The 57,671-nt window shown below is 36.9% G+C and carries 61 protein-coding genes, 1 other RNA gene and 1 pseudogene (1 of these 63 running past the window's edge); 14 read left to right on the forward strand and 49 right to left on the reverse strand.

Translation table 11 applies throughout. From position 1 onward, the window contains the following. Positions 1-116, reverse strand: a pseudogene (locus tag RWU19_RS01340) (ArpU family transcriptional regulator); the annotation flags it as partial. Positions 117-216: 100 nt separating this feature from the next. Here RWU19_RS01340 and RWU19_RS01345 point away from each other — a divergent pair. Further along, the gene (locus RWU19_RS01345) at positions 217-1,038 is read left to right on the forward strand and encodes a DUF4393 domain-containing protein (RefSeq protein WP_316032179.1); all 822 of its coding nucleotides are present in this window, start codon (positions 217-219) and stop codon (positions 1,036-1,038) included. Between the two features lie 252 nt (positions 1,039-1,290). On the opposite strand, the gene RWU19_RS01350 is transcribed toward RWU19_RS01345, so the two are convergent. From RWU19_RS01350 to RWU19_RS01410, 12 genes are all read right to left on the reverse strand, one after another. Next, positions 1,291-1,470 carry a hypothetical protein gene (locus RWU19_RS01350; RefSeq protein ID WP_316002575.1) on the reverse strand — a complete coding sequence of 60 codons (180 nt, stop codon included), beginning with the start codon at positions 1,468-1,470 and terminating at the stop codon, positions 1,291-1,293. Between the two features lie 139 nt (positions 1,471-1,609). Beyond that, positions 1,610-1,912, reverse strand: a complete 303-nt coding sequence (locus RWU19_RS01355) for a hypothetical protein (protein WP_316002574.1) — start codon at positions 1,910-1,912, stop codon at positions 1,610-1,612. Positions 1,913-2,258: 346 nt separating this feature from the next. Further along, positions 2,259-2,456: a hypothetical protein gene (locus RWU19_RS01365; protein WP_316002572.1), complete on the reverse strand. Its 198-nt coding sequence runs from the start codon at positions 2,454-2,456 to the stop codon at positions 2,259-2,261. A 24-nt stretch (positions 2,457-2,480) separates the two neighbouring features. Continuing rightward, positions 2,481-2,786, reverse strand: a complete 306-nt coding sequence (locus tag RWU19_RS01370) for a hypothetical protein (protein ID WP_316002571.1) — start codon at positions 2,784-2,786, stop codon at positions 2,481-2,483. Positions 2,787-2,799: 13 nt separating this feature from the next. Continuing rightward, positions 2,800-3,654, reverse strand: coding sequence for a DnaD domain protein (locus RWU19_RS01375; RefSeq protein ID WP_316002570.1), 855 nt, complete (start codon positions 3,652-3,654; stop codon positions 2,800-2,802). Positions 3,655-3,691: 37 nt separating this feature from the next. Further along, entirely contained in the window at positions 3,692-4,618 is a 927-nt protein-coding gene (locus RWU19_RS01380) for a recombinase RecT (RefSeq protein WP_316002569.1), read from the reverse strand. 1 nt (position 4,619) lies between these two features. After that, on the reverse strand, positions 4,620-5,561 hold the full coding sequence (locus RWU19_RS01385; RefSeq protein WP_316002568.1) for a lambda-exonuclease family protein: 942 nt from the start codon (positions 5,559-5,561) through the stop codon (positions 4,620-4,622). 136 nt (positions 5,562-5,697) lie between these two features. Next, positions 5,698-5,883 carry a hypothetical protein gene (locus RWU19_RS01390; protein ID WP_002290431.1) on the reverse strand — a complete coding sequence of 62 codons (186 nt, stop codon included), beginning with the start codon at positions 5,881-5,883 and terminating at the stop codon, positions 5,698-5,700. 16 nt (positions 5,884-5,899) lie between these two features. Beyond that, entirely contained in the window at positions 5,900-6,130 is a 231-nt protein-coding gene (locus tag RWU19_RS01395; protein WP_192205572.1) for a helix-turn-helix domain-containing protein, read from the reverse strand. Continuing rightward, positions 6,127-6,681, reverse strand: a complete 555-nt coding sequence (locus tag RWU19_RS01400; RefSeq protein ID WP_081156583.1) for a hypothetical protein — start codon at positions 6,679-6,681, stop codon at positions 6,127-6,129. Before RWU19_RS01400 ends, RWU19_RS01395 begins: the two co-directional genes overlap by 4 nt. Positions 6,682-6,743: 62 nt before the next feature. Then, complete coding sequence (locus tag RWU19_RS01405; protein ID WP_179131893.1) at positions 6,744-6,896, reverse strand: hypothetical protein; 153 nt, start codon at positions 6,894-6,896, stop codon at positions 6,744-6,746. Next, positions 6,893-7,147, reverse strand: coding sequence for a helix-turn-helix domain-containing protein (locus RWU19_RS01410; RefSeq protein WP_002309076.1), 255 nt, complete (start codon positions 7,145-7,147; stop codon positions 6,893-6,895). Before RWU19_RS01410 ends, RWU19_RS01405 begins: the two co-directional genes overlap by 4 nt. A gap of 138 nt (positions 7,148-7,285) precedes the next feature. Here RWU19_RS01410 and RWU19_RS01415 point away from each other — a divergent pair, with 138 nt between their 5' ends. The 5 genes from RWU19_RS01415 to RWU19_RS01435 all read left to right on the forward strand — a co-directional run bounded on the left by RWU19_RS01415 (position 7,286) and on the right by RWU19_RS01435 (position 11,255). Further along, entirely contained in the window at positions 7,286-7,678 is a 393-nt protein-coding gene (locus RWU19_RS01415; protein WP_002324930.1) for a helix-turn-helix domain-containing protein, read from the forward strand. A 6-nt stretch (positions 7,679-7,684) separates the two neighbouring features. After that, positions 7,685-8,113 (forward strand): ImmA/IrrE family metallo-endopeptidase, encoded by a 429-nt coding sequence (locus tag RWU19_RS01420; RefSeq protein ID WP_002316375.1) that lies wholly within the window; start codon positions 7,685-7,687, stop codon positions 8,111-8,113. 64 nt (positions 8,114-8,177) lie between these two features. Further along, a complete protein-coding gene (locus RWU19_RS01425; RefSeq protein ID WP_002324932.1) occupies positions 8,178-8,744 on the forward strand; it encodes a DUF5067 domain-containing protein in 567 nt (188 codons plus the stop codon). A gap of 122 nt (positions 8,745-8,866) precedes the next feature. Then, complete coding sequence (locus tag RWU19_RS01430) at positions 8,867-9,853, forward strand: hypothetical protein (protein ID WP_016176547.1); 987 nt, start codon at positions 8,867-8,869, stop codon at positions 9,851-9,853. Positions 9,854-10,031: 178 nt separating this feature from the next. Next, complete coding sequence (locus tag RWU19_RS01435; RefSeq protein ID WP_316002567.1) at positions 10,032-11,255, forward strand: site-specific integrase; 1,224 nt, start codon at positions 10,032-10,034, stop codon at positions 11,253-11,255. A 102-nt stretch (positions 11,256-11,357) separates the two neighbouring features. On the opposite strand, the gene RWU19_RS01440 is transcribed toward RWU19_RS01435, so the two are convergent. Together RWU19_RS01440 and gdhA are read right to left on the reverse strand one after the other, a co-directional pair. Beyond that, positions 11,358-12,704, reverse strand: coding sequence for a glucose-6-phosphate isomerase (locus RWU19_RS01440; RefSeq protein ID WP_002290415.1), 1,347 nt, complete (start codon positions 12,702-12,704; stop codon positions 11,358-11,360). A 111-nt stretch (positions 12,705-12,815) separates the two neighbouring features. Continuing rightward, positions 12,816-14,165, reverse strand: a complete 1,350-nt coding sequence (gdhA, locus tag RWU19_RS01445; protein ID WP_316002566.1) for an NADP-specific glutamate dehydrogenase — start codon at positions 14,163-14,165, stop codon at positions 12,816-12,818. 116 nt (positions 14,166-14,281) lie between these two features. On the opposite strand from gdhA, the gene RWU19_RS01450 reads away from it, so the two are divergent. Then, complete coding sequence (locus tag RWU19_RS01450; RefSeq protein ID WP_002335831.1) at positions 14,282-15,535, forward strand: NAD(P)/FAD-dependent oxidoreductase; 1,254 nt, start codon at positions 14,282-14,284, stop codon at positions 15,533-15,535. Positions 15,536-15,605: 70 nt separating this feature from the next. Here RWU19_RS01450 and ybaK read toward each other — a convergent pair whose 3' ends face one another. The 3 genes from ybaK to RWU19_RS01465 are packed head-to-tail and all read right to left on the reverse strand — an operon-like array spanning position 15,606 to position 18,066. After that, complete coding sequence (ybaK, locus tag RWU19_RS01455; RefSeq protein WP_002290411.1) at positions 15,606-16,091, reverse strand: Cys-tRNA(Pro) deacylase; 486 nt, start codon at positions 16,089-16,091, stop codon at positions 15,606-15,608. A gap of 22 nt (positions 16,092-16,113) precedes the next feature. After that, positions 16,114-16,872, reverse strand: a complete 759-nt coding sequence (gene aroD / locus RWU19_RS01460; protein WP_002290410.1) for a type I 3-dehydroquinate dehydratase — start codon at positions 16,870-16,872, stop codon at positions 16,114-16,116. A gap of 15 nt (positions 16,873-16,887) precedes the next feature. Continuing rightward, positions 16,888-18,066: a class I SAM-dependent rRNA methyltransferase gene (locus RWU19_RS01465; protein WP_002335832.1), complete on the reverse strand. Its 1,179-nt coding sequence runs from the start codon at positions 18,064-18,066 to the stop codon at positions 16,888-16,890. Between the two features lie 228 nt (positions 18,067-18,294). Between RWU19_RS01465 and RWU19_RS01470 the strand changes: the two genes are divergently transcribed. The 3 genes from RWU19_RS01470 (at position 18,295) to RWU19_RS01480 (ending at position 21,812) form a co-directional block, all read left to right on the forward strand. Then, the gene (locus RWU19_RS01470; RefSeq protein WP_316002565.1) at positions 18,295-20,415 is read left to right on the forward strand and encodes an LTA synthase family protein; all 2,121 of its coding nucleotides are present in this window, start codon (positions 18,295-18,297) and stop codon (positions 20,413-20,415) included. A 172-nt stretch (positions 20,416-20,587) separates the two neighbouring features. Next, entirely contained in the window at positions 20,588-21,313 is a 726-nt protein-coding gene (locus tag RWU19_RS01475; RefSeq protein WP_002290407.1) for an FtsX-like permease family protein, read from the forward strand. Beyond that, positions 21,303-21,812, forward strand: coding sequence for a hypothetical protein (locus RWU19_RS01480; RefSeq protein WP_002308814.1), 510 nt, complete (start codon positions 21,303-21,305; stop codon positions 21,810-21,812). Before RWU19_RS01475 ends, RWU19_RS01480 begins: the two co-directional genes overlap by 11 nt. Positions 21,813-21,884: 72 nt before the next feature. On the opposite strand, the gene RWU19_RS01485 is transcribed toward RWU19_RS01480, so the two are convergent. From RWU19_RS01485 to RWU19_RS01495, 3 genes are read right to left on the reverse strand one after another with little or no spacing between them, the layout of a single operon-like run. Beyond that, positions 21,885-23,333 (reverse strand): sensor histidine kinase, encoded by a 1,449-nt coding sequence (locus RWU19_RS01485; protein WP_002290405.1) that lies wholly within the window; start codon positions 23,331-23,333, stop codon positions 21,885-21,887. After that, a complete protein-coding gene (locus RWU19_RS01490; protein ID WP_002290404.1) occupies positions 23,333-24,049 on the reverse strand; it encodes a response regulator transcription factor in 717 nt (238 codons plus the stop codon). The genes RWU19_RS01485 and RWU19_RS01490 overlap by 1 nt, the downstream gene beginning before the upstream one ends. Beyond that, a complete protein-coding gene (locus tag RWU19_RS01495; protein ID WP_002308810.1) occupies positions 24,030-24,380 on the reverse strand; it encodes an SdpI family protein in 351 nt (116 codons plus the stop codon). Before RWU19_RS01495 ends, RWU19_RS01490 begins: the two co-directional genes overlap by 20 nt. A 143-nt stretch (positions 24,381-24,523) precedes the next feature. On the opposite strand from RWU19_RS01495, the gene RWU19_RS01500 reads away from it, so the two are divergent. From RWU19_RS01500 to RWU19_RS01510, 3 genes are all read left to right on the forward strand, one after another. Then, a complete protein-coding gene (locus tag RWU19_RS01500) occupies positions 24,524-25,297 on the forward strand; it encodes a Cof-type HAD-IIB family hydrolase (protein ID WP_081186009.1) in 774 nt (257 codons plus the stop codon). Between the two features lie 170 nt (positions 25,298-25,467). Continuing rightward, positions 25,468-25,834, forward strand: a transfer-messenger RNA (tmRNA) gene (ssrA, locus tag RWU19_RS01505). Positions 25,835-26,712: 878 nt separating this feature from the next. After that, positions 26,713-27,249, forward strand: a complete 537-nt coding sequence (locus RWU19_RS01510; protein WP_316032180.1) for a VanZ family protein — start codon at positions 26,713-26,715, stop codon at positions 27,247-27,249. A gap of 409 nt (positions 27,250-27,658) precedes the next feature. Here the strand turns inward: RWU19_RS01510 and RWU19_RS01515 are convergent, their stop codons facing one another. The 11 genes from RWU19_RS01515 to RWU19_RS01565 all read right to left on the reverse strand — a co-directional run bounded on the left by RWU19_RS01515 (position 27,659) and on the right by RWU19_RS01565 (position 38,488). After that, positions 27,659-27,919: a hypothetical protein gene (locus RWU19_RS01515; RefSeq protein ID WP_002289617.1), complete on the reverse strand. Its 261-nt coding sequence runs from the start codon at positions 27,917-27,919 to the stop codon at positions 27,659-27,661. A gap of 185 nt (positions 27,920-28,104) precedes the next feature. Beyond that, positions 28,105-28,602 (reverse strand): GAF domain-containing protein, encoded by a 498-nt coding sequence (locus tag RWU19_RS01520; protein ID WP_070770098.1) that lies wholly within the window; start codon positions 28,600-28,602, stop codon positions 28,105-28,107. A 128-nt stretch (positions 28,603-28,730) separates the two neighbouring features. Continuing rightward, complete coding sequence (gene budA / locus RWU19_RS01525; protein ID WP_316002463.1) at positions 28,731-29,441, reverse strand: acetolactate decarboxylase; 711 nt, start codon at positions 29,439-29,441, stop codon at positions 28,731-28,733. 12 nt (positions 29,442-29,453) lie between these two features. Further along, positions 29,454-31,118, reverse strand: a complete 1,665-nt coding sequence (gene alsS / locus RWU19_RS01530; RefSeq protein WP_002329431.1) for an acetolactate synthase AlsS — start codon at positions 31,116-31,118, stop codon at positions 29,454-29,456. A 205-nt stretch (positions 31,119-31,323) separates the two neighbouring features. After that, positions 31,324-31,986, reverse strand: coding sequence for a DUF624 domain-containing protein (locus RWU19_RS01535; protein ID WP_316002464.1), 663 nt, complete (start codon positions 31,984-31,986; stop codon positions 31,324-31,326). Between the two features lie 9 nt (positions 31,987-31,995). After that, complete coding sequence (locus RWU19_RS01540) at positions 31,996-32,811, reverse strand: carbohydrate ABC transporter permease (protein WP_047936897.1); 816 nt, start codon at positions 32,809-32,811, stop codon at positions 31,996-31,998. Positions 32,812-32,875: 64 nt separating this feature from the next. Next, a complete protein-coding gene (locus tag RWU19_RS01545; protein WP_316002465.1) occupies positions 32,876-33,772 on the reverse strand; it encodes a sugar ABC transporter permease in 897 nt (298 codons plus the stop codon). Between the two features lie 52 nt (positions 33,773-33,824). After that, a complete protein-coding gene (locus RWU19_RS01550) occupies positions 33,825-35,084 on the reverse strand; it encodes a sugar ABC transporter substrate-binding protein (protein WP_316002471.1) in 1,260 nt (419 codons plus the stop codon). 30 nt (positions 35,085-35,114) lie between these two features. Next, positions 35,115-36,266 carry a glycoside hydrolase family 88 protein gene (locus tag RWU19_RS01555; RefSeq protein ID WP_316002466.1) on the reverse strand — a complete coding sequence of 384 codons (1,152 nt, stop codon included), beginning with the start codon at positions 36,264-36,266 and terminating at the stop codon, positions 35,115-35,117. Then, on the reverse strand, positions 36,256-38,100 hold the full coding sequence (locus tag RWU19_RS01560) for a DUF2264 domain-containing protein (protein WP_316002467.1): 1,845 nt from the start codon (positions 38,098-38,100) through the stop codon (positions 36,256-36,258). Before RWU19_RS01560 ends, RWU19_RS01555 begins: the two co-directional genes overlap by 11 nt. Beyond that, positions 38,093-38,488 carry a hypothetical protein gene (locus RWU19_RS01565; protein ID WP_070704101.1) on the reverse strand — a complete coding sequence of 132 codons (396 nt, stop codon included), beginning with the start codon at positions 38,486-38,488 and terminating at the stop codon, positions 38,093-38,095. Before RWU19_RS01565 ends, RWU19_RS01560 begins: the two co-directional genes overlap by 8 nt. Positions 38,489-38,661: 173 nt before the next feature. Between RWU19_RS01565 and RWU19_RS01570 the strand changes: the two genes are divergently transcribed. Further along, positions 38,662-39,705 (forward strand): LacI family DNA-binding transcriptional regulator, encoded by a 1,044-nt coding sequence (locus tag RWU19_RS01570; RefSeq protein ID WP_070770104.1) that lies wholly within the window; start codon positions 38,662-38,664, stop codon positions 39,703-39,705. 175 nt (positions 39,706-39,880) lie between these two features. On the opposite strand, the gene RWU19_RS01575 is transcribed toward RWU19_RS01570, so the two are convergent. From RWU19_RS01575 to RWU19_RS01655, 17 genes are all read right to left on the reverse strand, one after another. Further along, the gene (locus RWU19_RS01575) at positions 39,881-41,554 is read right to left on the reverse strand and encodes a heparinase II/III family protein (protein ID WP_316002468.1); all 1,674 of its coding nucleotides are present in this window, start codon (positions 41,552-41,554) and stop codon (positions 39,881-39,883) included. Between the two features lie 247 nt (positions 41,555-41,801). Continuing rightward, positions 41,802-42,395, reverse strand: coding sequence for a hypothetical protein (locus tag RWU19_RS01580; protein ID WP_002308788.1), 594 nt, complete (start codon positions 42,393-42,395; stop codon positions 41,802-41,804). Next, the gene (locus tag RWU19_RS01585; protein WP_316002469.1) at positions 42,385-43,773 is read right to left on the reverse strand and encodes a HAMP domain-containing sensor histidine kinase; all 1,389 of its coding nucleotides are present in this window, start codon (positions 43,771-43,773) and stop codon (positions 42,385-42,387) included. The genes RWU19_RS01580 and RWU19_RS01585 overlap by 11 nt, the downstream gene beginning before the upstream one ends. Next, positions 43,770-44,426, reverse strand: coding sequence for a response regulator transcription factor (locus tag RWU19_RS01590; RefSeq protein WP_070704117.1), 657 nt, complete (start codon positions 44,424-44,426; stop codon positions 43,770-43,772). Before RWU19_RS01590 ends, RWU19_RS01585 begins: the two co-directional genes overlap by 4 nt. After that, entirely contained in the window at positions 44,401-45,099 is a 699-nt protein-coding gene (locus RWU19_RS01595) for a DUF1361 domain-containing protein (RefSeq protein WP_104764777.1), read from the reverse strand. The genes RWU19_RS01590 and RWU19_RS01595 overlap by 26 nt, the downstream gene beginning before the upstream one ends. Before the next feature lie 23 nt (positions 45,100-45,122). Beyond that, positions 45,123-45,980: a polysaccharide deacetylase family protein gene (locus RWU19_RS01600; protein WP_104764776.1), complete on the reverse strand. Its 858-nt coding sequence runs from the start codon at positions 45,978-45,980 to the stop codon at positions 45,123-45,125. Between the two features lie 16 nt (positions 45,981-45,996). Next, positions 45,997-46,887 carry an LCP family protein gene (locus RWU19_RS01605; protein WP_316002470.1) on the reverse strand — a complete coding sequence of 297 codons (891 nt, stop codon included), beginning with the start codon at positions 46,885-46,887 and terminating at the stop codon, positions 45,997-45,999. Between the two features lie 163 nt (positions 46,888-47,050). Further along, positions 47,051-47,944 (reverse strand): polysaccharide deacetylase family protein, encoded by an 894-nt coding sequence (locus RWU19_RS01610; protein WP_316032181.1) that lies wholly within the window; start codon positions 47,942-47,944, stop codon positions 47,051-47,053. Positions 47,945-48,313: 369 nt separating this feature from the next. Beyond that, positions 48,314-48,808 carry an N-acetyltransferase family protein gene (locus RWU19_RS01615; RefSeq protein WP_316002643.1) on the reverse strand — a complete coding sequence of 165 codons (495 nt, stop codon included), beginning with the start codon at positions 48,806-48,808 and terminating at the stop codon, positions 48,314-48,316. Between the two features lie 93 nt (positions 48,809-48,901). Then, positions 48,902-49,717 carry a PHP domain-containing protein gene (locus RWU19_RS01620; protein WP_316002642.1) on the reverse strand — a complete coding sequence of 272 codons (816 nt, stop codon included), beginning with the start codon at positions 49,715-49,717 and terminating at the stop codon, positions 48,902-48,904. A 26-nt stretch (positions 49,718-49,743) separates the two neighbouring features. Beyond that, positions 49,744-50,631 (reverse strand): PhnE/PtxC family ABC transporter permease, encoded by an 888-nt coding sequence (locus RWU19_RS01625; RefSeq protein WP_083314209.1) that lies wholly within the window; start codon positions 50,629-50,631, stop codon positions 49,744-49,746. Then, on the reverse strand, positions 50,631-51,428 hold the full coding sequence (locus RWU19_RS01630; protein ID WP_316002641.1) for a phosphate/phosphonate ABC transporter permease: 798 nt from the start codon (positions 51,426-51,428) through the stop codon (positions 50,631-50,633). The genes RWU19_RS01625 and RWU19_RS01630 overlap by 1 nt, the downstream gene beginning before the upstream one ends. Before the next feature lie 11 nt (positions 51,429-51,439). Then, entirely contained in the window at positions 51,440-52,192 is a 753-nt protein-coding gene (phnC, locus tag RWU19_RS01635) for a phosphonate ABC transporter ATP-binding protein (protein ID WP_010732263.1), read from the reverse strand. Between the two features lie 24 nt (positions 52,193-52,216). Continuing rightward, positions 52,217-53,254: a phosphate/phosphite/phosphonate ABC transporter substrate-binding protein gene (locus RWU19_RS01640; protein WP_316002640.1), complete on the reverse strand. Its 1,038-nt coding sequence runs from the start codon at positions 53,252-53,254 to the stop codon at positions 52,217-52,219. Between the two features lie 312 nt (positions 53,255-53,566). After that, on the reverse strand, positions 53,567-55,288 hold the full coding sequence (locus RWU19_RS01645) for a DUF4091 domain-containing protein (protein WP_316002639.1): 1,722 nt from the start codon (positions 55,286-55,288) through the stop codon (positions 53,567-53,569). Continuing rightward, the gene (locus RWU19_RS01650; RefSeq protein ID WP_316002638.1) at positions 55,257-56,813 is read right to left on the reverse strand and encodes a DUF5597 domain-containing protein; all 1,557 of its coding nucleotides are present in this window, start codon (positions 56,811-56,813) and stop codon (positions 55,257-55,259) included. The genes RWU19_RS01645 and RWU19_RS01650 overlap by 32 nt, the downstream gene beginning before the upstream one ends. A 37-nt stretch (positions 56,814-56,850) precedes the next feature. Continuing rightward, positions 56,851-57,671 carry the 3' portion of an alpha/beta hydrolase gene (locus RWU19_RS01655; RefSeq protein ID WP_316002637.1) on the reverse strand. Its footprint extends 145 nt past the window's final position, so the window shows 821 of its 966 coding nt (coding positions 146-966); its start codon lies beyond the right edge, outside the window; the stop codon is at positions 56,851-56,853.

A 57,671-nucleotide genomic window follows, 5' to 3' on the forward strand; every position in this document is an offset into this window, starting at 1 on the left:
CTACATCTTGCTGATAGATATGCTGAAAGGAAAACACCAACATTATGTTTTGTGCGGTCCATATCAACATCTTTTGCGCTTGGTGTCTCATATTTCTTTACATCGAAAAGTACCATCCTCTGATTCCTCCAATTATGATATAATACTTGTGTCAGAAATATTAACCAAGGTCGGATGAATCCGGCTTTTTTATTCTTATACAGGAGGGATACATTTATGAAATTAGGTGCAAACGATAATTCATTTAATCTTATTAGTATAAATATTGATGGTAGAAATATTGTAGAAACTCCCTTAGTAAAAGCTGCAAATGGTATTTTTAATAAAGTTTTTTCTAATTTAATTGAATATCAAATTGTTAGAGAAGCTGAATTAAAAAAATTAGCATCAGATACAAATAAATATTTCAATTTAATACCTGAAAATGAAAGAGATAACTCCAAGCTAGGTCTTACTTTGAAAGCTATGGAAGATTCTCAATACCAACTAAATGATAATGAAATTAGAGATATGTTTGCTAAACTTATTGCAAAATCCATGGATAAACGATTTAATACAGAAATTCCCCCAGCTTTCTCAGATATTTTAAAAAATTTATCCTCAAATGAAGCATTTATTTGTAAAATCCTTTATTCAATTGAGTATAAAGTTTTACCTCTGTTCCAATTAAAAATGTCTAATAAAGAAGGTGTGTCTGCGATGGAGCTATTACGTAATGATAAGGATTATCATGAATACTCCATCGATAGCAAATATTGGTTTTGGTATGATGAAATTATAAAAATTGATAAGTTAACTATTTCGTTACTTGAAAGAGCTGGAATAATTGAGCCAGCTTTCTATATCACTGAAAAGCAATCTCCAGGGTACAGGCAATCTGAATTAATAAAATCTTCTCCTGATTTTTTATCGTTGATAGAAGTAAACGAAAGAAATATAAGTAAACAATATGATACACGCGATAAACTAGTTTTAGACGAACAATGTATACAATTTACAACTTTAGGAAGAAAACTTATGGATATTTGTTTATCCTGACACCAAGTTAATGGTTCAAAGCAGCGAACTATACAGTTTGTTGCTTTTTATTTTTGAAAATCTCCATGTAATTTACTGTTGCAAACTCAAACTTATATAAATAAGTTTATTTTACTACCCCAACAAATTATTTCTCCGAGTTTGATTTATTCTTTACATTCAACCTTGTTTTAACAGCTCATATTAAATTACAAACTTGGATAGAAGTTTGATTCTGTAATTTCCCTTTTCCATTAGTTCGGTGGGACAACTTCAAACAGATTTCGTTTTTGCTTCTTTGTTAGTGTTGGTTGTTTCGCTATCTTCTTTGATAAATAAAGCTTCAAAATTTCCTGTAGCCAATTGATGTGCTGCAATTATTTCTTGTGTGTCTAATTCTCGCTCCGATTTAATTGTTACTGTGATTTCTTTGCCTTGAATGACTGTTCTCATTTCGATTCCTCCTAAAAAATAGCCTGCAGAATAATTACTGCTAGTTTCACTAAAGTCCCTATAGCCAGAAGAATTAGTGCAAAGACAAATGTACAACCTAGCACTTCGCTGGATATATCGAACCAGTCTTTGAGGTTTCTCATGTCCTTAACACTCCGATTCTATCCAAAGGAACAACCGTTCTCCCTCCATAAAAATTAACTAAATGATCATCTTCGAGGTGAGTAGAGATAATTTTGATCATTGCTGAATTGTTATAAATTTTTTCTACTTCACCGACGAATGAGAAAATCCAAGGGGTATCTTTTCTTGGAATGCAGCGACATTTATTACCAACTTTTACTTTTAATTTCTTGTGCTTTTTAGGATTTTTAGTGGGAAGATCTGCTATCAATCCTCCGATTCCGTATGAACTTTTATAAAATCCGTCTTTCAATTTCATTTCTTATTCCCCTATTTCTATCGATTATTTAATTACATTACTTACTGAACATTGACTATAAATTTAATAAGAGATACACTTTTCTAAAAGTGATAGGGAGGAAAAAACATGACACTCCTCAGCAAACTTAACACCAATATGTTGGTATACACCGGAATGATTATTGTTATACTTAATGCTATTTTTTTAGATTTCAATCTTTTCATAAATATCTTGGGATTTGCTCTTATCTTATTTTCTAGCAATGTCATCAAATTAATTGGTAACTTTCTAAAAGATAATCACTAGTTGATTATCTTTTTTCTGAATAAATGTCTGTTATGGTTTCCTCCTATTATTTCTGTTTTCAATTACCAAATGCTTTTCTTACTGCATATGCATCGTCAATGATTTTTGTTAACGTATCGGATTGATAGATGCGCTTATTCATGGCTTTTTTATCCTGTTCATAAAGCCATTCGAGCTTCTCTATCGTTTGATCATCAAGTGAATATCTTGGACGTTTCTTCTTAGGTGGGACATCTACTTTATTCAACTGTCCCACCTACTTTTTCTTCTTTGGTTAGGTTCATACAACCATCCCTTGCATAGAATAATTTGGTTCCTTGCTACGACTAGACAACGCTTTGTTGATTCCCCTCAGGTAGTCATCAAAGGTTAAACCAGTCCATTTTCTTTTGTTATACAAGCTGGGGTAAAGATCAAAAATAAAATATGGACGCATATAATAAATAAAACGTTTTTCTGCTTGCTCTTTTGGCAAACTATTTATTTTTTCTTTCTGTAACCCTTTATATGCTAAAATTAGATCATTTTTAGCTACTTCGTTTTGTGCTAGTTTATCAAGCTGAGTAATAATTTTTAGATAATCCATAGAATCTCCTTTCTCAAAATGGTAAGTCGCCTGATTCTTGCTGGTATTCTGCTTCTTTGCGTTTGTTATAGCCTTCTGGATCATCAAGCCATTCAGGTATAGGCTCACGTCTCGCTTTTCGAGTAAATCCTTGGGGCTTCGCTTTTTTCTGATAATGACCATTCAGATAATTATGTACTTTTTCAACTGAATCTAGGCCATTTTCTTCCCAAGTTTTTAATATCTTTTCAAGGTATTTAAAGCTTTTTGCCCCGTTTTTAAGCATCTCATCAATAGCAGTTACAACAATGTCTTCTTGTCCGTTAAAATCTTTAACCCAAAAATCAATTGATTCTAAAATGGTTGGGGCTTCTGTTGGATTAACTTGATTCAACCAATAGCTCACCGCGCTGCTTCTTGAAGTTAAATCTTTGTCTGTGGTAGAAGAACCATCTTTTTTACTTTTCTTTACTTTACTTTCGTTTCCTTTACTTTCCTTGCTATCATTTGCCAATAGCTTTGCTATAGCATTGCTATTTTTTTGCCATCTTTTTTCAGCGCCCTTTTTACCAGCTTCGGATCGTTTCTTAGATTTTTCATCTTTAATCTCCATGCGCTTATTAAATCCTTCGGAGTAGAAACACTCACCATTTTCGGTGAAGGCAAATAACCCAAAGTCTTCAACAATGCTTTTTACTTTCCCAGCATCTACACGAAGGTCAAAGGCTAACATATTGTAATCTTTGACACTCATGTAGTTTTTTTCATCACGGAGACGTTCTAAAATCATAAAATAGATACCATAACCTTCGGCGCCAAATTTCATCCTCACTGGAAGTAATTTATCCGAATTACGAGAGTTACTATCATGAGGAAAGTAATTGTTCATACTATTTCCTCCTCAAAAGAGGGAGATAACTCCCTCATCATTTGTTTAGCGGTGGATTTGATGTATCGAATAAAGATTCTTGTTCTTCTGTTGTTTGCATCGCGTCCTTATATTCATCAAATGCTGATTGTTCTTCTGTTACTTTTTCTGCTTCTTTTCTTACAGGAATATCCTCCTCAACTTCTGTTTCAGCAATGATACTGCCGTCTTCTTGAACTCTTTGGACTTTCTCATCCGACGTGGTGGCTTCTTGCATTTCAATGGATAAGATACCCCATTTAGAAAGAAGGTTTCTCAGGACTGTTTTGCGTGCCATTGCATTGTAATCAGATGCCCACACACCACTTAACTTTGTTTTATCGCGATCTTTATTGTTAGCAATCCGATGTGCTTCAATTTCTTGTTTAGTCCAATAGACAGTTTTCTTGAATCCATTCAGTAACTCGAAGTAACCTACATATCCAATGACCTCGTCAGATGTTCGGCCGTTCGGATCAAACTCGAACTCTTCGGTTAGTCGGTTCCAGCTCTTTAATTCTCCTTCGTAAACTTCAATCACGTTTAATGCTTTGTATTTACCTGAACGTTGGGCTAGTTGGATATAACCTTTATAGCCAAGCATGAATTGAGCTTTCTTTTCCCATTTTCCTGTTTGCTTGTTTTTACTATTGAATGGGACTAGATACGCATATCCTAAATTCTTGTCTAGTCCAAGATTTAATGTCGCAGCAGTTAATGCCCCACTCATGATAGACATTGGTTCGCTATCTGCTAGATAACTGTCATTTGATACAAGAGTCATCACGTTAGACATGAAGGCATTTGCATTGTCATGAAGTACTTCTTCAAATTTCTTTCTCATCGTTGGTGTATTCATAAGAGCTTTTAGCCCTAATTGTCCTGGTGCAACTTGTTTCTGTGGCTTTTCCGCCAATTGGTTTTTTAACGATTCATTCGTCGCCATATTACTTGATCTCCTTTTCTGTTAGCCTTCTAGATTTGGTAATACTATAAATTTCTTCATCACTTGCGATATCTGGATATTTCTCTGCTAGTTTCTTCGAATTCATACGTTTAGTACTAACAAGTTTCCAACTAATGATGTTCCTTTGCGTGATACCAATGCTAGCCTCACGTTTTCCTAACTCGCTGATGATTTCGTTGTCTACTTGACGAATAGCTGATTCAATTTCTTTCTTAGTTCGTTTGAGTTCTCTTTTTTGCTCGATAAGTTCATCAAAACGCGATGGTAGAGCTGTTTGATTTTCTTCTACATCTGCATATTTTTCTTTTAAGAAGTCAGCAGTCGCTTCACTTCCGTCAATTACAGGCTCGATACCTTCAACTACATTTGTTTCCCAAAATTCAACCAAGCGTTCTGTAATTGTATCGATTAATTCTTGATCTCTCGCAATTCGCTTCCAAATGAATCTTTGTCCGCCAATCAACACAGCGATATAACAATAATCTTTGTTTAAAACATTCATATAATGTTGAACCTGACAGAGATAGCTAAGCGGGACTTCTTCTCCTTCCCACTCTTTACCAAGAAATTGGTTAGCTGTTTTGCATTCAAGAATGGCGTTTTCCCCTACTACGTCACGATCAATATTTGCTCTTAAAAATGGATGTAACGGATGTTCAAACACTTGGTTTCTTCTGCGTACTTTTTTGCCTATTCGTTCTTGAAATTCTTTGGCAACGACTTCTTCTAAGACATTGCCCCAATAAGCTGGTTCATTTTCTGATTCTTCAATTACGACTTGTCCTGTTTTTTCTAGCCAGAGTTGATAAGGTGATTTCCACTTATTCAATCCTAAAATCGTTCCGACATCAGAACCTCCGATACCTTTCTTACGGTCTTCGAGCCATTCTTGATGGCTCATTTCTAAGGTAGATTTACTCATCGTCTTCCTCCTTTTTATGTGGCGTGCCCCATTCAGGAGTCGTTAAATATTGATCGAGTGCTTGCCCAAAATCATTCATTGTTTTAGCCTTCCTTTCGTGCTAAAATACAGTTAAGTTATTTTGTTATGTTACCGATTAGCGATTGCCGTCGCTGGTCGGTCTTTTTTGTGTTGGCATTTTGAAACTTTCTCTTACAGCAGTAACCGCTACTAAGGTTCCCCAATAAATAAGTGCATATGCTGGATTAATACTTGCCAGTACGATTGCTACTAGGCTCATAAGCAAAGCACTTTTGACAGTCATTTTAAATACTGTTCTCATTACTTCATTCTCCTTTCTAATTAGTATTGCGTTCTTCCCATTCCTTAATTAACTCGAAATCGTATTGCAAAACACCTCTAACTCTTCGGGAAGGTAATGGATCATTTTTTGAGTTAGTCCATTTAGAAATAGTAGCTACTGAGACACCGAAATATTCAGCAATATCTTTAGCTTTCTTCCATACTCTTTCTTTTGGCTTCTTTTTTGGAGCTAAAGGAACCACTTTTTCCATTTGTGAAACTTTCATTTTAACTCTCCTTTCATATATCCTTGATTTACCCAGTACGATAATCGCTGCTCACTGAGCTTACGGATGTCGATACCAAGCATTTCGCATAATGCACTGATAAGAGTTACTTCAACCATAATCTCGTCTAAAAACTCATAGGCGTATGAGATTATTTGTTGACGATCGTCAGCGGTTAAATAATTGACTTGTTTGAGAAGAATTTTCTCAACTTCTTGTTTCTTCTGTTTACGTTCGCCAGATTCAATCATTTGCAACTTATCTAATGAAGATGGATCTCTTCTATAAACATCACCATCAATTGATTTGAATAGACCGAAAAACTCATGAATCACTTGAAGAGTAAAATCAGAATCTCGAAAGTGATCAGTTAAAGCTTGGGCATTTTCAAGTGTGACTGGCTTTGTATTATGTGGCGTTGACCAATCGCTTAGTGACTGTTGTGATACATTGATTTGCCTTGCTATTTCCTTCTTGGTTTCACCACTCTTATTAATCGCTTCAACTAATGATTCTCTAATCACCACTGATTGTTTTAGCATTTTCCCCACTCCTTTTTCTTATTTGCTCACATAGTAATATGAACAAATTCCCTATATTATTGATTTATAAATCAAACAAAAGCCGCTTCATCTAATTCTCGTTGAAGTTCTTTTTGAACTTCCACAACTAAGTGATCAAGTTGATCATCGTTAGCACATTTGATGATGTGAACCAATCGTGGTCTAGCATCAAGTACAATGTTTATTTTTTCTTGTCGTGTCATTTGGCAATCTCCTGTCTGTTGTTTTTTGGCAATACTTCACTAAAAATAAAAAGCTTATCGAAATCTTTTTCAGATAAATCAAAAGCTTTAAGCAATTTCGGAATTAGTTCACCACCGATTCCGCGATCTCCGTTTAAAATTCTATAAACTGTTGACGGAGCAACATTCATTCTTTTAGCAAGTGAATATGGATCATCTCCTTTTGATTGCATCAAGGAGTAGAGCTTTTCTTGCTTAAGCAAAGTTTTCATTTAATACACCTCCGTTGCCTTATGACAATACTATAATACTAAATTTGTCTTTTGGCAACACTTTTTATTGCCAAAATGCAATTTTTTTTGATTTTATTGCCTATGGGCTATATCATATATTAAGAAAGGGGTTTTATCATGGAGTTTGGAGAAAAACTAAAAAAATTGAGAACCTCTAGAGGCTTAGGCGTTAACCAGTTGGCTTTAAAATCTGGAGTGAGTGCTTCTCAAATATCAAGATTTGAAAAAGGCGAACGGAAAGATCCAACGCTTGAAACCTTAAAAAAATTATCTACTGCTCTCGGCGTTTCAATATCATATTTTGAAGAGAATTCACCAGTTAATGTAAATACGATTCCGGAATGGGCAAATGAGGACGATTTGATTGAACTGGATAAATTACTTGAATCAAATGCTAACATGGCTTATGGAGGCGAAACGTTAACACCCGAACAGCTTCAAAGAGTCAGAGATGTTTTAGCAGGCATGTTTTGGAAATTCAAAAAAGAAGACAAGGACAAAGAGAAGTGATTGGGTATGGAATTGGATGTTATCAATTTAGTGGAAAACCTAAAGCGGAAGTATCAATCCGCTAATCCATTTTATATTTGTGAAAAAATGGACATTCAAATTGAATATGTTCCTTTTATTGATGATCCTAAAGGTCAATTCCAAGAGATTTTAGGCCGTGCTGTCATTCTTTTGAATGACGAATTAAAGGATTCTGAGGAAAGATTTTACATTTGTGCTCATGAGCTTGGTCACGCCATCTTTCATCGTGGGTTATCTAGCTATTATGTATCTACACGAACATCCAGAAGCAAATCAGAAAGCGAAGCGAATTGCTTTGCTGCTAATCTCATTGTTTCTCTTTATAAAGAAGACAACGATCAATACCCTAGAAAAGTTGAGGAATTAACAAATTTGTATGGGCTACCTGAAAGCGTGTACAGATTTTTAATTTAAAATTGGCGACTATCACTACCTGCCATTAAGTGGGAGTAAATTATTTTATTTTTTGGAGGAAAATATGAAAAAAATAGTTGGGTTAGGATTAATCTTGTTTTCTAGTATCACATTAGGTGCTTGTGGTAACAACGATTCAAACTCTGATGTGCCTAAAAAAACGACTACTAATACTTCTACAATGGTTACTTTAGAGAGCAGCAACTCTATGGATTCAAGTACTGAAGAAAAATCTACAAGTGATACAACTTTTGAAGACGATTCATCAAAGATTGTAATAAAAAACACTGAAGAATTATCTAGCCAATATGATCCAAATAAAAAAATATTAGCTATTGAAATTCAATATACTAATAAATCTGACAAAGCTCAAAGTCCTTGGATGGCATTCGCTACATCAATCAAACCTATACAGGAAACAGATAAAACCGAAGAACTATTGAATGGAGCAAATGGCTTGTTCCCTCAAGACTACAAACCAGATCTTGTAAAGATGGGCGATACAGATGTTAAGCCTGATGCTACTGTTGATGCAGTTGTTGGTGTAGAAATTATTTATCCAGGTTCTCCTATTATCATGAAAGATTTTATGGATAATGGAAGTTTTGAAAAAACTATCCCTACTAATTAAAAAAGGTTGGCCTTCGGGCTTTCTTTTTGTTAAGGCTTTATTAAGGGCGACTATCACTACCTGCCTTCAAGTGGGAGTAAATACTTGATTTACCCAGTGATATATTCAACAAGGAGGAATAAATGAGTACGTTTTTAATTTTAGTTGGGTTCTTTGGTTTTCTATTTGGAGTATGTTTTTTAGTATATTCTTTTTTCTCCAAGAAGAAACGTTCAAAGAAAAAGATTAGTATTGGAATTCTAGTAGCTTTTATAGTTATGGTAATCGGAGGGGCTCTTGCTCCACCAACAACTGGACAAGCAGATGTACACAAAGACGCTAAATCTTCATCTTCTAGTGTATCTGTCTCTTCTGAAAGCCGAGAAAAAGATGAAAAAAAGGCTAAAGAATTAGCTAAAAAGAAAAAGGCCGAAGAACAAAAAGCTAAAGAAGAGGCTGAAAAAAAGCACCAAGAAGAACAAAAAGCTAAAGAAGCTGAGAAAAAGCGCCAAGAAGAACAGAAAGCTAAAGAGGCTGAGAAAAAACGCCAAGAAGAACAAAAAGCTAAAGAAGCTGAGAAAAAACGCCAAGAAGAACAAAAAGCTAAAGAAGCTGAGAAAAAACGCCAAGAAGAACAAAAAGCTAAAGAAGCTGAGAAAAAACGCCAAGAAGAAATTAATCAAAAAACTTCAACAGCTAAAACCATTCTAGAACAAGCAGAAGCTAATCCAACTAGAGATAACTACAATGCAGCATTATCAGCTATCCAATCTATACCTGGTGGAAACCAAGAATTATTAAATCGCTTAGTCAATGTTGATTCAACTATAAAATCTAATGAGGCAGCTGAAGCAGAACGACAAAAGCAACAAGCTGCTGAAGCTCAGCGTCAGGCTCAAGAACAGCAAGCTGCTGAAGCTCAACGTCAAGCTGAACAACAAAATAATTCATACACTGTTGATGGCCAGTGGTCTATCGCTGCAAATGGTATGGTTTTCGCTCGTTCAGATAGTGGAAAGTACTATTCTCGTGTTACAAATCCAAATAATTATCAATATATGACTCAAATAGATGCTGATAATGCTGGGTATAGTCGTGCCCCTCGAGGGAATCAATACGCTCGGCCCTAATTAGTTGCATTGTAATAGTTTAAGATCAGCCTTCGGGCTTTTCTTTTTAAATATAAAAGAACATAAGTTCGTATAAGAACTCTGTTAATACGAAGATTTTCTAAATATTCGTTCAAATCACATACCTCCCCTAAAATATTCTTATTATTAGAAATGAAATACGAAAGGATTGATTTTAATGGCTTCCATTAAAAAGTACTATTTAAAAAAATCAAAAGAATATCGTTATGAAGTCTATATATCAAATGGAATTGATCCTGGTACTAAGCTACAGAAAAAGATTCATAAAAAAGGGTTTAAAAGTCATGAAGAAGCAGAAAGATTCGCAAAAATTATCGAAGGTGAAATAGCTTCAGAAGAATATACACAAAATAACCCTAAAAATTTGACTATAGAAAAATTTATGGACGATTGGATTAATAACTATAAAATGAATGTTAAAGAAGGAACAAGAATTGTTCACAGATCAAATATAAAAATGTACATCACTCCATATATTGGAAAATATAAACTAGATAAATATACTAGAACTGATCATCAAAGATTCATCAATCAGTTACTTACTAAAAAGGGTTTGGGGAGAACTAAGGAAGGTCTCTCAGTAACAACAGCCAAAAGTATTAACGCCACTCTTAGCAATGCTTTCAAAAAAGCTATTCAGTTAGGATATATAAAGAATAACCCTACTAGTTTTGTTGAGTTTCCAAGAAATCCATCTGATAAAAAGAAAGTTAAATATTATACTTTTGATCAATCTGAACTATTTCTCGAATTTGCCAAAAAAGAAAAATCATTTATATGGTATCCCTTTTTCCTTATTATATTTGATCAGGGATTGCGAAAATCAGAAGTTTTAGGGCTTCAATGGGCTGATATTGATTTTTCTCAGAATACACTTAATATTAATCGTGAACGCCTTGGGGCTGCTGAAAAAGGACCTAACAAAGGTTTGATTATTACAGATGACACAAAAACCCCATCTGGTACACGATTATTGCCTATGACAAAACGAGTAAAGAAAGCCTTATTGACTTTAAGAAATCAAGTCATAAAAGAATTTGGTTTTTTACCTGAAACAGATGACCACGAAGCATTTATTTTTATAAACACTTACGGAAAAAATAAAGGTATTCCAATAAGAGATCGAACCGTTAACGGTGCTTCTCATAGAATTGAAAAACGTGCCAATCTCCCCCACATAACTGTGCATGATGGTAGACATACTTTTGCAGCTAGAACGAGACAAGCAGGAATACCTTTAGAAGATATCAAAGATTTTTTAGGTCATAAAGATGTTTCTACTACACAAGTCTATGCCCATATTTCTCCCGAAGTGAAAAAAAGATCAATGAATCAATTAGAAAACTATATAGAAGAGCAAATAAAAAAGCACTCAAATTGAGTGCTTTTTTAAGTTCACTATCACTAAAACTATCACTAATTTTATTTAGAAGCGAACATGTTTCTATCACTGATTTTTTAAATCTAGCGAGAAACCCTTATCTTACAGGCGTTCGTTCAATTCTTTCGCAAGGTCTTCAAAGCCTGGTTTGCCTAGAAGTGCGAACATGTTTTTCTTGTAAGCTTCTACACCTGGTTGGTCGAATGGGTTGATTCCATTCAAGTAACCTGAAATACCTACAGCAATTTCAAAGAAGTACATTGTGTAACCCAATGTGTAAGCATCCATTTCTGGAATTTTGACTAGCAAGTTAGGTACGTCACCGTCTGTATGAGCAAGCAATGTTCCTTCAAATGCTTTTGTATTTACGAAGTCCACTTCTTTTCCTTGCAAGTAGCCTAGACCGTCTAAATCTTCTGCTTGTTCAGGAATCGTGATTGATTTACGAGGTTTTTCAACTTTCACAACTGTTTCAAAAATGTTGCGGCGTCCTTCTTGGATGAATTGTCCTAAAGAGTGCAAATCAGTTGAGAAGTTTGCGCTTGAAGGATAGATGCCTTTTTGGTCTTTTCCTTCAGATTCGCCATACAATTGCTTCCACCATTCTGAGAAGTATTGCATTCCTGGTTCATAATTGATCAACAACTCAGTTACTTTGCCTTTACGGTAAAGAATGTTGCGCATTGCTGCGTATTGATAAGCTTCGTTTTCTTCTAGTTTGTCGCTTGAATAAGCTTTGCTTGCATCAGCAGCTCCTTGCATCAATGCGTCAATATCTGCTCCACTAACAGCGATTGGTAACAAACCAACAGCCGTTAATACAGAGAAACGTCCGCCGATGTCATCAGGAATCACGAAAGTTTCCCAACCTTCTGCATCTGCTTCTACTTTAACTGCACCTTTTGCTTTATCTGTTGTAGCGTAGATACGTTTGTTTGCTTCTTCTTGTCCGTATTTCTTAACAAGAAGCTCTTTGAATACACGGAAAGCAATCGCTGGTTCAGTAGTTGTTCCAGATTTTGAAATAACGTTTACTGAAAAGTCGCGATCACCGATTACTTCGATCAAATCAGCGATATATGTTGAACTGATTGAATTTCCGGCAAAGAAGATTTGTGGTGCTTTGCGTGTGTCGCTATCTAATAGATTGAAGAATGTGTGATTCAAGAAGTCGATCGCTGCACGAGCGCCTAAATAAGAACCACCGATACCGATAACAACTAATACTTCAGAATCAGATTGGATTTTTTTAGCTGCTTCTTTGATACGTGCAAATTCTTCTTTGTCATAGTTCGTTGGTAAATCGATCCAGCCGCGGAAGTCGCTTCCTGCACCAGTTCCTTCCCGTAATTCGTTGTGGGCTGCTGTTACTTGGCTTTGCATGTACCCTAACTCATGTTCATTGACAAACGGTGCTACTTTTGAATAGTCAAAATGAATGTGTGCCATTTGTTCTCCTCCTTATAGGTTTACTCTACAGGTAATACTTTACGTTTTTTTTTATTATTTTTCAAGCAAATAAACAAAATGCTGACAATATTTCCAAGAAAGTTTCATTTTTTAAACTAAACCTTCTGCTGCCATTGCTTTGGCAACTTTTTCAAATCCAGCAACATTTGCTCCAAGAAGCAAGTTCTTTTCATCGCCATACTCAGCGGCTGTTTGGCGACACGTATGGTAAATCTTTTCCATGATTTGATCCAGCTGCTCATCCACTTGTTCTCTTTCCCAAGTCAATCGCTGGGCGTTCTGACTCATTTCTAAAGCAGATACTGCCACACCTCCAGCATTAGCAGCTTTTCCTGGACAATACCACACGTCTGCTTCATGAAGAACAGAAACAGCTTTTACTGTACATGGCATATTAGCGCCTTCTGCTACGATTTTGATCCCATTTTCTACTAAGATTTCAGCCAAGCTTTCGTCTATTTCATTTTGAGTAGCACATGGCAAAGCGATATCCGCCTTTTCTTTCAATGTCCAAACAGATTCTCCAGCATGATAAACAGCAGAAGGACGTTGGTTCGCGTATTCCGTCAAACGTTGTCTATTGATTTCTTTGACTTCTTTCAATAGTTTCACATCTATTCCTTCTGGATCATAGATGTACCCGTTGGAATCTGAACATGTAACCACTTTCCCGCCTAGCTCTTGCACTTTTTCGATTGCATAGATGGCTACATTCCCACTTCCGGAAACAAAAACTATTTTTTGATTAAATGAATCTTTTTCTTCGTTCAATAGATGTTTGACATAATACACTAATCCATATCCAGTCGCTTCTGTACGTATCTTGCTTCCCCAGAAATCTAGAGGTTTACCTGTCAACACACCAGTATCATATTTTTTCAATCGTTTATATTCGCCGAACAAATAGCCGATTTCTCTAGCTCCTACACCGATATCTCCCGCAGGAACATCAATCGATGGCCCGATATGTTTTGACAATTCCAACATGAAACTTTGACAAAAACGCATGATTTCATTATCAGATTTCCCTTTAGGATCGAAATCACTCCCACCTTTTCCTCCACCGATTGGCAGACCAGTTAAACTATTCTTGAAAATCTGTTCAAAAGCCAAAAATTTTAAGATACTTAGGTTGACACTGGGATGGAAGCGTAATCCACCTTTATAAGGGCCGATAGCTGAATTGTATTGGATACGATAGCCTCTATTTACTCGCCAGTTTCCTTTATCATCTTGCCAAGGTACTCGAAATTGAATAATTCTTTCTGGTTCTGTTAAAAGTTCTAAAATATTCTTTTCGATATATTCGGGATGAGTGTCCAAAAAAGACATTACTGTGGGCATAAATTCATCGATTGCTTGTAAAAATTCTTCTTGTCCTTGATCCTTTTGATGTAGCTTTTCTTGAATTGCTTGAACACATTCTGTTGCGTTTGTCATCGTTCCACGCTCCTTTGCTTATCTTCCCTCATTTTAGCTCATTTTCTCTTTTGGCTCAAAACATTTTTTTCTGTTTTCTTTCTTCAAATATGCTACACTTTCCTTGAGGTGAGGGAATGGAAAAACTGTATGATGTGATCGTAGTCGGCGCTGGAACAAGCGGGATGATGGCAGCGATCAGTGCAGCTGAACAAGGCGCACGCGTACTTTTGATTGAAAAAAACAAAAAAGCAGGGAAAAAACTACTGATGACAGGTGGTGGTCGGTGCAACGTCACGAATAATCGTCCTGTTGATGATTTAATCGCACATATTCCTGGAAATGGAAAGTTTTTATATAGTACATTTGCGCAATGGAATAATTTCGATATCATGAACTTCTTTGAATCACAAGGCGTACATTTAAAAGAAGAGGATCATGGACGGATGTTTCCTGTGACAAATAAATCAAAAACGATTATCGAAGCATTACTTAATCGTCTGAAAGAACTAGATGTGACGATCCTATTCTCTACTCGAGTAGAGAAATTGATCCACAAAGAACATAAAATTTACGGTATACGCACGGAATTCGAAGAGTTCCATGCTCCTGCCGTTATCTTAACGACTGGTGGTCGGACTTATCCCTCTACTGGTTCTACTGGAGATGGGTACAAGATCGTGAAGCGAGTAGGTCACACGGTGACGCCTCTTTATGCGACAGAGTCCCCTTTGATATCGGATGAACCGTATATTCAAGAGAAAACACTTCAAGGGCTTTCTTTACAGGACATCACTTTACGTGTTCTAAATAAAAAAGGCCGTGTATTGACTGAACATACGATGGATTTGCTTTTCACCCATTTCGGTATTTCTGGTCCGGCTGCACTGCGTTGTTCAAGTTTTGTCAATAAAGAATTAGAGAAAACGGGAGAACCAGTGACGCTTTCTCTGGATTGTTTCCCTACACAAACCAAACAAGAGCTTATTCATTTATTGACAGAAAAAAGTAAAGCCACCAAAAAGAACTTAGTAAATGCTTGGCACGGTCTATTACCTGAGCGATTGTTGGTTTTCTTTCTTGAGCGGCTTGAAATGGACAGCCTAACAGGACAACAAGCCTCTCAAAAACAAATTCAAGATTTCGTTCAATTATGCAAAGAGTTTAAGCTATCAATCAACAAGACTTTTCCTATTGAGAAATCATTTGTAACTGGCGGAGGGGTTTCTCTAAAGGAAATTCATCCTAAAACGTTGGAGAGTAAAATCATTGATGGTCTGTATTTTGCCGGAGAATTACTGGATGTCAATGGTTATACTGGCGGCTTTAATATCACAGCGGCTTTCGCTACAGGACATGTAGCAGGAATGAATGCTGGGCAAAGAGCATAATGTATAAAAAAGAAAGAAGGAGACTGGGCAAACAACATCCCGGCCTCCTTCTTTCTTTTATACGTATGATTTATTGTTTTATATCTGCAAATTGTCCGCTCGTTAATGCACAGATATCTTGAGGAGCTAATTCCATCTGCAGCCCTCTTCTGCCAGCTGATACAATGATTTGATCATAGTTTTCTGCGATTTGATCTAAATAAGTAGGAAATAGTTTTTTCATTCCTATAGGCGAGCAACCACCACGTATGTATCCGGTCGTTGCTTCCAAATCTTTCAAATGAAGCATTTCTACTTTTTTATTCCCTGAAACTTTTGCTAATTTTTTTAGATTCAATTCGGCTTCTCCTGGTATCACAGCAACAAGAGGCCCCGTCACATTGCCCACAGCAACCAGTGTTTTAAATATACGAGATTGGCTCTCTGGGAGCTGTTCGGCGACAGAGGACGCACTTAGGTGGTTTTCGTCCCATTCATATTCGTGTTCTGTATAGGGAATCTTTTTTTGTTCGACCATACGGATCGCATTCGTTTTTACTATTTTTTTCTTTGCCAAAAAATATCACCTCAAACTTGTTCTACAACGGTTCATTTAATAATTGGATAATTTGCTTCAATGCTTTGACCGGTAATTGTCCTGGAGCAGAAACAGAATCACTGCTTAAGGAACCAAACGTCATGACGGATCCTGTAGTTCCGCCAGCCAGACGAGAAATTTTCCCCAGATCGCCCATAGACATCGTAATGATAGGCATGGAGACAAAAGCATTTGCCCGTCTAGTCAACTCCATCAACCGCAAAACATCTCGTTCATTGTTGGGAGTCACTGCCAACTTTCCGATATCAGCGCCAAAATGTTCCATGACATTCAGTCGGTAAAGCAAGACAGGGTCAGCTGGTGTTTCTTTAAAATCATGACTACTGATGATCAAAGGGATATCTAAAGATTTGATTTCCTCTATCAGTCCTTTCCCTAAACTTTCAACTTTGAACAACTCGATATCGACCATATCTACTAATCCAGTGTGTATCACATGTTCATAAAGATCGCGATACTGACGGATCGATATGTCTTGTTCTCCGCCTTCAGCTAAGGTACGGAACGTAAATAATAACGGCAATCCATCAAGCATCTCATGGATAAGAACCAATGTTTCTGCAACTTCATCAAAAGAAAAAACCTTACGATAATGATCGACTCGCCATTCTACTAAGTCGGCCCCTGCTTCACGTGCAAGAACTGCTTCACGTAATACTTCTTCTCGGACGGCTCCGATAAGAGGCGCACAAATCTTTGGTCTACCGCTTCCTATATTCAATCCCTTTATCCGAACCACTCTGCATCGCTCCTTCTAATGGTTATTTTTAATTTGATAAACAAACACTTTCAGATAATTGCCTTCTAAAAAGGTATCCGTCGTCTGGAAATCTTTTGGCAGACGATATAAAGCAAGTTGTTCAAAAGAAACATTCTTGGCATGGAATTCCTCTTCGATCATTGTTTGGAATTGTTCGATCGAGACATTCGCAGCATTTGTAGACGCAATAAGTATCCCATCTTCTGCTAAAATATCCAGACTATCCTTGATCAGTTCCCCATAATCTTTTGCTACGCGAAAGACTTTTTTCTTGTTTCTGGCAAAACTTGGTGGATCCAATACAATCATGTCATATAAAAATTGTTTTCTTTTTGCGTATTTGAAGTACTCGAATACGTCCATAACAATGATTTTTTGCTGATCGACATCCAGGCCATTCACTTCAAACTGTTCCTGTGTTTTTTTCAAACTGCGTTTTGCTAGATCGACACTTGTCGTTTCGATTGCCCCTCCCATTGCGGCAGCAACAGAAAAGGCGCCGGTATAACTAAACATATTCAAAACTGTTTTCCCAGAAGCGAAACCTTCTGCTAATGATCCCCGTACTTCTTTTTGGTCTAGAAAGATACCAGTCATCAATCCTTCATTCAAATAAACGGCAAATTTTACTCCGTTTTCTTTTACGACCAAGGGCTCCGGTGCCTCTTTTCCGTAAATGAACTGGCTCTCAGGCAGATTCACTGATTCAAAACGAATTTTCTCATATCCGCCGATGATTTCCGGATAGATTTCACGAAAAGCTTGAATCAATAATTCACGATGTGTATATAACGTCTCGTTATACCAAGAAAAAACAGCATAACCTGCATAATAATCAATAATCAGACCGCCGATTCCGTCTCCTTCTCCATTGAATATACGAAAAGCGGTAGTAGAATCATCTGAAAAAAAGAAAGTTCTTTTTTCTTTTGACTTCACAAAAAGTTCTTCAAAAAATGATTGATCAAATGGGATATCCTGCTGGCTCAATACCCAACCGATCCCTTTATTCTGCTTTCCTAGATATCCTTTTGCGATAAATTGGTTTTGCGGATCAACTAATTCCACCCATTGCGTGGTTTCTTTTTGGGGATGTGCAAGGTCTTCTTTTTGGATCAGTGGATATCCTTTTTTCAATCGACTGCTTGCTCTTTTTTTTACTTGTACTTTCATTCCTTCACCTGCTTTAGCTTTCTCTTCTCAAGTATAACAAAAAACATAGGTCTTGTCTTACTGCTCCTTTTTCATCAAGCTTAAAGAAAAACTTAATGAAACAGCACAAAGTTCTGGTTTCAATTGACACTATATTGTCATACTAGTAAAATAAATGAGAATAAGTGAGCTGTGTAACATGGTTTCATGACACTTCTGTGATTAAGAAGTGCAGAAAGGAAGATTATCTTGAAATATATAAAAACACCTGCCTTTTTGAATAAGAGGCTCGGATTTTTTTCTTTACTAGTCGTTTTACTTTGGTTGAAAACGATTTTTGCCTATTTGGTCGATTTCCATCTCGGAATTGAAAGTGGCATTCAATACTTTATCTTGTTTATCAATCCTATTGCAACTACACTGTTATTACTTGGAATTGCTCTTTATATCAGACGCCCTAGAGTTGCTTATATCACGATGATGGTCATTTATTTTCTTTTGACATTGCTTGTTTTTTCGAATGTCACTTATTATCGAGAATTCACGGACTTCATTACGATCAACACGATTTTAGGTGCTGGGAAAGTAGCAAGTGGTCTGGGAGAAAGTGCCATTCGACTGTTTCGCCCATATGACGTGATCTATTGGATCGATTTCATTATCTTGACTGTTCTACTGATCGCCAAAAAAATCAAGTTGGACCCTCGTCCGATTCGAGCAAGAATGGCTTTTGCGATCTCTACATTAGCCGTTATGATTTTCTCAGGAAATCTTTTTATGGCGGAAGCTGATCGTCCAGAATTATTGACTCGTACATTCTCTCGGGATTATTTGGTTAAATATCTTGGCTTGAATGCTTTCATGGTTTACGACGGCGTTCAAACTTACCAGACAAACCAAGTGCGGGCAGAAGCAAGCCCCAATGATATGAAAGAAGTAGAAAATTATGTAAAAGAACATTACGCAGCACCAAATGATGATTTGTTTGGACTTGCTAAAGGAAAAAATGTGATTTATATCCATTTAGAAAGCTTCCAACAATTCTTGATCGATTATAAATTGACAGATGAGAATGGTGTCCAACATGAAGTTACACCTTTCATCAATAGTCTTTATCACAGCAACAGCACGTTCAGTTTTGACAACTTTTTCCATCAAGTAAAAGCAGGAAAAACAAGTGATGCGGAAACGCTGATGGAAAATTCATTGTTTGGCTTGAATCAAGGCTCCTTGTTCACACAATTAGGCGGAAAAAATACTTTCCAAGCTGCACCTGATATTTTAAGTCAAACAGAAGGCTACACGAGTGCCGTGTTTCATGGGAACGCCGGCACATTCTGGAATCGAAACGAGACCTATAAGAATTTAGGATATGATTATTTCTTCGATTCTTCTTATTATGACGTTAATGATGACAATTCGTTCCAATACGGTTTGCATGATAAACCATTTTTCCAACAATCTGTACAATACTTGGAACGTCTGCAACAACCATTTTATTCAAAATTCATTGCTGTATCTAACCATTATCCTTATTCGAAATTCACCAATGACGAAGCTGGATTCCCGTTAGCCAATACAAACGATGAGACGATTAACGGTTACTTCGCGACAGCCAATTATTTAGACACTGCCGTACAAGAATTCTTCAACTATTTGAAAGAAAGCGGCTTGTATGATAATTCAGTTATCGTTCTTTACGGTGACCATTATGGTGTCTCGAATTCTAGAAATAAAAATCTAGCTGAACTAGTTGGAAAAACAAGTTCTACTTGGACAAATTATGACAATGCACAAATGCAGCGTGTCCCTTATATGATCCATATTCCTGGACAAACACAGGGCGGGATCAATCACACTTATGGCGGCCAAGTTGATGCTTTGCCTACACTTCTCCATTTACTAGGTGTAGATACAAAAAATTATATTCAGTTAGGACAAGATCTATTCTCGAAAGATCATGAACAGCTTGTTTCTTTCCGTGATGGCGATTTTGTTACTCCAAAATATACTTACTACGGTGGTACCATCTACAGTAACGAAACTGGTGAAGCCATTACTGAACCTACTGAGGAAGTACAGAATGAAATTGATTCACACAAAGAAAAAGTTGATAAACAGTTAGCTGTTTCTGATCAAATCAATAACGGTGATCTTCTTCGGTTCTATACGAACAGTGGGTTAGACCCAATTGATACCAGTGAGTATGACTACAAGAATGGCTTAGAAAAATTAAAAGAAGCTGAAAAATCTCTTGGTGACAAATCAACTAGTGTCTTTAGTCAACACAACGGACAATCAACTGTTGATCTTTATAAAACACAAACGTATCAAGAACTTCACGGAACGACCACAGGTTCTTCCGAATGATAAAACAAATCTGAAAGGAGCTGCGACAAACATCTTGTCGCAGCTCCTTTTTTCACAACCTCTTGCAAAAAGCAAGAGGTTTCCTGATTTTGGTTTTAATTCGTGATTTTACTAAAGGAATTTCATACTTTATTCATATTCATTTTTTATACTTTTTATAGAGGTGAAAAGTATGAAAATGATCCGCTATGCTACTGCTCGATTAATTTATTACAAAAAGCAGACAATACTCTATTGTTTATTTTCAAGCTTTTCTGCTTTTTTATTGATAGCATGCCTGACTCTCTACCATTTGCAATCGGCTTTAGCGAATCAAGTCCAAGATCGGCTTTCATTTATCGGTGCTTCTGCATCTACGGAGCTTCTTCCGGCTTTAGAATTAGCTAGCCGATTTTATCTAAAAGGCATATTCAGTTTATTTTTTCTATTTGCCTTCTTTTTTATCTTTTTCTTTTACTATTCACTCAGGCAAAACCAGCAAGAATTGATGAATTGGCGCCTGACTGGTCTTTCTAAAGCCAAACTGTTCCTTTTTATTTTTTGGCAGCTGTTCTTTCCTCTCTTTCTTTGTTGTATCTTGGTTTTATTGTGGATCGTCAGCTTCCAGTCGGTTTATGAAACACTGCTTCAAAGGATCAATTTTCTTGTCTTAAAGACTGCTGAGCTGCCAGATATCCGTGATATCTTGACTTCAGTAAGCGGACTTACGATTCCGATGGATCAGCAGACTTTCTTTACTATCGATTTTCAAAATGATCTGTTTTTCACAGATATTCTTAGAGGCTTTGCCCAAACACTTGTTGGACTTAGCGGGTGCTGTCTGATTCTCAGCCTATTGCCATTCACTTTTTTTATCCATCACTTGCAAAGCAGGAGGTCTAAACGTAATGAAACCTGAATATTTGATTAACGCTGACCATTTGACCGTTATCTTGTGTCCCCTCGAAAAACAGGATAAGATATTGGAACATTTAAAAAAAGAAGTTCTAGTTGCTAATCTGGAAAATTTCGCCATCGTTCAAAAAGATTGGCCAATGTTTCCTTACCTAAAGCTCAAAGACCATGTGCTGTTAGATTTACCAGAAAAGGGAATCAAACAAGATCGTTTAGCCTATCAAGAAAAACTTGATATCTCTTCTTCGTTACTTAATTGTGCGGCGACTGAGCTTACGCCTTTTGAGAAAGTAAAGCTTCAATTGCTTCATGCGTTGCTTTCCAAACGAAACAATATTGTTATTGAAGATACATTTGATGAACTTAGCATATTGGAGATTCAAGAACTGCTCCACTTGCTTTCTTATTTAGCTCATGAAGAAAATCAAGGTATCTTACTCTTTACGCATGACGCTACTATTGCCCAAAGTCCTTACATTGATCGTTTAGAGCCTGCGGGTTAAATCAGTCCTTTTATTATAAGAAAACAAGCGATATAGAAGATCGATCCATGATCTTTTATATCACTTGTTTTTTTACTCTTCTTTGATTTCTACGTCAGGCAAACGAACAGTGAATTTCGTTCCTTTTCCTAGTTCGCTTTCTACTTCTAATTTTCCTTTATGCAGGCGAACAAGCTGCTGCACGATTGGTAAACCTAATCCTGATTCACCATATTTTGTATTTTTTCTTGAAGGATCTACTTTATAATAGCGATCCCATATACTTTTCATTTGTTGTTCAGACATTCCAATTCCCGTATCTTCGATCGTGATGATCGTTTCAAGGTAGCCTTTTTCCAGGGTGACCATGATTTGGCCGTTTTCGGTAAATTGTATCGCGTTTTGAATAATATTGACCATGATTTGGACAAAACGGTCATAATCCGCGTAAACATCGATATCATCATCGGCTTTCAGAGTCAACGTATCCCCTGCTGCCTCTGCTTTAGCTTCTAACTGGGCAACAATATTCCTCAATGTTTCTGTACCATTGAATTTTTTAATGACCATACTGATTTGATTCGTACGGATTTTTTCATAATCCAAATTTTCATTTACTAAACGGATCAGACGCTCTGTTTCATTCTTCATCAATTTAATCGCGTTTTCTCGCTGATTCTCAGGGATTGCATTGTATTCCAACCCTTCCAGAAGACCGTTGATTGTCGTAAGAGGTGTTCTCATCTCATGGGAAGCATCTGCCATGAATTGTCTTCGACGATTTTCTTGTTCTTCGATTTCTGCTTGAGATTCTTTCAGTGAATTCGTCATTTTATTGAAATCATCTGCTAACTCATCAAATTCATCTTTATCATGTACGGGAAGCTGTACATCAAAATTGCCATTCGTCACTTCTTTCGTCGCATTCCTTAAACGATTGATCCGCTTGACTTGGAATGCTGCAAAAGCATAACTGGCAATGACCGCCACAATACTGGAAAAAATGAAACCTTTGAACAGGTTCAGTGTAATTGGACGAACACTGTTATCGATATTTCGCGCAGGTTGACTGACTACAAGTGCTCCATAGAATTCATGATTCAAATTGAATGGTACAAGTGCGTAAGAGGTCGCCTGTGCTTGCCCTAAAATGTTTTTATTTGATGTGAATTTCTCTTGACGCCCACTCCTCAGATTTTTCCATTGATCCGTTGTTAAGGTAAAGTTCAGCAATGCTGTATTGGTCGGATAAATGACACGTTCATTTTTGTCGATGAATATAAAATTCACATTTTGTTCTGTCAGTACTTGCTCCGTCAGCAGCAATGCATTTTGAAATGCCTGATCTTGACTAAACTGCGGAAGTGTATCGGCATAGGTTTGCGTTGTCTTTTCAACTGATTCAGCATATCCAAACAGTTGCTGATAATTGTTTTCTTCAATCGTCTGTTTTGTCAGTTGCGTAAAAGAAACTCCGACGATCAATAAGATCAACGCGACCATTCCGCAAAAAGCTAAGAGTTGCTGATACAAATAACGCATTAGGCAACACCAGAATCATCAAATTTGTAGCCGACTCCCCAAACAGTTTGGATAACTTGTGGTCCGACCTTTTCAATTTTTTGACGCAATTTCTTGATATGGGCATCTACTGTCCGTTCATCACCAAAATACTGGTAATCCCAGACTAGTTCAAGCAACTGTTCCCGAGAAAATACTTGTCGTGGTTTTTTTGCTAAAGTAAACAATAGATCGAATTCTTTAGGCGTCAAGCCTTCGATGGGCCGATTGTCCAGATATGCTTCTCGTGTTTTCGTATTCATCTTGAAATGACTGGTCTCAATATCAAAATGGTCATCTGAAACCGCTGCTTCTTCTCTTGCTTCTGCCAACTCGCTACGGCGATGTAAAGCTTTCATTCGAGCAATAAGCGTCAGCGGACTGAAAGGTTTCGTCACATAATCATCTGCCCCCATCTCTAATCCGATCACCTGATCACTTTCAGAATCTCTAGCTGTCAGCATGATAATCGGCACTGTGCTTGAAACTTTGCGGATCTCTCTTCCTACTAGCATGCCGTCCATTGTAGGCAAATTCAAGTCCAATGTGATCATGTCCCAATGTTGGGGGTTTTCTAAAAAGGCGTCGAGCCCTTCTTTTCCATCATATTTGAAGGTTGCTTCCCAACCTTCATTTAAGAAAAACATCTGCATCATTTCAGAAACAGATTGATTATCTTCAATCATTAAAATATTCATTATCGTTCCCTCCAGTTTCCAGGTCATATCTCTGTAATTTTTTTTCTGTCATAATAAAAATGGGCATAATTGGAAATACCAATAATAGCATTTCGATCAAAAAATAATTCGTATGTCCAGATATCTTTAAATAATAACCGATCAATGTCATCAGTAAGCCCATAAGGAAAAACCAGTTCCCGCTTGTCTTTTGTGCTAGTCGCCAATGAGCGTCTGTTTTTGCGGCAAGAGGCGAATGGTACCCATAAAAAGGCAGGTTTCCTTTTGAGGGCAGAATCCGAAAAAGACTGCCAATTATTAAGAATAAGATACCAATACTGAAAAAAATCATTCTTTCCCTCCTAAATTCTCTTCTTATAGTATACTCTATATTGTTGACTGAACCAATATGTTCAGGAATTCTTCACGAAAGGTTTGTCTTTTGTTCATTCTTTGTTAAGATAAACTTATTCCAATAAAAAAGGAGTTTTATTTGTGTCAAATTATCGTGCAATCACTTTCTTTGATCTTGATGGAACATTACTAGATGGGAAGTCAAAAATCACACCCGAAGTGGCAAAAGCTATGAACGCATTAAAAGAAAACAACGTTCTTCCCGTCATCGCCACAGGACGTACAGAAGCAGAAATCCACTCGATCATGGAAGATGCGGGCATTACTTCTGCAGTCACCATGAATGGTTCTTTCATTCGAGTAAACGGTGAAGAAATCTACTCTCAGACATTTTCTTCAGAAGAATGTCAAAAAATGTATGATCATGTACAGTTGAATGGGCACGAACTTTCTTACTATAACGACCAGAAAATCTGGTGTACCGGTCATAGCCAAACAATGATCGATGCTTATGACTTTATCCATTCAGATGTGCCGGAAATAGATCCTCTAGGCTTTAAAGACAATACAGTAAATATGTTACTTATCTTATCTCAATCGGGTGACGAATACTATCATGAACATTTTCCTGAGCTAACTTTTTATCGGAATGGTCCTTACTCGATTGATACAGTGAAGAAAGGAATCTCAAAAGGCGCAGGTGTCAAACGACTGAAGAAAGAACTTCAATTAGAAGAAGTTCCTACTTTTGGATTTGGCGATGGTCCGAATGATTTTGCCTTGTTGGAAGCTTGCGACAACAAAATCGCTATGGGCAATGCCTATGATGGATTAAAAGAGCTTTCTACTTTCATTACAAAGAAAAATACAGAAGGCGGGATTGTCCACGCATTGAAGCATTTTGATCTGATTTAAGGATATTTTTTCGAAACTGGACCCTTTCTTAAAAAATCACTTATTTTTTCTTAAGAAAGGGACAGTTTTTATATAAATAATGGAGTATCATCCGCTTTTTTATTGAATTTATCCCAAGATGTGCTATACTGATTTTGTATGAAAAATACACGTAACCCTTGTTAGCTAACGGGGACGTTACGGATTCGACAGGCACAGTCGAGCTTGAATTGCGTTTCGTAGGTTACGTCTACGTAAAAACGTTACAGTTAAATATAACTGCTAAAAACGAAAACAACTCTTACGCTTTAGCTGCCTAAAAACAGTTAGCGTAGATCCTCTCGGCATCGCCCATGTGCTCGAGTAAGGGTCCTAACTTTAGTGGGATACGTTTCAACTTTCCGTCTGTAAGTTGAAAAAGAGAATATCAGACTAGCGATACAGAATGCCTGTCACTCGGCAAGCTGTAAAGCGAAACCTCAAATGAGTTGACTATGAACGTAGATTTTTAAGTGGCGATGTGTTTGGACGCGGGTTCGACTCCCGCCGTCTCCATATATGTATGGTTGAGACTAATAGATACTGTAAAAAACGTTGATAAATCAACGTTTTTTTATTTTGGCTTAAAAAAAAATTTGAATTTTTTGCTTTTTATTTAACAATTAGAATTTCGCGTATATTGTCACACTTAGTTTTTCTTTGTCAACAGTCTTTCCTTCAATAATTTTCTTTATAGATTAATCCATTTTAACTTTATTAGTTCCTATAAAAAAATACCAATCAAAAATTACCATAAATAATGAGTATCTATTTAGAAAACATTAGAAATAACCAGTAAAATGAACGGCCAATTGTACTTTTACTGGTCATTTATAGAATTTTTTTAAGGAGATAGAATATTAATACGTGACACTTCCATTTATGTCAAATGTTTTGGCCCGCTCATTACTTTCAAATCGAAGAAAATACGTGCCAGAAGTTAATGAACTTGTGAAAGTACCGTTGCTAGTTCCAGAAAAATTCCTAGAAGAAACTATAGTTGAGCCTATCAGATTCTGCCGTGCAATAGCAACATTCAACACAGTAGATGCTCCAGCACTCCGTCTAGTTAGATTATGCCTAACAGTATACGAACGTGTAGTTGAAGTAGACCACTGTTGACAGATCTCCATGACCAAATACCAGTCCCACTATATGTCATAGCGGTAGCAGCGTTTACAACTGTTGCAGAAAAAAAACTTAGTATTAAAAATGCGAGCGATAGTTTTTTTCATATATTTTTCATAGTATAGCTCCTTTATGTTTTTTTGTTATAATAATAGAAACAAATTTGAAAGGAGAATTCTACTATTAATAGCATAAAAATTAAAATAAAATTGTTATTTTTAAATGTTTCATTACTATGTTTATCGTTTTTGTTTTCCAGATGGTTTTACATGAAATATCTTTATTTTTACTCACTCTCTATTTTTCCTCCTAGTGGAGATGTTGATTTTTGGATTCCATTTATCCAAATAATAATTATTACTTTTTTTCTCTATATTTTTTTACTAAGTTTTTTTACAAAGAAAATTTATAAGGAAGTAATCATTGGATTTTATATTCTTTATTTTTTAATATTAATTTATCTGCTCTTTTTAAAAAACATTGGAATAAGAGGACTAGAATCCAATCCTTTATCATTTCTTTCTGATTTTATCAATGGGGATGCGATAATCGTGATGCTGAATATAATCATGTTTATACCATTAGGCTGGATACTATCATTAAATAAAAAACATCTAGGCATAGTGGTTTTGGGTATCTGGTTAATTGAAACAGCACAATATGTTTTTCATTTAGGAATATTTGATGTAGGGGATATTATTGCAAATGCTGCTGGTTTCGTTGTGGGCACTATAATAATGGAATCTTTATTCAATAAATTTTCATTTGAAATTACGTCTTTTAGTTTAAATAAAAAAATAAGATAAAAATAGAAACATATACTGGAAGCTAGAACAAGTACTTGAGGATATGACAAAAACTTTTTTAATGATTATGTTTGTTATTTAAAAATAATGTCTACAATTAAATTAAGTGAAATTAGAGAAGCTATAATCATTATACTTTATTTGTTATTAAATTTTGGCAACTAAAAGGACTTTAGAGATACCTTATATAATCTAAAAGAAGCGAAGGAGAATTTCTGACAGTGAAGCAAACGAAACTAGTTTTTATATACTGACCTAGATTCAGGTTGTATAGAGAATCAATTAAAGAAAATTTACAATTATTGTGCCACTTAAAAAGAAAAGTGACATATAAAAAACAACGCCAACTAAATAAAGTGTCTTCAAAAGCTTGGACTCCTCGCTTTTGAAGGCACTTTATTTAAAATCTTTATGAGACTAAAGTATGTTCATATTTATTGCTGTAATTATATAGATATTCTGTCGTTTCTAACTCATAAACGTGAGTGTATTTTGCCACTACTTTTCCGCATTTTTCTAATATTTCATTGCGATCGACGTCATGATATTCGTCTACGCAGATCACAACACAATTTTCTAATTTACTGATTACTTCTCCAACCACTTTTTGTTTCAAGCCAATAGGTTGGCAAATATATTTTTTCCCTAAAATGATAGTTTCGTTATTCATATTTCATCCATCCTTAATGTGTTTTTCATTATTTAAAATGATAATACCATTAAAATATGATTATGAAAACCAATAACACTTGTGATTTTATAAAAAAATAAAAAAACCGAAAAACAGATATGCCCACTGTCTTTCCGGCTCTTTTTATTTTTGATTTCTCTTCTTTTTTGTTTCAATAGTCAATTTTAGTTATTAATAAATGAAAAAGCATTTATATTAAAATTTGCTAATAAAAGATCTACATATTTTTCTAGAAATGCTTGATCGATTTCATCATACCCTTTCGTTACTCCGCAATCGATATCTAAAACACCGATTAAATGACCTTCTTTTACCATTGGTACAACGATTTCTGATTGTGCGGCTGAATCACAGGAAATATAATTTTCATGTTTTTTGACATCGTCAACGATCAATGTCGCTTGTTTTTCAGCTGACTCTCCACAAACTCCTTTTCCCAACTTGATACGTGTGCAGGAAACTCGGCCTTGGAACGGTCCTAAAATCAATTCATTGCCATCAAATAAGTAGTATCCTGCAAAGACGGTCTCAGGTAAAGTTTCATTCAGCAATGCAGATGAATTTGCTAAATTTGCTAACCAGTTATCTTCTGCTTCTAATAATCCTTGTTGCTGTAATAATAGAATTTCGTATGCATCTTTTTTCTGTTTTTCTGTCCACATGATAAAAACCGCTCCTTTTTGATCTATGGAGAAGATTATAGCTCAGTTTTTTGGTAAACGCTAGGTTTCCTCCTCAAAAAAACGAGATACGTCAGGTTGATCACCTTGAACGCATCTCGCTGTCTTTTCTATTCTGCTTGTTGGATTTCTGCTGCTAAATCAGCATAATCAATCGTTTCATGAACAAAAGTCGGATCATCAACTGGAAAGTGCTGTACAAGGGACGAGATGCGGCTAATCTCAACTTTTCCTTCAGTTACTTCAAAATCCATTACATGTCCGCCAAATGTATGTGTATCATCGATAAAATGCAGATGAAATCCCGCTGCAGCAACTCCTTGGAATAATTCAGGCGTAAAGAACCCGACTAATGTTCCATGAATGTTGCTTTGATGGAATTCTGGTTGAGACTCTGAAATTTTTGCTAGTCTTCGATAAGGTTTTTCTTGTTTCGGCATGATACGGATATGCATGTTTTTGAATAATCCAGTTATCTTCACTGCTAAAAATAGATTTTCCCCATCTTCTTTTACTAAGATGTCTTTTTTCAATTGTTCTCCATCTGCAGATTCTGAAACAGAAAAACTAGTATCTGGCGTAAAATCTGTAATTGCTGCATAGGGGGTAAGTTCACTTCCATCTAATTGGACAACTGAGCCATCTGATCTTCCTTGATAAGCTACGCCATCTAAAAAGATAACTTCACCATCAAGTCCATGCAATGTTCCCAATCCCAGAGTTCCTTTTTCCAATATATGAGCAATCGTTTCTGTTCCATCCATCAAGCCGGCCATCAAAGCTCCTAATGTCCCGTGCTGGTATAAGATTTTTTCAGTCATGTCGACACTTCCTTAATAGAATTGATCTGGTAAGATTGTTTCTCCCAATTTCTCATTATCACGGTAATCGATCGGAATATCAATAATTACGGGTCCTTCTGTCGCAAATCCTTCTTCTAAAGCTTTTTCTAATTCCTCTACACTTGTAGCTCGGATTCCTTTAGCACCAAAAGCTTCTGCATATTTCACAAAATCAACTGGACCAAAGTCTACACCTGACGCCCGTTGATATTTCATTTTTTCTTGGAACTCTACCATATTGTAGCGTCCATCATTCCAAATCAAATGAACGATATTCAATTTTTTACGTACGGCCGTTTCTAAATCTTGGGCAGAGAATAAAAATCCGCCATCTCCGGAAACTGATACGATTTGTGTATTTGGACGTACCAGTGCAGCAGAAATTGCCCATGGTAATGCTACACCAAGCGTTTGCATACCATTACTGAATAACAGATGTCGGGGTTCATAACTTCTAAAGTGGCGTGCCATCCAAATATAATGACTCCCTACATCTACAGTAACGGTCATATCATCTGTTACTTTTGACTGAAGTGTGTTGATGACTTCTAAAGGATGCAAAATACCTGCTTCTCCTTTTGATTGGACAATATCCCGCTCCGTTAGTTTTGCTTGAAGAGAAGCTAAATATTCTTTCGCATCTTCTGACACTTGTTGAGGCTCTAATGAACCTGTCAATAAATCAAGAGTAGCTGAGATATCGCCAATCAACTCTCTTTCAGGCTGCATAAACGGATCGATTTCAGCTGGTGCTTCATCGATCACAATGATCCGCGCATCTTTTTCTGCGTTCCAGTTTCTTGCTTCGTATTCGATTGGATCATAACCAATTGCGATGACTAGGTCGCTTCGTTTCAAAAGCATATCGCCTGGTTGGTTTCTAAACAATCCCACACGACCAAAGAAATGCGCTTCTAATTCACGTGAGATCACTCCAGCTGCTTGGAATGTCTCTACAACAGGCAATGCTGTCTTTTCAACTAATTGTCGGATAGCTAATGTTTCTTTTTCGCTTGATCCCCGCATACCTACTAATAATACCGGTAGTTTTGCTTCCCTGATGCGTTCGGCTAAGTAACGGATATCATCTGCAGAAGCAGAACCTAATTTAGGATCACTCAATGGCTTGATGATATTACCTTCAACTGGCGCATCCACTACGTCTTGAGGAATACTGATAAAACTCGCTCCTTTTTTTGAGCTCTTAGCCATACGATAAGCATTGGCAATCACTTCTGAAATTGTTTCCGGATCTTGGATTTCTGCACTGTATTTTGTGATTGGCTGGAACAGCGCTGCATTATCCATGCTTTGATGGGTCAACTTCAATAGATCGCTTCGTTTTACTTGCCCGGCGATTGCTAAAACTGGGTCTCCTTCTGCTGTCGCTGTTACCAAACCTGTAGCTAAGTTACTAGCACCTGGACCACTTGTTGCGATAACAACCCCTGGTTCTCCTGTGATACGTCCGATTGCTTGTGCCATAAATGCAGCATTTTGTTCGTGACGAGTTACGATTAATTCAGGACCTTGATCCTCTAATTCATTAAATACACCATCGATTTTTGCGCCTGGTATACCAAATACATAATCAACGTGATGGTTAATCAAACTTTCTACTACAGATTTCGAACCTTGTTTCATTTTTTCAGCCATTGAACATCGTCCTTTTTATGCTTTATTTTTAATTATTAGTTAGAAATAATCACAAATAAGTGATACAGTTTCTAAGCCTGTTTCATTCAGAAGTATAGCACGTTTTATTTCATTTGTTTAGCCATATGTTTCAAAAAATGAAAAAGAATGACAGATTTTACATAAAAAACTGTCATTCTTGGTTGAAAGTTTCAATTTATAAAGTCTACAGATCCATCGTTCTCATCAATTTACGATTGTTGAAGTAAATCAAACCAAATACGATAGAAGGACCTAGTAGAATACACCATTGGGGCTTTACGAAAAAGAAGAGAAACAAACTTGTCAATAGTAAAAAATCTAGTAAACTCACATACCATTTTTTCAACGTATAGTAGAACGCTATTCGTAGAACTTGATTTGGTTTTGACGCTGGATTTCTCACCTGAAAATACCAGCAGTTGATGCTAAAGGAAACTGATAAACAAGCAAGTAAAACAAACAACGGAATCAACCATTTTCCATAAGAAAAACGTATAAAAAAGAAACAATCAAAAATCGCTATCACACTAACTATCCAAGCAAATAGCCAATAAAAAAATCCCTTTAGCCAAAATCGGCGAAACGTCTTTATGAACAAACGTACTGATGAAAAACTTTTTTCTTTTGCTAATTCTTCTGTCATGCCTATCATCACGATGCAACCCGGACCAATAAAAAGCAAAGAAAAAATAAGGGAAAAGACATTCCTTCCATCTATTGACAAAAAGAACGCAGCTGCTATATACAAGATATTGACACACCAAAAACAAAGGCTACTTGCCAATGATTGATACAACCAATAAAAGAATTCCATATAAACATTTTTGTCAAAACGCTGCTCTGTCATAATCGCCTCCTATTCCTTCATTCCTGATGAAGCGATCCCTTCTACAAAATATTTTTGCATCGCTAAAAATATAAAAGCAACAGGAAGAACAGAAACAACTGAGGCAGCCATGATTAATGCGTACTCTGCATCAAATAGCCCAATAAACATTTTCAACCCTAACTGGATTGTTTTATTTTCCGTAGAAGACAAATAAATGAATGGCCCCATATAATCGTTCCATGTATTAACGAATGTGATGATCGTCAAACTGGCGATCGCCGGTTTTGTAAGGGGTAAAATGATCTTTCGATAGATTCCCCATTCTGATAAGCCATCGATCCGCGCGCTCTCACATAAAGAATCTGGGATACTACTGTAATATTGTTTCAACAAGAACACACCAAAAGCATTGAACGCTTGTAATAGCACCAATGACCACAACGTATCTGTTAAGCCCACTTTTCTCATCATGATGAACTGAGGGATCATATAAGACTGCCAAGGGACAGCAATTGTGCCGATATATGCTAAAAATAAAATATCGCGCCCTTTAAAATTCAGTTTAGAAAACCCGTAAGCAGCAAAACTAGAAGTAAACAACTGAATCAATGTGATCACAACGCTTAAAAAAGCTGTATTCTTAAAAAACGTCACTAAAGGAATACGAGACCAAATAACCAGATAGTTCTCTAAATGCCAAGTTTTAGGGATCCATTGAATCGGAATCGTGAACACTTCATTATTTGCTTTGAATGAAGCAGAAACCATCCATAAAAAAGGAATGATCGTCAATAAAGCTAGCCCTATTAGCAGAATCATACCCAACCATTGAATAAAAGTCATATCGTTTGAAAAAATTTTTGCTTTTTTCCTTTCATTTTGAACACTCTCTTCCATTTCATACCTCCTAAGTACGACGCTTATTCCAAGAAAACTGAACAACCGTAACGCCCAAAACAATTACGAACAAAACAAGTGAAATAGCTGAAGCATAACCAAAATCAAATTTTTTGAATGCTTCATTGTAGATTTGGTAAACCAACACATTTGTCGCTCGACCAGGGCCGCCATCCGTCATCACTTGTACCAAATCAAACACCTTGAAACAATTGATGACAAGCATGATCGTTACAAAGAAGGTAGTTGGCCTCAACGAAGGTAATGTCACATTCAAAAATTGTTTCCATCGATTTGCTCCATCTAGTGAAGACGCTTCATACAATTCTTTTTGGATACTTTGTAGTCCTGCAAGGTACAGAATCATGTAATAACCCATCCCGCGCCAAATACTGACAATTACAATTGCCCAAAGCGCCCAATTTGAACTTGAAGTCCAACCTGGAGGATGTTCAATAAATCGCCTTAAAAAGATATTAATTGGTCCCATCGTTGGATGAAACAACATATTCCAAACAACAGCAATTGCTACTAAAGAAGTAACATACGGAAAGAAAAATATCGTACGAAAAAGCTTCATCCCTTTAATTTTTTGATTTAGTAGTAAAGCTAGCCCTAACGAACAAACAAGTGTGCCGGGCACTACAGCAGCGGTATATAAAAAAGTATTTTTCAAAGAAATCAAAAAGGTCTCATCATTGGCCATTTTACGAAAGTTATCTAGTCCAGCAAATTCTGGCGTTGAAAAAGAATCCCATTTCATAAATGCTAGTACAAGCGAAAACAGGATCGGTATTAATGTAAAAACGAAAAAACCAATGAAATTCGGGGCGATAAACGAATAAGCGATCCACGTTCGTTTTCTACGCAAATGATTTGTAGCTTTCTTATTTATACTATTCTCCATTTCGATGACGAAACCAAGAGCGTTTGATCTCTTGGCTTCTCTCCTTTCATGATTATTCTTTTTCAGCAGCTACACGTTTCTCCATATTTGCCGTTCCTTTTTCCGGCGTTTCATCTCCAACCAAAATCAAGTCATGTTCTTCTTGTAAAATCTTATCGATTGCAGGCCCATGCGTATCAATCGGAAATTCAAGTTTGATTTCATCAGGAGAAAAAGCTTTTTTAGAAATCTCATCCGTTGGCATTCCAGCGAGGTTAAAATAAAGCTGATCAATCTCATCTGTACGATATGAAGGAACTACTCCTACTCCTGCCAATACTTTTGCTCCTTCTTCACTAGCTGCAAATTCAATAAATTCTTGCGCTGCTTTTTGTTTCTTTGAGTTTTTATTGACAGCAAATGCTGTTGGCGAGCCAAACGTCGTGACCGATTCTCCTTTTTTCTTCTGAGGAATAGCTGTAATTCCCCACTCTACTTCTGTCTTATTTGCTTCTTTGTTCGCAAGTATGCCAGCCATATACCAAGTTCCCATGTACATCATTGCTGCTTTTTGTTCTTCAAATTGAGATTGATAGGTTACTTTCGTTGACTTAGCCGTGCCAAAATCCATTTGCGCGCCTTCTTTTTGCATCCTCAATGCTCGATCATAATAATCAACCATAAATCGATAATCTGGTTCCACAAGATTCGCTTCGTTTTGAGCAGCTGCAATAGCTTGGATCGTCGAACGCCAGATATGTTGATATGCTCCATAAACTTGTCCGTCATTTTTACTAAGCTTTTTTGCTAAATCTTCGTATTCGTCCCAAGTTAGATTTTCTGGATATTGGATTCCTGCATCATCAAACATTTTCTTATTGTAATATAGTACCCAAAAGTCCGTTCGATAGGGCAATGCGTATGTTTTTCCATCGATATCATACATTTCATATGTTCCTTCAGCAGCATCAGTATCTAATTCTCTAATTCGTTCTGTTTGATCGACTAACTGATCTCGTAAAGCATAATTTGAATACGACAAAAGATTTTTCATCGTCAATACATCTGTCGTATCTCCAGAAGAAAGCATCGTAGTAAGTTTCGTGTCATAATCATCTGAAGCAATATCTACTGCTTTCACTTTGATTCCCGTTTTCTTTTCGAATGCTTCAAAGAGCGCTTTGAATTCAGGTGTTGTTTCATAATTCCATGTCGAAACGGTAATTTCATTTGCTGATTCTTCACTACTGCCTTCTTGATTACCACAAGCACCAAATACGAGTGACATTCCCAAAACTATTGATCCAATCATCATTTTTTTCCATCGCTTCATCATATATGAATCCTCCTCTTTTCTTATACATCACCAGTAACAGTACCATTTTTTAGCTAGACGAATAATCCCTTCTACATAAAAGTAATCGCCCCAGATCACACATTCATCTACACCTTTTAAGCTGTTTTTATCATAAACGGCATGGAGAAGCAGCCCGTTTGATCCATCTACCTGTTTCGTTGTATAGTTTTTTTGTAATTCTCCCAAGATTTTGACTGCCATTTCTTCGTAATCGAAATGACGATGATCTGAAACAGGCAGTTGTTTGGAAAGTTCTAACAATCCGCATGCAGCTATTGCTGCCGCAGAGCTATCTTTTTCCTCTTGACTACCTTCTTTGAATATTAGATCCCAATAACAAATCAAATCTTCAGGAAGCTCTTGTAGAAAATAATCAGCAAGTTGCGTGGCGGTCTCTAAAAAAGAACCGTCTCCCGTATACAAGTAACTTAATGTGAATCCATAGATCCCCCACGCTTGCCCGCGTGCCCAACAAGATTCATCTGAATAACCTTGTTGCGTACGACCATATTTAGGCACTCCAGTAACATCATCAAAGTAATACGTATGGTAAGTAGTAGCATTGTCTCTCACAATATACTTTTGAGTTTGTTTCGCATGGTTGTAGGCAGCTGTTTTATAACTCTCATCTCCGGTAGCCTCAGTAGCAAAGTAAAGTAATGGCAGATTCATCAAACAGTCAATGATCATACGTCCACGCTGCTTTGGATCATCTAAGTCTCCCCAAGCTTGGATAATTTGAGATTCGGGAGAATACCGCTCCATCAATCGATCAGCTGCTTGTATCGCTATTTGTTTTGATGACTCGTTTTTATTCAATCGATAATCAGCAACAGCTGATAATTGATATAAAAATCCGATATCATGCGTATCCAAGGCTATATCTTTTTCTAAACGTTCTTTGAATGAAGCTAATTGACTTTCGATCGTTCGATCAAAATCTTTTGAGTTAGAAAGTTCTTTTGTTAAAAATAATATCCCCAACCAAAAACTAGCCGTCCAATCAGTGTTTTCTTCCGCTTCATATACATGATTGTTACTAGCTGCAGCAGGTACGAGAAATTTAAATTTTTCTTGATTTTCACGCACCTGTTTTTCAATAAAATCAATTTCTGAAACTAGCCAATCTAACTCAACTATATTTGTTCTATTGTCCATCGTTGTATTTTTCCTCCAACTTTACATTAATCCTTTGCCCTAGTTGCCCGATTTCTATATTTCTCCCAATAATTTCTACTGCAGGCTCTTCAAAAACCTGGTCTGGTAAAACACCGCTGATCACAGATATAAATACTTGTTTTCCGCTTTCAGCCACGCCTGTCAAATACGGTAATAGTGTTACCGGAAAATAGAGACTTGTATTAGGTTCAGGTCGGATAATCCCAGCTTTCTTGTATCCAATGATGTTCTTAATCCTCGAAGTACCAATGATCGATCGTGCTGTGGCACATTGTCCCGCTATACATCTATTTGTATTTTCCATTGGTACACTAAACCCGCCTTCATACACATACAGCAACCGTTCACTCCATATTTCGTGGATACGCAAATGCCCGTTTTCAAGCGGAACGATTGTACTTTTTATTGTCACATCTGACCAAGGACGCCATAAATGGACAACTCGGTCTAACTCGATTGAAAACATTTCATCTAATTCTTTTGTCCGAAAGTGACGGCCATCTTCAGACAACGCCAAACAACTATCATAAGCTCCTTCACCATATGATCCGTTGCTTTTTGGCACACTGAAACCAAAAAGAGTTGAATAGACAAATTTACTATATTTCGCACTCCCATGATTTTGATTTTGAATGAACTGTCCCGCTGGAAAAGCTTGCACATGCTTTAATGTCTGATCATATTGATACATATTTTTACTAGAAGGCACTGCTTTTTTACGTACTTCTATTTTTAATCCGAGTGCTTTTGCTTGCCAATAAGGATGATCATCAGGGACTGCTAATAACAAAAACGTTTTGAATGCCCAATAAGGGGATCCTGGGCCATTGTATCCTTCCGCAAAAACCATATTTTGATAATGATAACCAACTGACAGCAACCCATCAGTTGTCAGCATCTCTTGTTGATTCCAATATTTCAAATGTCGACTGATCAATCCTTTGATCTCGCCCCACGGCAATGCTTCGACATTAGCAAAAACTAACGCACTAAAAAATGACACTTGCGCAAAGCGATAAGTCAAACTACGCCCAAATGGAAGCCCTCTTCCTTCTTCATCAAACCAATATTTAAATGTCTGAGCAAACAAGCATGCCCTTTGCTTCATTCTTTTGGCACGAACCGGGTCTTCTTTTTCCATGAAGCGACAATAGATCAAACTATAGTAGTGGATTGCAAAAGAAACATAATAATCTACTTGTGTCTCGACCCCGTCACAATACCACCCCTCTCCTTGATAAAAGCTTTCGATCGTTTCAAGATCCTTCTCCAACAAACTCTTTGAATAACTTCTTCCACAATTTTTCATCGCTAAATTGATCAGTACACGGAAGAAATGCCAATTATTTCTCGGTAAAGAAGATTCATTAACCTGCATTAGCCAATGATGAAGGTTTTTTTGTGCCTGCGGTTCTAATCGATCCCAGATATTTTCTTTATTCAGCAACAAGGATGTACTAAGAGAAGCCATCTCTACGATCAATTGATCAGAAGAATCGATTTCTCCCCAATAATCTGGACTTCTTGGGTCTACACCTTTCGTTATCCCTTCAAGATAAATATCTGTAAGAGGATGCGGCTTGTTTGTGATAAAAGGTCCTAATCCCCATAACGGTCTTAAGTATGCTTCGATTTGTCTACGATCTTCTGTATATACCGTTCCATGCGTCCCTAACTTCAATCGCCCGGGTCGTTTCTCATAAAAGACGCTTAATGGCTCTAGCAAACCCAAAAACATTTCTTCAATATCTTCTTTTGATAAACAATCATTGAACCTTAAGCTAGTTTGTCTTGCTCTCTTTCTTTCATTCACTCTCGTTCTCCCTTTCAATCAGCTGTCCCTTTATAAAACCATAATATTCTCCATACACTTTAATCCGCTCTCCTACACGAAAACATTGATTCTGATCGTTGAATATCATAAAAACGTTTCCTTGGGTCCGCAATAAGAAGCGATCGCCATTTTCCACTTTGTTGCTTTTTCGATCTGATTTGATGATAGTCCCCTCTAAAGAGACTATTTCACGTAAAGGTACTTCATCGTTTTGCCATTCTTGTTCAGAAACGCTTCGAGCATTTTCTTTTAACTTTTCCTCTTGTTTTTTACTAAAATTATTTATTTGCTCACGATTATCATTCGTATATCCTATTGCTAAAAATAGACTACAAATGACGATAACCGCAGCTACTATCCCTTTCAATTTTATCCCACCCCTCTTTTTTGTTAGCGCTTCCTTAAGAAGATAGTACTTTTTTACTCAGGAAAAATCAATAGTTTTTAGTAAAATATTTTTATTTGTAATTTTTTTACTTTGCTTTTTTACTTGAAAGAAATATACTGTATATAAGAAATTGAATGAATGAGGGGTACAAAATGGCCACTATTACTGATATCGCAAAAGCTGCAGCAGTATCGATCTCTACCGTTTCTAGAGTATTGAACTACGATCCTACCTTATCTGTTACTGAAGAAACGAAGCGGAAGATTTTTGAAATTGCTGAAGAATTGAATTACACGAAATATAAACAAAAAAAGAAACAGAAACGAACCATAAAAAAAACAGGAGAAAAAAAAGAACGATCGCTTGGCATCATCCAATGGCGCTTAGACGAGGAAGAATTAGATGATATTTATTATATGTCCATTCGCTTAGGAGTAGAAAAACGTGCTGCCGAGCTAGGATATAACGTATTGAAGATTTCTCACTTAGATGATCAATCAATAGAATCAGTGGATGGTCTCTTAGCTATTGGTAAATTCACCCAAGAAAGAATCGATGAATTCGCAGCACTTCATGAACATTTCTGTGTAATAGGAAGTAATTTCCCTTTGAACAACTATGATTCCGTAAACACCGATTTTGCTCAAGCAACTGAACTAGCCTTAGGACATTTATTTTCTCTTGGACATAAAGATATCGCTTTTATTGGGGCTGAAGAAACGGATAATCTTCACAGTTATCGTCGGTATAAGACACCAACTACTAACACTTACATTGATGTTATGCAATTTCATGGCTTGTATAAAGATGACTATTTTATCTTGAAGGAAAATAGTCGCTTGGATGTCCCTACAGGAGAAGAACTGACCTTGCAAGCATTGAAAAGCTGGAATGGAAAGTTGCCAACTGCTATTTTAGCAGCAAATGATTCATTTGCGATCGGTATTATCCATAAATTGACAGAAGCTGGGATTCGTGTGCCGGAAGAAATCAGTGTGATGGGAATAAACGATCTTTCGATTTCTCGTTATGTCTCACCTTCTTTATCAACTGTCCATGCATTTACAGAAGAAATGGGCGAAATGGGCGTGAACCTTTTAGACGAACGAATTAAAAATCCAGGAATCGCTAAACGGATTCTACTTAGTACAGAATTAGTTATCCGACAATCGACAGCTGCGCCACGTCAAATGTAGAGAAATAAGAGATAATGAAAAAGCTGTCCTACACTAAGCATAAGAACAGCTCTTCCTGTTTTATGGATAGTGTGATTTATAAACGTGGAGTTAGCAGGAAAAGTGGTTTACTCCGAAAAAGGGCAGTGACAAGTTGATTGTCACTGCCCTTTTTAAGTTAAAGTGTTCAAGTTTATCACATAAGTACAAAAGAAGTAATAATCTCAGCCTCTTTGGCAACCTGATACATCGCTTGTATTTGATGCGCTTCACAAAGACCACCATCATGCCGGTGATATTGTTTTTTCATCACATTGAGGCTAATCAAAAAACGCGTATCGAATTTGATTTCAACGACTTCGTTGCTTGTTCTTAGAATAACTTTTTTCTCCTCTATTACTGGTTCAATAGGAGACACAAAATTCTCTATGATCTCATTTTTTGCTTTATTGAAGCAAAACCGATCATGGAGCACTAAGATTTTTTTCTGTTCATGAACAGAAAAATGACGGGTAAATTTTTCTATATAAGATTCAGTACTATATGTTTCGACCAAGCTGTAAGTGATTTCCCCGTTAGCGCAATCCGTTCTTACCACTTCTGCTTTTCCGTCGTTAACGACTTGAGAACAACCATTTAAGATAGGCAGATGATGGCTCTTAGCTGAAGTAACAAAATACTGATACCGTTTTGATTCATTAAAGTATTCTTTAGTATATTCCCCTGCTCCTAGGTCTGTTAGGAACAATACTTCGTGATTTCCAAATACAAAATGACCGACATCCAAATGATTATGGCTTTCTCGATTGTTCCCACCTTTTGCTGCGAAAAATAGATCTTGTTTTACTGAATTTAGGATAAACCATTGAGCATCTGGAAAATAGTCACACTGCCTGTTAGAAACACTCGGCTCCTTCTTTTTTGTCCATTGAAGGTTATGATAGAGATGAGCAAAACGGTAACACTTGTCAAAATCCAAAGAACTGACTGTCTCTATAGGAATATCTGCACCAAATCTCGATACGCAAAAGCTTAAGAGACCGCTTGGCAAGTTGGGTTGAGAAAAATCTGAAAAAGGAAGATAAGTATTGTTTATTCTTACCTTCCCAGGAAATTCCGCTATTTTCTTAACCTTATTTATCTCTAAATAATAATGATTCCCTGTCGATTCGGCTAATTTTTCAGCATAATAAATATAATAACCAAAACCATAACCCCAATATCCCACACCTTCTGTGCAGATACCGTCTTCTCCAAAACTATGAAGATAGTTCTTAAGTGAAATATCGACTTTTGTCAGGAGGCGTTCTAAACGATCGCTTTTTTTAGGAAGCAAGGACAAACAAGCCATCCCAACGCATCCGCCAATCACAGCACTCCAATTGTTTTTCTTTTGTTCCCATTCCCATGACTGTTTTTCAAAAGGCAAGATCAAACGTTCCTCTACTTCCTTTCTTATACGATTCGCAACGATAGGTGATAGCTCTTCTCCGACTTGCTCATAGATCTCAGCTAATGCCTGCCCTGTTTCAGCAGAAAATAAGTCGATATAACCCCTTGCTTGATCGTTGAATAAAACTTGCTCTGACAAGTGAGCAGGCAGCGCCCATGTCCATTCATTACAAACATCCCAAATTAATTGTTCCAACCACTCTTTGTTCTCACTGTTCTTTTCATAGAAATAAGCTAAAGCGGCCACAACCAATTGTCTTCTTCTAGCAAAGTAACTAGATTCGTATCTCAATCGTTTACCCGTTTCAAAAAATTCCATAAATTCTTTTAATACAAAAGGTTCAATCTTGTTTTGCTGAATATACTCTTTATTGGCTTTAAAAATCTCAATTTTTAAAGGATCAGCTATTGTTTTCATCATATCCTCCTTGAATGACACCTTTTTATCTCATTTTACCAGAATTCAGTAAAAAAATATATTTTTAGTAAAAAATAGATCTTTTTTTGGGGTTCGATTTTCATCTTTCCTTTGCTGTTAAGAATATAAGCAAACTCTATCTGATTTATATCTGGATACCATGAGTAATATAAAAAAGATTGTGACAAAATTCTGATCACAACCTTTTGGCAAACGGTAGATTCACCCCTATTTTCTACGTAATTCTTCATGCATAATTCAGCAACAATCGCGTCTCATCAATCAGAAAGTTTAATTTCTGGCCATTTTTCAAAGTGACAGTAATCATCTCACCATCTTCTTCGATCTTATCTGCTTTTAGAGGAAGATAGTTCAAGTAATCGTCTATGATTTGTTTTTTTCCTCGGTTATTTTGATCTTCATCAAAATAAGATAACCGTACGACTTTTTTGTTCGTTTCATCAATGATTGCCGTTCCATAGCCTGTTTTCGTAAGGAATTCCATTTGCCAAAATACACTGTCCTCTGAGATCAAGACTTCATAGTCTTGAACAATCACTGGCTCTTTTGGCATGGCTAGCTTTTGAAATAGCTGATTTAATTCCTCTCGTAGCCGATTGACCATATCTAATTGGCTCTGATCTGATTCTTCCATGATAGAAAAGGATTGTGCTTGGCTCATTGCCGTTTCGATAGAGGAAGAAGCTGAACTTAAAGAAGAAATATCTACTGTTCTTTGTTCTTTTGTAGTAATGCTACTCGCTAAAATATCTGGTAAAAAAAACAATCCTGCGCTGAATACCAGAAAGAAAGCAGAAAGAAGGTATAATTTAATTTTCATCTATTTCCCCTCCTAAAGCAAAATCGATCGTGATCGTCGTCCCTGTACCAAGTGTACTTTCTATGTCAAAAGAACTATTATGCAATTCGGTTATTTTCTTTACTAAAGCTAATCCAAGTCCTAAATGTTTCGTTGTTCTTGAAGGATTTCCTGTAAAAAATTCATCTGTTACTTTAGACAAATTTTCTGTTGGTATCCCTCTACCATTATCGGAAAACTTCATAATATAACGCTTTTCTTCCTTTATTCCTTTGACCACTAATTTTCCATCTTCTGCTATAGCTTCTAATGAATTTGCCAAAATATTCATGGCTAATAGCTTGAAAAGATTGAGGTCTAGCAAAATATTGGCAGGTTCTAGTTCGATGGTATAAGTAAACCCTTGTTTCATTCCTTTAAGAAACTTGTTTAGATCATCGCTAATCATATTAGTCGAGATTTCTTCAAGAGAGACACTTGTTCTTTCCAGTTCCATCAATTTCAAAATATCATTGGACAGATGTTTTAATCGGTTGCTTTCTTCAAGGATATAATCGACAGATTCTTCGGCTGATTGGTCCAATTTTTCCCATTTCAACATTTGAGCATAGCCAATAATGGAAGTCAGCGGCGTTCGAATTTCGTGAGAAAAGCTAGAAACGAATAAATCTTGCTTTTCCTTTGCCTGGCGGAGAGTTTCTAGATCGTGGCTCAATTTATCGGCCATATTGTTCAAACTGCTCCCTAATTTTCCAATCTCGTCTTGAGTATTGACTATTGCCCGTTCTTTCGTCTTACCTTCTGTGATATGCTGGGCAACGGAAATCAGCTGATTGATTGGTTTCAAGATCATGCTTGTTAGAAAATAAGTGACTGGAATAATGGCTAAAAGTAAAAAGAGCAAAATCAGACGAAAATAGACAAGAGAATCTTTGACGATTTCTTCATAGTTCTTTGCTTGATGGTAAGTTGCTAAACGATAGACAGTATCAGGTATCTTTGAAGTTGAATAAAGCACCTGTTTGTTTTTAACAGTAGACATGTCGCTGATTTCCACGGTACGATTAGACAACTCTTCTGGAGGTTCGTATTTTTCAAACAAAGTAGGCTTTGTAGTAAAAACCGTTTTGCCTTTTTTGTCTAGAATCTCAAACTCTCCGATTTTGGCTGCGGCTACGAATTCACCATTTTTTCTCATTTCATCTGTTGTTTCATCTCCGTCTGTTTTCGTCGACAACAGCAATAAGAGATTTTTCTGCTGGTTGACTAGCACTTCTTTTTCTTGAGAAACTGTGCGCTGGTAAATCGCATGCAGTGTAAAACCACTGACCACCAAATAAATGAGTAGAAAGAAGAATAATAATGAAAAGAAAACTTTGCTCGTATATTTCAAGTTCATCCCTCCAATAGGTAACCTACACCATAAATCGTACGCAAGTCCTGTCCTAATTGTAATTTATTTCTGATTCTTTGAATGTGTAAATCAAGCGTTCTGGAGTTGGGCTCTTCTTCCCTTCCCCAGATTTTTTGATAGATTTTCTCTCTTGGCAGAATAATCCCTTTGTTTCTAATTAAGTAAAGAAGTAATTCATATTCCTTAGGAGTCAAAGAAACAGCTTGGTTTCTTGCAGTGACAGCTCTTGTTTTTTCATTGATTTCGATATACTGCCATCTCAGTAATTTATTGGAGTTGGTTTTTCCATTTCTTCGAAGAACAACTTCCACTCGTGCTAGTAATTCTTCCAGATCAAATGGCTTTGTTATATAATCTTCAGCACCTGATCTTAAGCCACTGACTCGATCAGAAAGCTGATCTTTGGCTGTCAAGAAAATGACAGGAAGATCATATTCCCGCATATACGCAAATACTTCATAACCATCGATTTCAGGAAGCATGATATCTAGCAAAACCAAATCAAATTCCTGTTGCTCAATGATATCGGCTGCTTCTTTACCTGTGAATACCGAATAGACTGTATAACCATTTTTTTCTAATGTACGAACTAAAAGTTTGTTGATCGCAGGATTATCTTCTACTACTAGTATCTTCATACAGTTCCTCTCTTTCTGCCAATAGAGCAAATTTGATCCCTAACCTATAAATATACACGAATATCAGTGAAAAGAAAAAGATGAGTACGATCAACAAAAAAGATGGACCGTCTATTTTGGTAAATGCTTCAACGAATCTCATGAACGTTTCCCTGCTGTCAGTAAAGACATCCGTACTGTTCAATCTTAAAAAGCGACCGAAGTAAATCCCTATAGCATTGATAAACAAGACGACGCTGATAACTAACCATTGATAGACGCCTATTCCGATTTTCTTGACAATTACATTGGTAACCATCCATAAGCTTTCACAACCGAAAAATGTGGTTGGGAAAACAGAAAGAACGACTAGCAATAATTTATACCAAATTTCCATCTTCATGCTTATCATCATAGTAGATGGATCGTAAGGTGAAAGCAAAGACAGATGGAATAAATCGGTGAACAAATAAAAATTATTTGGAAAAAACAGTAGCCAGAATAAGATCAGTACGAGAGAGACTAGTTTGGAGCTGCTGACTTTTACCCACCTTGCTAATTCAATCGGGATATATGCCAGAATCGTATTAGTAAAAAATAAATAAAAAACACTTTTTTCATAAAAAGAAAGATAAAGTACGAGCAGCAGCAAAATGTAATATCCTCTAATAAAATACATCTGCTTTTGAATCATTGGACATCTCTCCTTTTTGTAGACTACGCAGGACGGTGATCATTGCGTCCATAATAATTTTCTGTTTTTGATGGATCATCTAGCAAATCGCTGATTGTCGTAAAAGTATATCCTTCTTTTTTTAATTCATCAATCAGCACAGGAACAGCATCTACGGTCTCAGGATAGATATCATGTAGTAATATGATTGCGCCATCATATACTGTACTTTTTACTTGCTGTAAAATTTTTTCCTTTTGTCTGGATTGCCAATCTTGAGAATCAACAGACCACTCGATCATTGGTCGATGAATGATTGCTGCTCCTTTTTTTGTAATAGAGCCATACGGAGGTCGGACATAGGCTGGCTTTTTACCGATTGCTTTCAAAATAGCGTTATCTGTTTGAGTGATTTCCTCACTGATTTCTTGGTCAGATAGACCAGCTAAATCCTTATGAGAAAAAGTATGACTGCCGATTTGATGACCTTCTTGCACCTCCTTTTGTAAAAGCTGTTCGTTTTGGGAAACATTTTCCCCTAGAACAAAAAAAGTGGCGTGTACGTTTTTTTGTTTTAAAATCTCTAAAAGTTTTGGGGTAGTGGAGGGATTAGGTCCATCATCGAAGGTAAGAGCAACGGTCTTTGATGATTCCTTTGTATCTTCTGTTTCTTTATTTTTTTCATTTTTTGCTTGCTGTTCCTTTGTGGTGATCGTCCGACTGGTAGAATTGGAACTTTGCCATTCTGTTCGTTCTTGTTTCCTAGAAATCTCAGTATCTTCTATTGTTTTACTTTCGTTCGTTGAGGGCGTGAAGACTCTGTTCGTCATATAGACGCTTCCACCTGTAATCCCTATTAGAAGGACGATCGTCCCAAGGGTTATCAAACTTTTTTTAATCATGTGCCTCTCTCCTGCTTTACTGTAATTGCTGACTGATTCGTTTGATTTCTGTGTCAGTCATTTTTTGGTAAGAGATACCGTCAATTATTTCTTCTTCTCCTTTTAATTGATCCGTACTCATTTTAAATTGGGTATTCTTTGTTAAATATAATTTAAATAATTCTCCCAAAGGTAAATTTGTTTTCATATCGTTCCCTAGAACATTGATGATTTTGTCTATTTTAGGTATGGATTCCACAGTCAACAGCTTCTGCATGATTGCTTTGATCACTTTTTGCTGTCTTATTTGCCTCCCATAATCACCATTAGGGTCATCATATCTCATTCTTGACCATGCAAGTGCTTCTTCTGGAGATAACGTAAGGGACCCTTTTGGAAAATCATAATGGTCAAAGTTGAAAGCAAAATCATTGATCACTTCAATATCGCCAACAATACTTAGCATACTCTCTAGCCCCTTCATATTCATTGTCATATAGTAAGGAATAGTAGTATGAAGCATGTTCTCTGTCGTTTGTATAGCTGTTTGTTCTCCTCCATAAGCGTAAGCGGCATTTAATTTATCAAAACTATTATGTCCTGCGATTTGAACATAAGTATCTCGTTCTAGACTGATAAGTTTTACTGTCTCATTTTTAAGATCAACATGGGCAGCAATCATTGAATCCGATCTTCCTTTTTCTGTCCTACCAAATTCTCCAGTATCTACACCTAATAGCAGTACATTGAACCGATCCGGTAAATGTGTGGCTGCATCAGCTGAATATTTCACATTCATGTTGGCTGCTGTTTTCTTTGAAACTTCAGACAAGTTTTGCAATTTCATATATTCGCTTACACCATAAGCGCCTGCTGCTATAATAAACATCAATAGAAAAATAGATATGACTTTTAAGATTTTGTACATTTGTACTCTCCTCCTTTGCTGTTAAGGATAGAAGCAAAATCTATCTGATTTGTATCTAAATCCTATACTTTAGAAAAATTCAAAAAAGGTTGTGACAAAATTTTGTCACAACCTTTTGATAAAAGCGGTATTTCAGAAGTAGCTACTCCGAAAAATAATTTCTTTACTGGACTGGCCGATGATCGTTTCTGCCATAATAGTTCTCGACAGTCGTTGGATGCCCTAATAAATCCCCCACTGTCGTGATGCGATACCCTTGCTCTTGCAGATAATCGATCACTTGAGGAACGGCACGAATCGTTTCAGGATAAATATCATGGAATAAAATAATTGCACCATCGTATACTGTTGCTTGGATCTTCTGCAAAATCAAATCAGGATTTCTTGTCTTCCAATCTTCTGAATCGACCGACCATTCGATGATTGGCCGCTGGATAACACTTGCTCCTACACTTGTGATCGAACCATAGGGCGGACGAACGAAAATGGGGGTTTTACCAGTGGCTTTTATGATCTCAGTGTCTGTTTTTGTCACTTCCTCTGTGATCGACCGGGCAGAAAGCGTCGCCAGATCCTGATGATCATATGTGTGATTGCCAATCTCGTGTCCTGCTTCAGCTGTCTGCTTCACAATTTCAGGATGTTGCGCCGTATTTTCTCCTAAAACAAAAAAAGTAGCATGCACGTTTTTTTCTTTAAGTATTTGCAACAGCTGTGGTGTTGTGGTCGCTCCTGGTCCATCATCAAAACTGATGGCAATACTTTTGACAGTTGGGTCTTGGACAGCTTCTGTACTTTCTTGTGTTGGTTCTGGTTCAGTTGATGGACTTTGTGTTGATCTCACTGATTCTTGAGTGGATTCGTTGACGCTAGCTGTTTCAGTCGACTTGTTTTTATTCGTTGATTGTTCTGATTGTTTGAAAGATTGTGACGAACGCTCCGAAGAAGTTGCTTGTCCTTTCTCTTCGCTGATCAAGGAGGCGACCGAAGTGACTTCGAAAAATAAAATACCTAGCAAAGCAATAATTCCAATAACTAAAAAAGACCGTTTTGACATACACATTCTTCCTTTAACCCTTATTTTCGCAGAATTTCTCAAAAAACAAATTTCTTGCTACTTTATTGCTACTTTATCGCTACTTTATTGCTCTATTATCGTTGGTTATTTTAAAATCAACATTCGATAACACTCAACCTAAAGTAAAGGGCTCTCATTTCTTTAGAATTTTCTGCTATTTCCCATTGATACTAGGATAAATGAAAAAAGAATGGCATATGAGATAAACATGTCTTTTTTTTACTGTATTTTGATGGAATACTATGATAATTCAAAAAATTTATCCACACTTTACACTTTTCAATTGAAAACTTCTATGATAATGACCGCTTTCAAGTGTAAAAAACACTTAAAAGCGGTCATTATCTGTTATTCATAAGATTTTCCTAAGATAGTTAAATCAATCCGTTGATTATCCATATTTGCAACTTTAGGTAAATGCCCCCATTGCTCAAACCCATTTTTTTGGAACAGCTTGATGCTCGCTTGATTGATACTAAACACAAAAGCTAAAAGTGTGTCGATCTTACAATCTTTCAGTTGAGATTCAGCAAAGGATAATGCTTTTTGTCCTAAGCCATGTTTTCGATAAGTTGAATCAATATAAATACTTATCTCTGCAGTATTTGCATAAGCTGGTCTCCCGTAAAAATCACTAAGGCTCAGCCATCCTACGATATTTTGATCGATCTTTATGACCCACAACGGGCGTTCTTTGGTTTGATGAGCATCAAACCATGCTTGTCTCGATTCTATTGTTACTGGTTCTAAATCAGCTGTAGATAAGCGAGTAGGAATCGCTTGATTATAAATTTCTACGATTCTAGGCAAATCTTGGATCTGTGATAAAGCAAAGTTGATCATTGTTCACAATCCCCTCATACGTAATTGAGGTTATTATATCACTATCCTTCCTTGCTTCAATCATCTTTTGATATTTTTCTGAAAAATTGTTTTTCAATTACAGAGTAGTTGATCGGGAAATTCTCGCGTATCTGTAATCAAGGTCCTGCCGAATCCTGCAGATCCCCTTATCCCATGAAAGTCAGAACCTCCGAAACAAGAAAAATGATAGGTTTGGATGAACTCTGAAAGGACTTTAAGGTCTCTTAAGCGATGAGCTGGATGATATTTCTCCAAACCATCAATCCCGAATGAAGCGAGTTCAGGAATCAAATCATAGTTGTCAAATTTCCCTGGACATGCTAAAACAGTCAATCCTCCGCCGTATTTGATTGCTTCTATGGCATCATATACATTTATTTTTTTCCGATCATCAGAAACTTCTTCTGTCGTCATGAGTTTTTGATAAAACAGAGGATTCATTTGTGTACCATAACCTCTTTTTTTCAATAAACGATATAAATGACAGGGATAAAGTGCGGTTGCCGTCTCTGCTTCCTTCCAAAGTTCTTCTTCCTTCAAACGATAGCCTTCTGCCTGCAGTTTTTTTAACTTACATAAAGTTTGATTTGTTTGAAAATGGAGTAACGGTCTGCACAACTGCTCGATATAGCTCCGATTTGAAAGATTATAGCCCAATATGCGGACATCTTTTTGTCTTTTCAAGTCAAAGGCACTAATTTCGATTCCTTCAATCAAATTAACAGGTGAATCATAGAATACTTCTTTTACTGCTTCTATCCCTGCGAATGTATGATGATCCACGATGGCTAAATGGTTTACTTCTTGGGTTGTTGCTAAAGACAAAAGCTCTTTTGGATGAAAAAAACCATTCGAATAGCAGCTGTGCACATGTAAATCTGCCTTCATTCCCGTTCTCCTCTTTCTATAAAAATTTATGTTTTGACTATATATTTTTCTTTTAATTTCAAAGAAATGAATTCTAGCAATACAGCAATCGTCAAGATCATATAGACCATTACACCAATCTCTCGAAAATCAAAATAAAAGTTACTAGCCATCGTCAACTGAAAGCCTAATCCTCCTGCACCAGCTGCAGCTCCTACTGCGATCGCATTTGTAAAATTGATTTCAAACCGGATGAATGTCCAAGAAAGCAACGTCGTAAAACAATGAGGGAGAACACTTTGAAAAACAATCTGCCACCAGCTTGCTCCACATGCTTTCAAACTTTCAATCATACCAGATTCCATTTCTTCGATACTTTCAGAATAAACTTTTGTCAAATAAGCAATGCTGTGAAAAGACATCCCGATAACTGCAGCATTCGCTCCTAATCCAATCAAAATAGAAAAAATCATGACCCATAAAATTGTGGGAACTGCTCGAATAAACGACATCAGCCCTCTTATCATATTGGAAAGAAAGCCGCTGCTTAAATTTCTGGAAGCTAACAGACTAAGAAAGAAGGCAAGAAAAGCACCAATCACCGTTGTTAAAACAGAGAGGCCAATCGTTACACCAAGGCTTTCTACTAAAGAGAACGCCGTAAATCTTCCAGATAACTGTGGACGTAAGAAAATATTGAACATATTGGAAAAAAAAGCAGAAACGGCTTCTGTTAATTTGACATTCCCGTAATCCATCGTGATTACCGTATATACAGAAACCAAACATAAAAATAGGAGCATAAGCTTTACAATGATCCGTTCTTGACGCCATAGTTTTACTTTTATTCTTTGATTTCTTTTCCTGAATGCCACTTTCGAATAAGAGGTTGGATTAAGTATGGCATTCGTTTCATTTGTCTGATAATCCATCATCAGCGGATCATCCTCCTTACTGTATTCGAAGTCGTCTCCAATACGATAACTGCGATAATGACAGTCAGCGTAACCATTCCGACTACATCGTATTGGAATCTTTTGTAATAAAAGTCAAATAAAAAACCAATACCAGTTCCTGTCAGTATCCCGACTAGCGTAGCATCCCGAATATTATTTTCAATTAGAAAAATGAGCCAGCTAAGGAGCTGATTCAAACACATCGGCAAAACACCTTGCCAGATGATTTGCAAATAGGAAGCTCCTGATGCCATCATCGCTTCAATGACGCTGCCAGATACTTCATCGATCGTTTCCATGAAGGAACGAGTCAAATAACCAAATGTCGTAAAAGTAATCGCCAAATAGCCGGTAAATTCGTTTTGTTTGAAACTTAGCAACAAAATCATTGCCCATACGACGATAGGGACATTTCTGAAAAAACTCGCCATGCCTCTAGCCATCACTTTTGTGAAACGATTCAACCCGATTTCTCTTGAACCAATCACAGCTGCTATCAAGGCAATTACAGCACCTGATGTCGTAGCAGTCACTGCCATCAGTATCGTCTGGATGAGTCTAGACACGATGATCGATAAATAGGCTCGAGAATCGTTTGTCGGAATAAAGTTGGAGAATAGCCAGGTAAAACTTTTGGGTATAGCAGAAAAAGCTGTTCCTGCCTGAAATCCAACGCCATGGGCTGAAATAAAATAAAGAAAAGCAATCAGCAAAATATAAAACAAGCGATATCTTTTTTGTTGTCTGAAAAATTTTTCTGCCTCTATCTTTTCCATTCTCTCATCCTTTACACTAATAATTTTTTAGATTGATAGATCGTTTCTATTTTTTCTTTTGTTAACTCAGACGGTCTTCCTTCAAATACGATTTTTCCACTATTCACTCCAATGATCCTATCGGAATAATCGATGGCTGTTTCCACTTGATGCAAGTTGACAAGGCAAGTAATCGCCAATTCATTGGTTATTCTTTTTAAGTAATCCATGATTGTTTTAGCAGATTTTGGATCAAGAGAAGCTATTGGTTCATCACATAAAATCAGTGCCGGATTTTGCATGAGTGCTCTGGCGATTCCGACCCGCTGCTTTTGTCCACCACTTAATTCGTCACATCGAGTGTACGCAAATGCCGAAAGATCGACCTTTTCTATAAGATCAAAAGCCTGTTCTTTTTCTGCTTCTCGATAAAGCCCAGCAGCTCCACCGAGCGTTGTTTTATAACCCAAGCAGCCATGCAGTACATTTTCGATTACGGTAAGACGACTGACAAGATTATAGTGCTGGAAAATCATACCAATACGTCTTCTTTTCTTTCGCAGTTCTTTTCTTTTCAGTTCATTCATTTCCCTCTCCTCAAATCGGATCCTCCCACTATCTGCTTCGATCAATCGATTGATCGTACGCAAGATAGTAGATTTCCCCGCCCCAGAAGGTCCGATGATCGAAACAAATTCTCCTTTTTCAAGTGAAAATGAAATGTCCTGCAATGCTTGATTTCCGTTTGGATAGGTTTTTGTAATATTTTTTACTTCTAATAGCATTTGGCTGTCCTTTCCAGTCTCTTCTTATTTATTCATTTCTTTGATTTCATCGTAAAAATCATCTGTGACTTCCACATATCGCTCATTTCCTTCTTTTGTGAACATCCCTGGGACATCAGCATCTTTTGGTGCAAAAATAGCTGTGTTTTCAGCCGTACTATCGGCAGTCATCCCTTCGATGATCTTATCGATATCTGCTTCCGACAACGTCTCTTTGTTTGCTGCAATTGGTCCATTCAAGACCGGTATGGAAAGAATGACTTGTGCTTGTTCCCCTTGCACTGTGTCAAAAGGAGCTTGAGCATCTTTTTTTACTTCGTAAATGACTCCTGCCTTGTTTTCTTCTCCTTGGATCACATCAAAATATTGTGGCATATTCATAAAAGCAGCTACATCCGCGTCACCTTTTAATAAATTGATCATCGATCCTTGATGAGACCCACCAAACAACACTTTTTCAAAGAATAGGCCATCCATGATAAGATCATCTGTATTCTTTAAATCAAAATGTTCAGCGATTTTGTTGCTCGGTACAGTAAAACCAGAAGTTGAGGTATTCGTGACGAAAGAAATCGTTTTGTCTTTGATTGGATCAATCGTATAGCCACCTGTTTCTTCATACTCTTTGCTGTTTTCTGGTTTCACCGCTAAAAAGCTGTAATATAACGCGTCTTCCAGCGTTCCGCTTGGCCCAGAATTGGTCAAGATGGCTTCTACTTGCTCATTTTTCTTGTTTGCTTCGATATAACCTTCTGCACCCATATAAGCTAAGTCTACTTGTCCATTTGCAATAGATTCCACGACCACGTTGTAATCTGTACTTGTCACTAATTCGACTTTCTTATCTGTAGCTTTTTCAACCACCGCTTTTACCGCTTCTCTTGCCGGTTCAAACTCTGCAGCAGATTCATTAGGGTAAAAAGCAATTTTGATCGTATCAGAGGATTGTTTTTGATTACCACTTACTGTCTGATTGGACGAACGACAACCTGCTAACACTATTAGTGTTGTTATTAATACTATACGCACCATTGTTTTTTCTATTTTTTTCAACTCAAACATATCTTATGCTCCTTTTATTTATTTGCTACATCTTTAGTGTACCTTCTATTTGTAAAGTTCTAATTTGTATCCTTCTTAATTCAAATAAAGATTGTAAAAACTATGTAAACACGTGATTTCTCTATTCAAAAAGTTTATCTAAGCAGGAACAAGGTTCTTTGCCTCTTTTCGGCTGGTTAGACCTAAACCGCTTTAAACAAAGATTTACAAAACTCGCTGTGCTGGAAATATTTTTACGACGGATTCTTTCCTATTTCGGTTAAAAACAAAAAGCATGACCTGCAACATGCAGGTCATGCTTTTCATTCACTCTTACTTGATTAAAGGAGAAGTATCTGTGATAATTGCGATCAATTTCTTTCTTAACTGATCGAATTGACGATACGATTGATTGAATAATGTTTGCACAGACTGATGGCTGTTTTCCATCCAATTTTCTGGCTTTTCCTCTCCAAGAAAATCAGCTAGAAGCTGGTCTGTTTTTGTTTTGTTTATTTTCTCCGCTTCTTTTAGCAGATAAAAATCTTCTACACCACGATACAGTTCTTTATAGCGAAGAGACAAGAGCAGGCTGCCAGAGACAGATGGATAGACTAAGCACAAGTCACCAATTGGAAGTGAACTAGTATTATAACGGATATCTTCTCTTGCATGTTCCGGCCAGCAGTTATATGCCCACCTCAGCAGACCATCCGTTCTAAAATAATAAGCTAATGCGCCTTGTAACCGGCTTTCTGTCAATGGACTGTGTAAGAATGTATTTGGTTTATCTGGATAATTACAGATGTAGTATTGTGTTTTTCCAGGAAATTGTTCCTTCAGCCATCCATGGTTTTGACAAGTACAATAAAAAGATGTGACTGGATAGTCGATTTCTGAAATCAAGGCTTGTAAGACTGGTTCCTTGTCAAATGCCACTTTCAACTGCAACGTTGGTTCGATTTCTTTTAGACGTTTGACAGCTTCTTTAAACGTATCGATTTCGTGTGCTTTTGGCTCATCTGCCATGAGACGAACTTTGTCCCAAATGTTCTTTTTCTTGAAATAGGTAAACAATTGCTGGAAATATTGTCTGAGCTCTTCTTGTTTTTCGATGAATGCCATTTGCTGCATTTCCTCATCATAATAGCGGATCACAAGTTTTTCTGGATGTTCTACTGCTTTATTCAAAGGAAAGAAAGGTGGCTGCCAGACGCCTAAAAGGCCGAACACATCGATTTCTTTATCGATCCCTGCTTCAAAAAAACAAGCTAAATACTTATCCAAAATTGAAAAATCACACTGGATATTTCCTTCTTTTGTTTTGAGGACTTTGACCATTGAGTATTCATACAAGTTAGCTGGGAAATCTTTGACAATATAATTGAACCATCCTTTCCAAGGGATCTCTCCTGCAATGACTGTAATCGTTTTTTGGCCTAACTCAGCTAAGGTTGAAGCCATTGTCTGAATCAGTTCAAAATGTTGATTACTCCAAAGAGGCACTTGGAATGTACGAGAAAGATTAGAAGGTTGCTGCCAAATATCTAAATGGAAGGAATCAGTTACTTTATCACTGAACGTAAAGGCTTCTACGGTTACTTCTAATCGTTTCTGTCCGATGACTGTTTCTTTTGTCGTTATCCCTGCTTGATAAATCGTGATATCTATCGGATAGATACCGGATTTTTGTTGACGATCAACCGGGATTTCTACATAAATAGGAGCAAAGCGATCGCCAGAATAAGTATGTGCGTTTTCTTCCAACAGTTTATCCCCATAGAAAATATCGTCTTTTCCGCAATAATATTCAATAAAATTCGATTTGATTGGCAGTTCCGATTTGATTTCTATCCGGTATATAGGTATTTCAATCGCATCCGGGATCGTAAATTGATCGTCTAAGCTGTAATGATTTTTCTTCCCATCGTGTAGCAATAACTGAAATGCGGCTGTACTATTTCGATAAACAGATAGATTTTCGAGTGGTTCCGGTTCTTGGGCAAGCATACTTGTAGATGGTTTAAAGGTTTCGTTCGTCAGCAAGATATTCATGGACAACCTCCTGTTCTTTTTTCGGATAGGTATATAAAGAGAATTTGATGATTTTAGGCATATTACCGATATACGGTGTATAGCGCTCATCCCCATTCAAAACACGCTCTGTGATCCATTTTTTGCCTTCAAAGTATCCTTCTTCAAAATTCAAAATTTCTGAACGCCGCTCTTCATCTACTGCTTCGTGGAATAGCGCAAAGTTGCACCCAGCAAAAAAATAATCATTTTCTAATTGAAAAAAGAGACCGGCAGTGTTCAGCTGCTCTTTCTTGTCTTTACTTAAATATTTGATCAAAAATCGGTAATTTTCATCTTGATACTGATACGTCGTGTCCTTTTCCTTTTTAAAAGAATGGATCTTGAGTGTTTCATCCGTTAAAAATGGGGTTAGTTCTTTGATTATTTGATAACACTTAGTAAAATAAGGCAAACTTCCTGTTGGATCAAAAGCCACTTGGTCTAATCCTAACTGTTTCAAGAAAGCCTGATCCTCGTCTATTATAGCTTCCGTACTTTTTCGAAGATCTTCGATTCCAAAAGGAGAATACAAAAGTGCTCCTTGCCCAAATGCATAGAAACAATTGGATAGATAGCTTAGATCTTTTCTTGTTTCTGGTATGAAAAGGGGTTGATCAATCATTTGATAATCTTGAATGATTTCCCGAACATTTTCTTCATAGATGTCTGGAGCAAAAGCCGTTAAGCTAGGTGCATTTTTTGCCCATACGTTTAATACATTTTTTGTAGGCCCACCACTAGGATAGTCGCCCGCGCGTTTTCCTTCTTTATGCAGCCAAGCATTGGTGAACAACGGGATATCTAACCATCTTTTTGCCTCTACTGCCATCTTTTCCAGTGCATGACTAAAGGCGTAGGCCATGAATGTCTCCTCTGGAAGTTCTTGCCAGTTTTTTGCTAGAGGATATAATTCTCTGATTTTTTCTGGAAGTGTGGATCCATATATTTGCCGTGCTTTTCTAGAGTGATCCCTTGCCGTTTCAAGACAGCCGACCTCGTTTTGGATCTGCATCATGCATACTTGATCTTTCAGCGGATGCTGACTGATAAATTGACATAGGCTAGATAATGCGCGACAATCTGCTTCAATTGCTTTCGTACAAAACGGTGAGATGCAGTTTAACTGCTCTTGCTTTTGGTTGACTACTCTAAAATAATTTTCTGTATCTGTCTTGATCCATGAAGGAACATAAGTAGATAAACCATTTTTCCATAAACCGAACCATAGAAAAACCAACATGACCTTACTTTCAGCCGCTTTTTGTAACTGGGCTTCTATCAAATCAAAGTTGAATACTCCCGGACTTGTCTCGATATTTTCCCAATAAACAGGTACAAGCAGGGTGTTCAATCCGAGATTATTCACGAATGGCCAAATATTTTTTTCCATAGAAAGCACCGTGGAAGCTGCTGAATTATGCACTTCTCCGCCTAAGAGAAGACAGGGTTTTTCATCCATGAGAAAATAGAACCGATTGTTCTTTTTGATTACTTCATATTTCATTTGTTTCCTCCGAGTATCGATTCTTTTATAGGAAAGTTCAACGGCACCAAGTCAATTCATTTACCCATTGACTGATCTTTGTTTTTGGAAATTTCTCTGGCGAAACCTCACACAGCTGGTTGAAGGACAGACTTCGAATGATTTTGTACCTACTTCTATCGGCTAAAAATGGCAGATGTTCAAGTAAGATCGATTGATTGGCTTCAATAGCGTATAAATTTTTGATTGGTACTTGCCAAATGTCTTCTATTTTTTGCGTAGTTTCCGCAGCTGCTTGTGCCCAAATGATTTCCAGCCACTCGATACAAAGCTCAAACCACTTGGCAAATCGAGGGTCCACCATCTCTTCACTATTTCCACTCCACTTATTTCCTAATGATAATCCGTGCTTTCCTTTTTGAAAAATGTGTGTTTCAAATGGTACATCGTTTTCTTCTAACGCTCTTAAATACAAAAGAGAATTCTCGATAGGCACCACATTATCTTCGAATGTAGAAAACAAAAAAGTAGGTGGCGTTTGCGGTGTCACACACATTTCCAAAGAAGGAGCCTGAATCTTCATCGCTTCTGCAAAGGAGCTTAAGATGGCCGGATAAGCAAGGATACAAGCACTTGGTTTTCGATCGGACAAAGTAGACAAAGCGGCTGCTAAATGCCCACCGGCAGAAAAACCGATCACTGCAATTTTGGTTTGATCGATTTTTGCTTTTTCAGCTAGTAAGGCTATCAGATCCATGCTTTTTTCTGCATCCGCCAGTGCTTTGTGGAAATCACGGTATTCTCCAACGTGATAGCGCAGCACACCCGCATGATAGCCTTCAGCAGCAAATTTCAATGCAATCGGTTCTGCTTCTCTTT

This window comes from Enterococcus sp. 2STP (assembly GCF_032465635.1).
GTDB classification, from domain to species: domain Bacteria; phylum Bacillota; class Bacilli; order Lactobacillales; family Enterococcaceae; genus Enterococcus_B; species Enterococcus_B lactis.

Excerpts from the sequence above, each read along its gene's own strand:
- RWU19_RS01545 (WP_316002465.1), bottom strand. The coding sequence starts at position 33,772 with ATGGAGAATAGTATAAATAAGAAAGCTACAAATCATTTGCGTAGAAAA.
- RWU19_RS01645 (WP_316002639.1), bottom strand. The coding sequence starts at position 55,288 with ATGAATATCTTGCTGACGAACGAAACCTTTAAACCATCTACAAGTATG.
- RWU19_RS01465 (WP_002335832.1), bottom strand. The coding sequence starts at position 18,066 with ATGAAAGTACAAGTAAAAAAAAGAGCAAGCAGTCGATTGAAAAAAGGA.
- RWU19_RS01485 (WP_002290405.1), bottom strand. The coding sequence starts at position 23,333 with ATGCGTTATTTGTATCAGCAACTCTTAGCTTTTTGCGGAATGGTCGCG.
- budA (WP_316002463.1), bottom strand. The coding sequence starts at position 29,441 with ATGACTGAAAAAATCTTATACCAGCACGGGACATTAGGAGCTTTGATG.
- RWU19_RS01555 (WP_316002466.1), bottom strand. The coding sequence starts at position 36,266 with ATGGACAATAGAACAAATATAGTTGAGTTAGATTGGCTAGTTTCAGAA.
- RWU19_RS01375 (WP_316002570.1), bottom strand. The coding sequence starts at position 3,654 with ATGAACAATTACTTTCCTCATGATAGTAACTCTCGTAATTCGGATAAA.
- RWU19_RS01415 (WP_002324930.1), top strand. The coding sequence starts at position 7,286 with ATGGAGTTTGGAGAAAAACTAAAAAAATTGAGAACCTCTAGAGGCTTA.
- RWU19_RS01520 (WP_070770098.1), bottom strand. The coding sequence starts at position 28,602 with ATGTGGACAGAAAAACAGAAAAAAGATGCATACGAAATTCTATTATTA.
- RWU19_RS01515 (WP_002289617.1), bottom strand. The coding sequence starts at position 27,919 with ATGAATAACGAAACTATCATTTTAGGGAAAAAATATATTTGCCAACCT.
- RWU19_RS01575 (WP_316002468.1), bottom strand. The coding sequence starts at position 41,554 with ATGAAAACAATAGCTGATCCTTTAAAAATTGAGATTTTTAAAGCCAAT.
- RWU19_RS01440 (WP_002290415.1), bottom strand. The coding sequence starts at position 12,704 with ATGGCACACATTCATTTTGACTATTCAAAAGTAGCACCGTTTGTCAAT.
- RWU19_RS01630 (WP_316002641.1), bottom strand. The coding sequence starts at position 51,428 with ATGGAAAAGATAGAGGCAGAAAAATTTTTCAGACAACAAAAAAGATAT.
- RWU19_RS01350 (WP_316002575.1), bottom strand. The coding sequence starts at position 1,470 with ATGAGAACAGTCATTCAAGGCAAAGAAATCACAGTAACAATTAAATCG.
- RWU19_RS01585 (WP_316002469.1), bottom strand. The coding sequence starts at position 43,773 with ATGAACTTGAAATATACGAGCAAAGTTTTCTTTTCATTATTATTCTTC.
- RWU19_RS01395 (WP_192205572.1), bottom strand. The coding sequence starts at position 6,130 with ATGAAAGTTTCACAAATGGAAAAAGTGGTTCCTTTAGCTCCAAAAAAG.
- RWU19_RS01540 (WP_047936897.1), bottom strand. The coding sequence starts at position 32,811 with ATGACTTTTATTCAATGGTTGGGTATGATTCTGCTAATAGGGCTAGCT.
- RWU19_RS01450 (WP_002335831.1), top strand. The coding sequence starts at position 14,282 with ATGGAAAAACTGTATGATGTGATCGTAGTCGGCGCTGGAACAAGCGGG.
- RWU19_RS01425 (WP_002324932.1), top strand. The coding sequence starts at position 8,178 with ATGAAAAAAATAGTTGGGTTAGGATTAATCTTGTTTTCTAGTATCACA.
- RWU19_RS01550 (WP_316002471.1), bottom strand. The coding sequence starts at position 35,084 with ATGAAGCGATGGAAAAAAATGATGATTGGATCAATAGTTTTGGGAATG.
- RWU19_RS01600 (WP_104764776.1), bottom strand. The coding sequence starts at position 45,980 with ATGATTAAAAAAAGTTTGATAACCCTTGGGACGATCGTCCTTCTAATA.
- RWU19_RS01595 (WP_104764777.1), bottom strand. The coding sequence starts at position 45,099 with ATGATTCAAAAGCAGATGTATTTTATTAGAGGATATTACATTTTGCTG.
- RWU19_RS01435 (WP_316002567.1), top strand. The coding sequence starts at position 10,032 with ATGGCTTCCATTAAAAAGTACTATTTAAAAAAATCAAAAGAATATCGT.
- RWU19_RS01410 (WP_002309076.1), bottom strand. The coding sequence starts at position 7,147 with ATGAAAACTTTGCTTAAGCAAGAAAAGCTCTACTCCTTGATGCAATCA.
- RWU19_RS01495 (WP_002308810.1), bottom strand. The coding sequence starts at position 24,380 with ATGATTTTTTTCAGTATTGGTATCTTATTCTTAATAATTGGCAGTCTT.
- RWU19_RS01405 (WP_179131893.1), bottom strand. The coding sequence starts at position 6,896 with ATGACACGACAAGAAAAAATAAACATTGTACTTGATGCTAGACCACGA.
- RWU19_RS01430 (WP_016176547.1), top strand. The coding sequence starts at position 8,867 with ATGAGTACGTTTTTAATTTTAGTTGGGTTCTTTGGTTTTCTATTTGGA.
- RWU19_RS01610 (WP_316032181.1), bottom strand. The coding sequence starts at position 47,944 with ATGTCAAAACGGTCTTTTTTAGTTATTGGAATTATTGCTTTGCTAGGT.
- RWU19_RS01625 (WP_083314209.1), bottom strand. The coding sequence starts at position 50,631 with ATGATGGATTATCAGACAAATGAAACGAATGCCATACTTAATCCAACC.
- RWU19_RS01370 (WP_316002571.1), bottom strand. The coding sequence starts at position 2,786 with ATGGATTATCTAAAAATTATTACTCAGCTTGATAAACTAGCACAAAAC.
- RWU19_RS01480 (WP_002308814.1), top strand. The coding sequence starts at position 21,303 with ATGAAACCTGAATATTTGATTAACGCTGACCATTTGACCGTTATCTTG.
- RWU19_RS01615 (WP_316002643.1), bottom strand. The coding sequence starts at position 48,808 with ATGATCAACTTTGCTTTATCACAGATCCAAGATTTGCCTAGAATCGTA.
- RWU19_RS01535 (WP_316002464.1), bottom strand. The coding sequence starts at position 31,986 with ATGACAGAGCAGCGTTTTGACAAAAATGTTTATATGGAATTCTTTTAT.
- RWU19_RS01580 (WP_002308788.1), bottom strand. The coding sequence starts at position 42,395 with ATGAAAATTAAATTATACCTTCTTTCTGCTTTCTTTCTGGTATTCAGC.
- RWU19_RS01650 (WP_316002638.1), bottom strand. The coding sequence starts at position 56,813 with ATGAAATATGAAGTAATCAAAAAGAACAATCGGTTCTATTTTCTCATG.
- RWU19_RS01390 (WP_002290431.1), bottom strand. The coding sequence starts at position 5,883 with ATGAGAACAGTATTTAAAATGACTGTCAAAAGTGCTTTGCTTATGAGC.
- gdhA (WP_316002566.1), bottom strand. The coding sequence starts at position 14,165 with ATGACAAACGCAACAGAATGTGTTCAAGCAATTCAAGAAAAGCTACAT.
- RWU19_RS01475 (WP_002290407.1), top strand. The coding sequence starts at position 20,588 with ATGAAAATGATCCGCTATGCTACTGCTCGATTAATTTATTACAAAAAG.
- RWU19_RS01380 (WP_316002569.1), bottom strand. The coding sequence starts at position 4,618 with ATGGCGACGAATGAATCGTTAAAAAACCAATTGGCGGAAAAGCCACAG.
- RWU19_RS01640 (WP_316002640.1), bottom strand. The coding sequence starts at position 53,254 with ATGTTTGAGTTGAAAAAAATAGAAAAAACAATGGTGCGTATAGTATTA.
- RWU19_RS01490 (WP_002290404.1), bottom strand. The coding sequence starts at position 24,049 with ATGAATATTTTAATGATTGAAGATAATCAATCTGTTTCTGAAATGATG.
- alsS (WP_002329431.1), bottom strand. The coding sequence starts at position 31,118 with ATGGCTGAAAAAATGAAACAAGGTTCGAAATCTGTAGTAGAAAGTTTG.
- RWU19_RS01590 (WP_070704117.1), bottom strand. The coding sequence starts at position 44,426 with ATGAAGATACTAGTAGTAGAAGATAATCCTGCGATCAACAAACTTTTA.
- RWU19_RS01420 (WP_002316375.1), top strand. The coding sequence starts at position 7,685 with ATGGAATTGGATGTTATCAATTTAGTGGAAAACCTAAAGCGGAAGTAT.
- RWU19_RS01510 (WP_316032180.1), top strand. The coding sequence starts at position 26,713 with ATGAAATATCTTTATTTTTACTCACTCTCTATTTTTCCTCCTAGTGGA.
- RWU19_RS01345 (WP_316032179.1), top strand. The coding sequence starts at position 217 with ATGAAATTAGGTGCAAACGATAATTCATTTAATCTTATTAGTATAAAT.
- RWU19_RS01385 (WP_316002568.1), bottom strand. The coding sequence starts at position 5,561 with ATGAGTAAATCTACCTTAGAAATGAGCCATCAAGAATGGCTCGAAGAC.
- RWU19_RS01605 (WP_316002470.1), bottom strand. The coding sequence starts at position 46,887 with ATGTACAAAATCTTAAAAGTCATATCTATTTTTCTATTGATGTTTATT.
- RWU19_RS01570 (WP_070770104.1), top strand. The coding sequence starts at position 38,662 with ATGGCCACTATTACTGATATCGCAAAAGCTGCAGCAGTATCGATCTCT.
- RWU19_RS01620 (WP_316002642.1), bottom strand. The coding sequence starts at position 49,717 with ATGAAGGCAGATTTACATGTGCACAGCTGCTATTCGAATGGTTTTTTT.
- RWU19_RS01355 (WP_316002574.1), bottom strand. The coding sequence starts at position 1,912 with ATGAAATTGAAAGACGGATTTTATAAAAGTTCATACGGAATCGGAGGA.
- phnC (WP_010732263.1), bottom strand. The coding sequence starts at position 52,192 with ATGCTATTAGAAGTAAAAAATATTACAAAAACCTATCCAAACGGAAAT.